The 56992-nt window shown below is 57.5% G+C and carries 51 protein-coding genes (1 of these 51 only partly in view); 26 read left to right on the forward strand and 25 right to left on the reverse strand.

Annotation, left to right across the window (positions count from 1 at the left end; all coding sequences use genetic code 11):
- The first annotated feature begins 91 nt into the window (after window positions 1-91).
- Both GQF00_RS00605 and GQF00_RS00610 read left to right on the forward strand, forming a co-directional pair.
- Window positions 92-1078 (forward strand): transposase, encoded by a 987-nt coding sequence (locus GQF00_RS00605; protein ID WP_161317026.1) that lies wholly within the window; start codon window positions 92-94, stop codon window positions 1076-1078.
- A gap of 272 nt (window positions 1079-1350) precedes the next feature.
- Entirely contained in the window at window positions 1351-2346 is a 996-nt protein-coding gene (locus GQF00_RS00610) for an ATP-grasp fold amidoligase family protein (protein WP_161317028.1), read from the forward strand.
- A 74-nt stretch (window positions 2347-2420) separates the two neighbouring features.
- Here GQF00_RS00610 and GQF00_RS00615 read toward each other — a convergent pair whose 3' ends face one another.
- The 3 genes from GQF00_RS00615 to fadB form a co-directional block, all read right to left on the reverse strand.
- Window positions 2421-3017 carry a hypothetical protein gene (locus GQF00_RS00615; protein WP_161317030.1) on the reverse strand — a complete coding sequence of 199 codons (597 nt, stop codon included), beginning with the start codon at window positions 3015-3017 and terminating at the stop codon, window positions 2421-2423.
- A 185-nt stretch (window positions 3018-3202) separates the two neighbouring features.
- The gene (fadA, locus tag GQF00_RS00620; RefSeq protein WP_161317032.1) at window positions 3203-4378 is read right to left on the reverse strand and encodes an acetyl-CoA C-acyltransferase FadA; all 1176 of its coding nucleotides are present in this window, start codon (window positions 4376-4378) and stop codon (window positions 3203-3205) included.
- Between the two features lie 26 nt (window positions 4379-4404).
- Complete coding sequence (gene fadB / locus GQF00_RS00625; RefSeq protein ID WP_161317034.1) at window positions 4405-6552, reverse strand: fatty acid oxidation complex subunit alpha FadB; 2148 nt, start codon at window positions 6550-6552, stop codon at window positions 4405-4407.
- Window positions 6553-7193: 641 nt separating this feature from the next.
- Here fadB and recJ point away from each other — a divergent pair.
- A complete protein-coding gene (gene recJ, locus GQF00_RS00630) occupies window positions 7194-8918 on the forward strand; it encodes a single-stranded-DNA-specific exonuclease RecJ (protein ID WP_161317037.1) in 1725 nt (574 codons plus the stop codon).
- Between the two features lie 449 nt (window positions 8919-9367).
- Here the strand turns inward: recJ and GQF00_RS00635 are convergent, their stop codons facing one another.
- Entirely contained in the window at window positions 9368-9700 is a 333-nt protein-coding gene (locus tag GQF00_RS00635; protein WP_161317039.1) for a hypothetical protein, read from the reverse strand.
- Between the two features lie 561 nt (window positions 9701-10261).
- Between GQF00_RS00635 and GQF00_RS00640 the strand changes: the two genes are divergently transcribed.
- The 6 genes from GQF00_RS00640 (at window position 10262) to GQF00_RS00665 (ending at window position 15988) form a co-directional block, all read left to right on the forward strand.
- A complete protein-coding gene (locus tag GQF00_RS00640) occupies window positions 10262-10546 on the forward strand; it encodes a hypothetical protein (RefSeq protein ID WP_161317041.1) in 285 nt (94 codons plus the stop codon).
- A gap of 111 nt (window positions 10547-10657) precedes the next feature.
- A protein-coding gene (prfB, locus tag GQF00_RS00645; RefSeq protein ID WP_161317043.1) for a peptide chain release factor 2 occupies window positions 10658-11774 on the forward strand; the annotation gives its coding sequence in 2 pieces (ribosomal slippage) (window positions 10658-10729 and window positions 10731-11774; 1116 coding nt in all).
- Between the two features lie 138 nt (window positions 11775-11912).
- Window positions 11913-13406 (forward strand): lysine--tRNA ligase, encoded by a 1494-nt coding sequence (lysS, locus tag GQF00_RS00650; RefSeq protein ID WP_161317045.1) that lies wholly within the window; start codon window positions 11913-11915, stop codon window positions 13404-13406.
- Between the two features lie 88 nt (window positions 13407-13494).
- A complete protein-coding gene (locus tag GQF00_RS00655; protein WP_161317047.1) occupies window positions 13495-14163 on the forward strand; it encodes a TetR/AcrR family transcriptional regulator in 669 nt (222 codons plus the stop codon).
- Window positions 14156-14839 (forward strand): uracil-DNA glycosylase, encoded by a 684-nt coding sequence (gene ung / locus GQF00_RS00660; RefSeq protein ID WP_161317049.1) that lies wholly within the window; start codon window positions 14156-14158, stop codon window positions 14837-14839. The genes GQF00_RS00655 and ung overlap by 8 nt, the downstream gene beginning before the upstream one ends.
- 438 nt (window positions 14840-15277) lie before the next feature.
- Window positions 15278-15988 (forward strand): phosphoadenylyl-sulfate reductase, encoded by a 711-nt coding sequence (locus GQF00_RS00665; protein WP_161317051.1) that lies wholly within the window; start codon window positions 15278-15280, stop codon window positions 15986-15988.
- A gap of 132 nt (window positions 15989-16120) precedes the next feature.
- Here GQF00_RS00665 and GQF00_RS00670 read toward each other — a convergent pair whose 3' ends face one another.
- From GQF00_RS00670 to GQF00_RS00715, 10 genes are all read right to left on the reverse strand, one after another.
- Entirely contained in the window at window positions 16121-16561 is a 441-nt protein-coding gene (locus GQF00_RS00670; RefSeq protein WP_161317053.1) for a chemotaxis protein CheX, read from the reverse strand.
- A 29-nt stretch (window positions 16562-16590) separates the two neighbouring features.
- Window positions 16591-17415, reverse strand: a complete 825-nt coding sequence (locus GQF00_RS00675; RefSeq protein ID WP_161317055.1) for a protein-glutamate O-methyltransferase CheR — start codon at window positions 17413-17415, stop codon at window positions 16591-16593.
- Window positions 17412-18530 (reverse strand): chemotaxis-specific protein-glutamate methyltransferase CheB, encoded by a 1119-nt coding sequence (gene cheB / locus GQF00_RS00680; protein ID WP_161317058.1) that lies wholly within the window; start codon window positions 18528-18530, stop codon window positions 17412-17414. Before cheB ends, GQF00_RS00675 begins: the two co-directional genes overlap by 4 nt.
- On the reverse strand, window positions 18527-18910 hold the full coding sequence (locus tag GQF00_RS00685; protein ID WP_161317060.1) for a response regulator: 384 nt from the start codon (window positions 18908-18910) through the stop codon (window positions 18527-18529). The genes cheB and GQF00_RS00685 overlap by 4 nt, the downstream gene beginning before the upstream one ends.
- A gap of 12 nt (window positions 18911-18922) precedes the next feature.
- Window positions 18923-20935, reverse strand: coding sequence for a methyl-accepting chemotaxis protein (locus tag GQF00_RS00690; RefSeq protein WP_161317062.1), 2013 nt, complete (start codon window positions 20933-20935; stop codon window positions 18923-18925).
- Between the two features lie 23 nt (window positions 20936-20958).
- Complete coding sequence (locus tag GQF00_RS00695) at window positions 20959-21450, reverse strand: chemotaxis protein CheW (protein ID WP_161317064.1); 492 nt, start codon at window positions 21448-21450, stop codon at window positions 20959-20961.
- The gene (locus tag GQF00_RS00700; protein ID WP_161317066.1) at window positions 21440-23650 is read right to left on the reverse strand and encodes a chemotaxis protein CheA; all 2211 of its coding nucleotides are present in this window, start codon (window positions 23648-23650) and stop codon (window positions 21440-21442) included. Before GQF00_RS00700 ends, GQF00_RS00695 begins: the two co-directional genes overlap by 11 nt.
- Window positions 23651-23686: 36 nt before the next feature.
- The gene (locus tag GQF00_RS00705; RefSeq protein ID WP_161317068.1) at window positions 23687-24112 is read right to left on the reverse strand and encodes a PleD family two-component system response regulator; all 426 of its coding nucleotides are present in this window, start codon (window positions 24110-24112) and stop codon (window positions 23687-23689) included.
- A 424-nt stretch (window positions 24113-24536) separates the two neighbouring features.
- Window positions 24537-27653, reverse strand: coding sequence for an efflux RND transporter permease subunit (locus GQF00_RS00710; protein ID WP_161317070.1), 3117 nt, complete (start codon window positions 27651-27653; stop codon window positions 24537-24539).
- A gap of 27 nt (window positions 27654-27680) precedes the next feature.
- Window positions 27681-28868: an efflux RND transporter periplasmic adaptor subunit gene (locus GQF00_RS00715; protein WP_161317072.1), complete on the reverse strand. Its 1188-nt coding sequence runs from the start codon at window positions 28866-28868 to the stop codon at window positions 27681-27683.
- Window positions 28869-29036: 168 nt separating this feature from the next.
- On the opposite strand from GQF00_RS00715, the gene GQF00_RS00720 reads away from it, so the two are divergent.
- The 9 genes from GQF00_RS00720 (at window position 29037) to GQF00_RS00760 (ending at window position 39834) form a co-directional block, all read left to right on the forward strand.
- Window positions 29037-29684 (forward strand): TetR family transcriptional regulator, encoded by a 648-nt coding sequence (locus GQF00_RS00720; protein ID WP_161317074.1) that lies wholly within the window; start codon window positions 29037-29039, stop codon window positions 29682-29684.
- 147 nt (window positions 29685-29831) lie between these two features.
- Complete coding sequence (locus tag GQF00_RS00725) at window positions 29832-30758, forward strand: ketopantoate reductase family protein (RefSeq protein ID WP_161317076.1); 927 nt, start codon at window positions 29832-29834, stop codon at window positions 30756-30758.
- Between the two features lie 354 nt (window positions 30759-31112).
- Window positions 31113-34337: an Ig-like domain-containing protein gene (locus tag GQF00_RS00730; protein WP_161317078.1), complete on the forward strand. Its 3225-nt coding sequence runs from the start codon at window positions 31113-31115 to the stop codon at window positions 34335-34337.
- Window positions 34337-35197, forward strand: a complete 861-nt coding sequence (locus GQF00_RS00735) for an OmpW family protein (protein WP_161317080.1) — start codon at window positions 34337-34339, stop codon at window positions 35195-35197. Before GQF00_RS00730 ends, GQF00_RS00735 begins: the two co-directional genes overlap by 1 nt.
- A 125-nt stretch (window positions 35198-35322) precedes the next feature.
- A complete protein-coding gene (locus tag GQF00_RS00740; protein WP_161317082.1) occupies window positions 35323-36348 on the forward strand; it encodes an MBL fold metallo-hydrolase in 1026 nt (341 codons plus the stop codon).
- A gap of 191 nt (window positions 36349-36539) precedes the next feature.
- The gene (locus GQF00_RS00745) at window positions 36540-37706 is read left to right on the forward strand and encodes an acyl-CoA dehydrogenase (RefSeq protein WP_161317084.1); all 1167 of its coding nucleotides are present in this window, start codon (window positions 36540-36542) and stop codon (window positions 37704-37706) included.
- Between the two features lie 100 nt (window positions 37707-37806).
- Window positions 37807-38301, forward strand: a complete 495-nt coding sequence (locus GQF00_RS16640; RefSeq protein ID WP_161317086.1) for a YbaY family lipoprotein — start codon at window positions 37807-37809, stop codon at window positions 38299-38301.
- Between the two features lie 49 nt (window positions 38302-38350).
- The gene (locus tag GQF00_RS16795) at window positions 38351-38698 is read left to right on the forward strand and encodes a DUF3302 domain-containing protein (protein ID WP_161317088.1); all 348 of its coding nucleotides are present in this window, start codon (window positions 38351-38353) and stop codon (window positions 38696-38698) included.
- A complete protein-coding gene (locus tag GQF00_RS00760; RefSeq protein WP_161317090.1) occupies window positions 38698-39834 on the forward strand; it encodes an HlyD family secretion protein in 1137 nt (378 codons plus the stop codon). Before GQF00_RS16795 ends, GQF00_RS00760 begins: the two co-directional genes overlap by 1 nt.
- Here GQF00_RS00760 and GQF00_RS00765 read toward each other — a convergent pair.
- The gene (locus GQF00_RS00765) at window positions 39828-40076 is read right to left on the reverse strand and encodes a hypothetical protein (RefSeq protein ID WP_161317092.1); all 249 of its coding nucleotides are present in this window, start codon (window positions 40074-40076) and stop codon (window positions 39828-39830) included. The two genes, GQF00_RS00760 and GQF00_RS00765, sit on opposite strands and share 7 nt — an antisense overlap.
- A 65-nt stretch (window positions 40077-40141) precedes the next feature.
- On the opposite strand from GQF00_RS00765, the gene GQF00_RS00770 reads away from it, so the two are divergent.
- The 3 genes from GQF00_RS00770 to GQF00_RS00780 all read left to right on the forward strand — a co-directional run bounded on the left by GQF00_RS00770 (window position 40142) and on the right by GQF00_RS00780 (window position 42123).
- Window positions 40142-40750: a YigZ family protein gene (locus GQF00_RS00770; RefSeq protein WP_161317095.1), complete on the forward strand. Its 609-nt coding sequence runs from the start codon at window positions 40142-40144 to the stop codon at window positions 40748-40750.
- 96 nt (window positions 40751-40846) lie between these two features.
- Window positions 40847-41254, forward strand: a complete 408-nt coding sequence (locus GQF00_RS00775; protein ID WP_161317097.1) for a DUF1330 domain-containing protein — start codon at window positions 40847-40849, stop codon at window positions 41252-41254.
- Window positions 41255-41382: 128 nt separating this feature from the next.
- Window positions 41383-42123 (forward strand): dienelactone hydrolase family protein, encoded by a 741-nt coding sequence (locus tag GQF00_RS00780; protein ID WP_161317099.1) that lies wholly within the window; start codon window positions 41383-41385, stop codon window positions 42121-42123.
- Between the two features lie 257 nt (window positions 42124-42380).
- On the opposite strand, the gene GQF00_RS00785 is transcribed toward GQF00_RS00780, so the two are convergent.
- The 4 genes from GQF00_RS00785 to GQF00_RS00800 all read right to left on the reverse strand — a co-directional run bounded on the left by GQF00_RS00785 (window position 42381) and on the right by GQF00_RS00800 (window position 44912).
- A complete protein-coding gene (locus GQF00_RS00785) occupies window positions 42381-42809 on the reverse strand; it encodes a DUF3617 family protein (protein ID WP_161317101.1) in 429 nt (142 codons plus the stop codon).
- A 38-nt stretch (window positions 42810-42847) separates the two neighbouring features.
- Complete coding sequence (gene nth, locus GQF00_RS00790) at window positions 42848-43486, reverse strand: endonuclease III (RefSeq protein WP_161317102.1); 639 nt, start codon at window positions 43484-43486, stop codon at window positions 42848-42850.
- 201 nt (window positions 43487-43687) lie between these two features.
- Entirely contained in the window at window positions 43688-44224 is a 537-nt protein-coding gene (locus GQF00_RS00795; protein ID WP_161317104.1) for a glycine zipper 2TM domain-containing protein, read from the reverse strand.
- 127 nt (window positions 44225-44351) lie between these two features.
- On the reverse strand, window positions 44352-44912 hold the full coding sequence (locus GQF00_RS00800; protein WP_161317106.1) for a hemerythrin domain-containing protein: 561 nt from the start codon (window positions 44910-44912) through the stop codon (window positions 44352-44354).
- A gap of 129 nt (window positions 44913-45041) precedes the next feature.
- Between GQF00_RS00800 and GQF00_RS00805 the strand changes: the two genes are divergently transcribed.
- Window positions 45042-45473, forward strand: a complete 432-nt coding sequence (locus GQF00_RS00805; protein WP_161317108.1) for a hypothetical protein — start codon at window positions 45042-45044, stop codon at window positions 45471-45473.
- 282 nt (window positions 45474-45755) lie between these two features.
- On the opposite strand, the gene GQF00_RS00810 is transcribed toward GQF00_RS00805, so the two are convergent.
- The 6 genes from GQF00_RS00810 to rsxA form a co-directional block, all read right to left on the reverse strand.
- Window positions 45756-46469 (reverse strand): electron transport complex subunit E, encoded by a 714-nt coding sequence (locus GQF00_RS00810; RefSeq protein WP_161317110.1) that lies wholly within the window; start codon window positions 46467-46469, stop codon window positions 45756-45758.
- Window positions 46462-47109: an electron transport complex subunit RsxG gene (gene rsxG, locus GQF00_RS00815; protein WP_161317112.1), complete on the reverse strand. Its 648-nt coding sequence runs from the start codon at window positions 47107-47109 to the stop codon at window positions 46462-46464. The genes GQF00_RS00810 and rsxG overlap by 8 nt, the downstream gene beginning before the upstream one ends.
- A 2-nt stretch (window positions 47110-47111) precedes the next feature.
- Entirely contained in the window at window positions 47112-48134 is a 1023-nt protein-coding gene (rsxD, locus tag GQF00_RS00820) for an electron transport complex subunit RsxD (protein WP_161317115.1), read from the reverse strand.
- 121 nt (window positions 48135-48255) lie between these two features.
- The gene (rsxC, locus tag GQF00_RS00825) at window positions 48256-51177 is read right to left on the reverse strand and encodes an electron transport complex subunit RsxC (protein ID WP_161317117.1); all 2922 of its coding nucleotides are present in this window, start codon (window positions 51175-51177) and stop codon (window positions 48256-48258) included.
- A gap of 79 nt (window positions 51178-51256) precedes the next feature.
- The gene (gene rsxB / locus GQF00_RS00830) at window positions 51257-51841 is read right to left on the reverse strand and encodes an electron transport complex subunit RsxB (RefSeq protein WP_161317119.1); all 585 of its coding nucleotides are present in this window, start codon (window positions 51839-51841) and stop codon (window positions 51257-51259) included.
- A gap of 58 nt (window positions 51842-51899) precedes the next feature.
- Entirely contained in the window at window positions 51900-52484 is a 585-nt protein-coding gene (gene rsxA / locus GQF00_RS00835; RefSeq protein WP_035229429.1) for an electron transport complex subunit RsxA, read from the reverse strand.
- A gap of 331 nt (window positions 52485-52815) precedes the next feature.
- Between rsxA and GQF00_RS00840 the strand changes: the two genes are divergently transcribed.
- From GQF00_RS00840 to GQF00_RS00855, 4 genes are all read left to right on the forward strand, one after another.
- A complete protein-coding gene (locus GQF00_RS00840; RefSeq protein ID WP_161317121.1) occupies window positions 52816-53940 on the forward strand; it encodes an aminotransferase class V-fold PLP-dependent enzyme in 1125 nt (374 codons plus the stop codon).
- Between the two features lie 418 nt (window positions 53941-54358).
- Entirely contained in the window at window positions 54359-55978 is a 1620-nt protein-coding gene (locus tag GQF00_RS00845) for a hypothetical protein (protein ID WP_161317123.1), read from the forward strand.
- 159 nt (window positions 55979-56137) lie between these two features.
- Entirely contained in the window at window positions 56138-56809 is a 672-nt protein-coding gene (locus GQF00_RS00850; protein WP_161317126.1) for a triacylglycerol lipase, read from the forward strand.
- 32 nt (window positions 56810-56841) lie between these two features.
- Window positions 56842-56992, forward strand: the 5' portion of a protein-coding gene (locus GQF00_RS00855; RefSeq protein ID WP_161317128.1) for a hypothetical protein. 452 nt of this gene lie beyond the right edge of the window; 151 of the gene's 603 nt are visible here — the first part of the coding sequence; it begins with the start codon at window positions 56842-56844; the stop codon falls past the right edge of the window.

Genomic DNA, 56992 nt, shown 5'->3' on the forward strand with positions numbered 1-56992 from the left:
AGATTTCCTACAGATCTAATCGGTGTTCGCTGATGGAAATCTGCCCATAAGGACAGTATTTTTTGAGTCATGGATCAGCATGGAGGCGACCATGACACGAGCGCGTTATCAGCAGGTTTCCCTTGAGGAAACGCCGTATTACCACTGTATTTGCCGTTGTGTGCGCAGGGCTTTCTTGTGCGGTCGGGATCATTATTCTGGTCAGGATTATGAGCATCGCAGGCAATGGGTGGTGGAGCGCCTGGCGACGCTGGTTGAGGTGTTTGCGATTGATCTGTGCGCCTATGCAGTGATGTCCAATCACTACCATGTGGTGTTGAGGGTAGATCAGGGCAGGGCGCAGGGCTGGTCTTGTCGGGAGGTGGCGGTACAGTGGATGCGGCTATTTTCTGGGCCGCCGCTGGTGAAGCGATGGCTAAGGGACGAGACCTGTGAAGCCGAAACCTTGAAAGCCCTGGAAATCGTGGAGCAATGGCGCTGTCGGTTATATGACCTTGGCTGGTTCATGCGCTGTCTGAACGAACATCTGGCCCGGCGAGCCAACGAAGAAGACGGCTGCAAGGGCCGCTTCTGGGAAGGTCGCTACAAAAGCCAGGCGCTGCTGGACGAGAAAGCCGTGCTGGGCTGTATGGCATATGTGGATCTTAACCCTGTTCGTGCCGGCATGGCTGCGACACCCGAAGCTTCCGATTTCACCTCTCTCCAGCAGCGAAGCCGCGCTGTCCTGAATCTGCCATCCACTGACAAGCTCCCGGTGCTGTTACCCATGGTGGATGCAGAACATATCGAAACGGATGACGACGCCACTGTATGCCCTATGCGTTTGATGGATTATCTGGTGTTGGTCGATGCCACTGGCAGGGTCATGCGTGAAGACAAACGTGGGGCCATCGATAGCGCTGCGGCGAATATTCTTGAGCGCATGGGTATTGATGCGCGTGCCTGGGTGAAGCACATGGGGCCCCGGAAGCGGAGAACGCCGCTGGCGGTGGGACCGATAGTGAAGGTGAAGGCCTTTGCGGAGGCGACGGGGCGGCGTTGGATTGCCGGGCAGTATTCGTCCTGGGCTCTTGGATAAAGCTGGGGAAATAAATTTATGGGTGTCCCTACTTGGAAAGCAGTTTGTCTATGGTTGGTTGATTTTTGATCATTTATTTGCGTTTGTGATCTATGTACACTTGGAACTGATAACCAGTACAAAGCAGCCTGGGCGAGATGGCTGTGGTGAATTCAGGACAAGAGGAAAGAACTCTGGGCGATTTTTCTCACTCTGCTGTTGCCGACAGATGGTGAAAACCAGTGGTGTGCATGCCCCTATGCCTCTCTTTCATGCGTTGGAGAAAATAACCTGTGGCATTGAGATTGCGCCTGATCAAGGCAGTGCTGGAGTGTTTTTTGTGGAGTAGACATCCCAAAATGGTGCTGTACTTTATTCGCCGGACTGGCTTCTTGCCTAACATGTTTTGTCCTCAAACGGTGAATGACAAGTTTCTCTGGAGGAAACTTTTCGATCATGACCCACGTTTTGTCATCCTTTCCGATAAGTTGGCTTGTAAGGAGTGGGTAGAGGCAAGAGTGCCAGAGCGTCTGAAAATGGCATCGGTGCGGTGGGTTGGAGATTCCGCTGAATCCATTCCCCGGGGCTTGCTGAAAGGGGCTGCACTTATGAAGGCCAATCATGGCAGCGAGACGAATCTTTTCCTCAGGGATAACCGTTTTTCCGACGAAAAAATCGAGTCTACGATACAGAGCTGGTTGGCCTACGATCACGGAAAGGCGCATCGCGAGTGGGCGTATTCACGTGTAGAACGAAAAATTTTTATTGAGGATGAGATTACTCCGCAGTCTGGTGAGCTGGAGGAGATAAAGGTTTTTACCCATGGTTCAGATGTTGTCCGCTTGCATCACATCGGCGATCGTTTTAGCAGGAAGTGGGCAAATTGTTGGAATGTTGCAGCCGATGGCACCATGAAGCTCAGCACAGAACAGGGGCGTGTCGGCCCCCCTAATCCAGGACAGGCATTGCCGAACAAAGTGGAAGAAGCTGTTGCTTTGGCCAAACAGCTTGGCGCTGAGTTCGATCAGCTCCGAGTGGATTTTATTTTTGATGGTGAAGCATTGTGGCTGGGAGAGTTAACGGTTTATAACGAGGCTGGCTATGTGTACCTGCCTGCTGCGAACGATCCTGAATCACGTTTTTCGCAGGCGTGGGATATCCGGAACACTTTTTTTCTGAGTCACCAGCACCGGCCTGGCTTTAAGCGACTATATGCGTCGGCCCTGAAACAGTACCTGGCGGCGTCTTCATTCCGGGAGATTGCCCCGAACAGTATGACCGAGAACTGAGATCTTCAAGGCAAGGCTTTCCCTTACAGGTTTAGCCCGTGGGGAAGCCTGCTTGTATTAAGCACGAGCAGGGTTTACGGCTTGTTCGGGAAAAAATTTAACTTGTATTCGATTGTTTGTGGCGCTTCGTGCGGTTTGATTCTGACCGTTCTGAGTAAGGGCAATATCCTGATTGCCAATCTTTCCAGACCTTCATCGGCTGATTTGATTTCAATATCTTCAAGATAGCCCGTTGGCTGGAATTTCAGCTTCACGACAATCCTGCCGCCCAGCATCGGGTTTGACCGGAGCTCATTCTGGTAGAAATAGTTTAACGCCATCGCCTTTTTGTCTATCTGAGCACGGATCACGGCCTGCTGATCATCATCTGAAGGGACTTTTTTAACCTCGGTGTTTGCGTTGTTTAATATCGTTGCAAGCTTATCCCAAAGGGCTTGGGCCTCTTCTTTTGTGCTGTGATCGGGCCCGCCCTGTGAGAGTACCCAGCCCAAATCTTCCACTGTTTTACGCATCAGTATGTCAACGCTACTCAGAGTGCGGTTGCTTGCACTCGGCTGCAGGTTTGTCCGTATTAACTGGATATCCTTTTCCGTTTGGGAAAGGTCAATCTCTCCGGCGAATGCCGGTAGCGCGAGAAGGGCGGTAAAGAGGGCTGTGATTACGTATTTCATGCGGTGGCGATGGTGGTTTTTTTACCTATTCTACACACCCCCAAAAAGAAAAACCCCGGCGGGTAAGCCGGGGTTTTTTGTTCCCGGTACCGCCCTTGTGAGGCAGGGCCGGAAATTGGCAGCCGGCCTGAGCGCCGGATCAAGTCCGGCGTCAGGCTGCGGTGTCAGGCGTTATACACGTTCGCTTACACGCGCTCAATGACGGTAGCGATGCCCTGACCCAGACCGATACACATGGTGGCCAGGCCGTACTTGCCGCCTTTCCATTCCAGTACGTTCAGCAGGGTGCCGGTGATACGCGAACCGGAGCAGCCCAGCGGGTGACCCAGGGCGATGGCGCCGCCGTTCAGGTTCACTTTCTGGTCGGCCACGTCCAGCAGCTTCAGGTCCTTCATGACGGGCAGGGACTGGGCGGCGAACGCTTCGTTCAGCTCCACGTAGTCGATGTCGTCGATGGTAAGGCCTGCACGTGCCAGTGCCTTCTGGGTGGCCGGTACGGGACCGTAACCCATGATTGCAGCGTCGCAGCCGGCTACGGCCATGGAAACGATCCGCGCGCGGGGCTTGAGGCCCATTTCTTCGGCCTTGGCGGCGCTCATGACCAGCATGGCGGACGCACCATCAGACAGGGCAGAGGCGGTACCGGCAGTGACAGTGCCGTTGGCCGGATCGAACACCGGACGCAGTTTCTGCATGTCGGCCAGGGTGGCACCGGGACGGATCACTTCGTCGATTTCACACAGGACCTTGTTGCCTTCCTGATCGTGACCTTCGATGGGAACGATCTCGTTCTTCCAGCGACCTTCCTGGGTGGCTTCCCAGGCCAGGCGGTGGGAACGCACACCGAACTCGTCCTGCTGCTCACGGGTGATGCCGTGCATCTTGCCGAGCATTTCCGCGGTCAGGCCCATCATGTTGGAGGCCTTGGCGGTAACCTTGGAGATCTCCGGGTTGATGTCTACACCGTGATCCATGGCCACGTGCCCCATGTGCTCCACACCACCGATGACGAACACGTCGCCGTTGCCGGTCTGGATGGCCTGGGCAGCGGAGTGCAGGGCCTGCATGGAAGAACCACACAGACGGTTCACGGTTTGCGCGGCGCTGGTGCGCGGCAGGCCGGCCAGCATGGCGATGTTACGGGCGATGTTCATGCCCTGTTCTTTGGTCTGGTTTACACAGCCCCAGATCACGTCTTCGGTCTGCTGGATGTCCCAGCTGGGGTTACGCTCCATGAGCGCTTCGATCAGCAGGGCAGACAGTTTTTCGGCACGCACGTGACGGAACTGGCCATTACGGCTCTTGCCCATGGGAGTACGGACCGCGTCGACGATTACTACGTCATTAGGATTCAAACTCATTTCTCTAACTCCTTTCAGTCCGTGGCTTAGGCGAAGAAAGACTCGCCCTTGGCGGCCATGTCTTTGAGCATCTGCGGTGCTTCGTAGATGCCACCCAGGTGCGCGTACTTGTCGCACAGCTCAACAAAGGCTTGTACGCCGATGCTGTCGATGTAGCGCAGCGGGCCACCACGGAAGGGAGGGAAGCCGATGCCGTAGATCATGGCCATGTCGGCCTCGGCAGCGGAACCAACGATGTTGTCTTCCAGACAGCGAACGGTTTCGGTGCACATCGGAATCATCATGCGAGCGATGATTTCGTCGGCATCGAACTCTTTGGTTTCGGCGACGTGCGGCTTGATCAGCTCGTAGGTGGTCTCGTCGACAACCTTCTTGGTCTTGCCTTTCTTGTCCAGCTCGTACTTGTAGAAACCCACGCCGTTCTTCTGGCCATAACGCTCGTTTTCGAACATCACGGTGGAGACGTCCTTGAAGTCGTACTGCATACGCTCGGGGAAGCCTTCGGCCATGACGGCAGCAGCGTGAACACCGGTGTCGATGCCAACCACGTCCATCAGGTAAGCCGGGCCCATGGGCCAGCCGAACTTCTGCATGACCTTGTCCACGGCCTGGAAGTCAGCGCCGTCACGCATCAGCATGCCGAAGCCGCCGAAGTACGGGAACAGAACGCGGTTAACCAGGAATCCGGGGCAGTCGTTAACGACGATGGGGTTCTTGCCCATTTTCTGGGCGTAGGCCACCAGGGTCGCTACGGTTTCGTCGGAGGTCTTCTCACCACGGATCACTTCCACCAGCGGCATCATGTGTACCGGGTTGAAGAAGTGCATGCCAGCGAAGTCCTGCGGACGGTCCAGGGCTTCGGCCAGCTTGGTGATGGAGATGGTGGAGGTGTTGGACGCCAGAACGGTGCCTTCCTTCACTTTGCCTTCGGTCTCGGCCAGTACGGACTGCTTGATCTTCTGGTTTTCTACAACGGCTTCAACGATCACGTTGACGTTGTCGAAATCACCGTAGTTCAGGGTCGGACGGATGGCGGACAGGACTTTACCCATCTTGGCGGCATCCATCTTGCCTTTGCTGACGCGCTTGGCGAGCAGCTTGGAGGCTTCGTTCATGCCCAGGTCCAGCGCCTTGTCGGCGATGTCCTTCATGATGATCGGGGTGCCTTTGAGGGCAGACTGGAAGGCGATACCGCCACCCATGATGCCGGCGCCCAGTACCGCAGCCTGATTGATTTCCTTGGAGGCCTTGGCAGTTTTGCCGTTGACCTTCTTCACCTGCTGGTCTGCCAGGAACAGGCCGACCATGGCGGTGGCTTGCGGGGTCTTGGCGATCTTGGCGAAGCCTTTGGCTTCCACTTCCAGCGCTTTGTCGCGGGTCATGCCAGCGTGAGCCTGCATGGCTTTAACCGCGGCCACCGGGGCGGGGTAGTTCTTGCCAGCCTGACCCATGACCATGGCCATGCAGGTCTGGAAGGCCATCATGTTTTCCATGGGCGGCAGCTTCAGGGGCTCGAGCTTTTCCTGACGCTTGGCGCGGAAGTCGAGCTTGCCGTCCAGGCACTGCTTGACCAGGTTGATGGCGGATTCGTTCAGCTTGTCGTGGGCAACCACGGCATCGGCAACACCCACTTTCAGGGCCTTGTCGGCGCGGTGCTGGCCACCAGCGGCGATCCACTCAACGGCGTTGTCCACACCGATGACACGGGGCAGACGCACGGTGCCGCCGAAGCCCGGGTACAGACCCAGCTTCACTTCCGGCAGACCTACCTGAGCCTTCTCGCTGAGGACGCGGAAGTCGCCAGCCAGACACATTTCCAGACCACCACCCAGGGCGATGCCGTTGACGGCGATCACTTTGGGAATGTCCAGATCTTCAAAGGCGTTGAAGACCTGATTGGATTTCAGACACCAGGCTGCGATTTCGTCTTCCGGCAGCTTGAACATGTCGGTGAATTCGGTGATGTCGGCGCCAACGATGAAAACCCCTTTGCCGGAGGTCACGATCAGGCCCTTGATGTCGTTGTTGCCCTGAATGGCTTCGACGGCCTTACCGAGATCTTCCACGGTTTCCTGGTTGAACTTGTTGACGGACTCGCCCTGAAGATCGAACTTCAGTTCGGCGATGCCGTCGTCAAGCAGTTGTACGCTTACGGCGTTGCCTTGATAGATCATAGCGTTTGCTCTCCAGTCCCAAAGTACGCGGCTAACGTGGCCGCTTTGGTAGTGCCTGTTTACCCCCTCTTTACCGAAAGGGGCCCCCAAATTGGGGGAGGCGGCGCGATTCATGTGAGTGTTTGCTTACATAAATCAACGAACTTGTAGGCCCGCAAGTATAGGGAAGGTGGATGACTTTTTTAGCCCTAATTTGTGACTAATTGGTCGTAGCGGTTTGCCTGGTGAAAAAATCATCACCGACTCCCTGTGATTCCGGGTCGCATCCTGCGATGGATCGGGGTGGGCCGTGTGGCGCCACCGCAACCGCACCAAGGATGCGCCTTTATGGCGCTGTCTTCAAAAGGAAGTGGAGGGATACACCGTGTCCGCAATGTTGCCGGCTGGTGAGTGGATCTGTTGCGGGTTGCGTGCAGCGTGAGGCGTCGTATTTAAGGTACACTGCCCGGCATCTCATTCCTGCTGCCGTAGGAGCTTGCCTGCAAGCGAATGCCTGAGCGACGAGTGGAAAGACAGTAGTTTCGAACAGCAAAACCTGAACCCGCTTGAGCCAGGTTTTCGTCACTCTTGCCTAGTGACTCGCTTCTTGTCTTCTTCGCCTGCAGCCAGGTTCCTACAGTGGCGTTGCTTCAGGTTGTTTGATGTCCATCGAAAAGCTCAGTTTGCCCACCATCACCCGTCGCCCGCAGTTCACACCGGACTGGCCGGATGTGCCGCCTTTGCTGGCACGGATTCTGGCTGGCCGGGGGGTGGACGATCCGGCGCAGCTGGAGCTGGCGTTGAAACGGCTGCCTCACCCGCAGGGGTTTACCGGGCTGGCCGGGGCGGTGGCGCTGCTGATGGAGGCCCGTCAGCAGGGCTGGCGCATTTGCATCGTTGGCGATTACGACGCCGATGGTGCCACCGCCACCACCTTGATGGTGCGTGGGCTGGAGCTGCTGGGCTTTGCGCGCCCGGACTTTCTGGTGCCAGACCGTTTTGAATACGGCTATGGCCTGTCGCCGCCCATCGTGGAACTGGCCGAGCAGCAATTCCAGCCGGACCTGATCATTACCGTGGATAACGGTATCGCCAGCGTGGACGGGGTGGCTGCCGCTCGCGCCCGGGGTATTCGCGTGTTGATTACCGATCACCACTTGCCCGGCGATACGCTTCCGGAGGCAGACGCGCTGGTCAATCCACGCCTGCCTGGCTGCGAAGATTTTCCGGCGGCGAATCTGGCCGGGGTGGGGGTCGCTTTCTATTTATTGATGGATTTGCAGCGCGTGTTGCGCGCCGAAGGGTTTCAGCCCACCCAGCCGATCACCGATCTGCTGGATCTTGTGGCGCTGGGCACCGTGGCGGATGTGGTGGTGCTGGATGACGCCAACCGGGTGCTGGTGGAGCAGGGCCTGCGGCGCATTCGTGCCGGCAAGGGCTGCCCGGGAATCCGCGCGTTGCTGCGGGTGGCCGGGCGCGATCCCGGTCGGGTGCTGGCGGCAGACATGGGCTTTGCGGCCGGGCCACGCCTGAATGCAGCAGGCCGTCTTTCCGACATGACCCATGGCATTGCCTGTTTGCTTGCCGAGACCGATGCCGAGGCGATGGAGATGGCACAGGAGCTGGACACCATCAACCGCGAGCGCCGCTCCATTGAGCAGGGCATGCGCGATGCAGCCATGGAAGAAGTAAACCGGCTGAATGCGGACAATCTGCCGGCAGGGCTGTGTCTGTATGGCGATAAATGGCATGAAGGGGTGGTGGGGATTCTGGCCTCGCGGGTCAAGGAAGCCATTCACCGCCCGGTGATTGCCTTTGCCCCGGCCCAGCAGCCGGGCACGCTGAAAGGCTCAGGCCGCTCCATCCCCGGCCTGCATCTGCGTGATGCGCTGGATGCGGTGGCTACCCGCAATCCCGGCCTGCTGAGCAAATTTGGCGGCCATGCCATGGCAGCTGGATTGTCGCTGGATCTGGACCAGCTGGATCGCTTCAAGGTGGCGTTCGAGGCCGTGGTGGCGGAGATGCTGTCACCCAAGGCGCTGGAGCGGCGGGTGGAAACCGACGGCGAGCTATCTGATCAGGATTTGACCCTGGGCAATGCGGAGCTGCTCAGCCACCGCTTCCCCTGGGGGCAGGGCTTCCCGGCACCGTGTTTCGATGGTGAATTTGAGGTGCTGCAGCACAAGATTGTCGGTGAGCGGCACCTCAAGCTGACATTGGGTCTGCCTGGCATCAGTGGTGTGATCGATGCCATTCATTTCAATGTGCCGGTGGAGGCATTGCCGGGCAAGATCCGCCGGGTGCGCGGGGTGTATCGGCTGGAGGTGAACGAGTTCCGCGGGCAGCGCAATCCGCAGTTGCTGTTTGAGCATTTGATACCGGTGTAAGCCCCTATACTTGCGCGGTGGGCAGGGCATTGGAAGCGAGGGACGAGTTTCGAAAACCCACCATCAAGCTCTCCGGTTTTGCTTTTCGAAACCCGCTTCTCGTCACTCGTTACTGCTTTCAACGCCTCACTTCGGTTGTCTGGCTTCGCTTGGTTCGCGCCTCGAGAGGCGCTCCTACAGTGGGCTTGTACCGTAGGCGCGCTCTGTGCCCTTCATGGTATGCCTGCAAGAGAATGGGGTCGATTTCGAGGAGCGCAGCGCGAGGTTCTGCCTTTCGTAACTGGTTTCCTTGTTATTCGAAACTCTGCGATTGATTTACGCGAGGCGATCAGGGCGACGACGGGGGCGTGTTGCGGAAAGCGTCAAGCATGTTACGTCATCACGATGCCTGCCGCGCCCCGGCGCGGACGCCGGGAGCGGGTGGAGAGAACCTGGGGGATGTGAAGGGATCAGGCGCAGTAGCGGCCGTACTGACTCAGGGCCTTGCTGCTGTGCGGATCGACCAGATCAACCCACACCTGCATGGAGTCCTGGTTGCGGGTGTTTTGCAGGTTGCTGAAATCGCCGGGGGTGAAGTTCCCTTTCAGGGTGTCGCCGGCTTGCGGGCTGATGCCATCCAGTTGCTTGACCAGCACCATGCCATTACTCGAATTGAGCAGCATGTATTCACAGCTCTGGCTGAGGATCACGGTGGCTTGCTGGTCTGCTGCGTTAGCCTGGCCGGTGAGGAGCAGGGCGCCAGCCAGTGCGGCACCGCAGAGATGCATTTTAAGTGCTGACATGATTAGTCCTTCCCTTGTTATTGTCACTAAACAGTCGTTCTTGATTCACCTTACTGCGCTAGCCGAAACGATCCTGTTGTGGATTGGCAGTGAAGCTGTAACGTCTGTGTAGTGTTTTATTACGTTCCATCGACTTTCGAGCATCTCACAAATAGTGGCACTGCAATATCAACGTTTCGTGCTGTTGTTGGGTAGGGATTTCGGCTGATCCTGCAGGCTTTTCGTAGGTGGAAAATCACTGAATAGCGGGGGTGTCTGAGCGTCATCCGCCTCCCGGGATCAGCACGGAAATGCCGGGGAGGGGGGATGAGCGAGGCTGGGCGGGCGGAATCCCGGTTAAAGGAAAGCCTGTCTGTGGGGGGCTTCCAGCAAAATTGTCGACAATGGCTGTTCAGCGGCGGGGTTTTTGCTAGGATTGCGCTCTGCCTCCGCACTCCAACTTACACAAAGGGGGAGCGCAGGTCGCCGTTTCTTTGATGTGTAGCCCACAAGGCTTCACCCGCATTGACTCTGTGGCGGGCTATCGTCTGCCGCAGTTGTGTCCTTAACGGAGGGGATCCGATGAAAACCATACACAAGCACCGCCTCAATGTGTCTACCGATGTGCAGGAGATTCGCCTGCCAGAAGAGGGCAAGGTGCTGAAAGTAGATTATATCCTGCAGGATGCGGCCATCTGCATGTGGGTGGAAGTGGACGCGGATACCGTGATCGACACCCCCAAGGAAGTGCGTACCTTCAAGGTATTCACCACGGGCTCTGGCATCCCGGACAACGCCAGCTATCTGGGCACCACCATTGACCACATGAAAGCCCATGCCTACCACGTCTACGAACTCAAGAACTGACTGTCCACCTCTCGTCAGCGGCGTCGCAAACCGCTAAACTGCGCCGTTTCCCCGGGCCTGCTCCGGCAGGCCTGCAAGGCCCGATCATTTGACGATCTGAAGTGAGACGTAATGGAAGTCAATCCGCTGCGCACCCATCTTTCTGAACTCTCTGAGCGTGTGGAAGCGCTTAGGGGGTATCTTTGACTATGCTACCAAGCATGAGCGACTGACCGAGGTTTCCCGCGAGCTGGAAAGCCCGGATGTCTGGAACGACCCTGATTATGCCCAGGGTCTGGGCAAGGAGCGCGCCCAGCTGGAAGGGGTGGTGAAGACCATCGACGATTCCACCCAGGGCATTGCCGACGCCAAGGATCTGCTGGAGCTGGTTGTCGAGGAAGGCGACGAGGACAGCCTGCCAGAAGTGGAAAGCGAGCTGGAACGGCTGGAAAAGCTGGTTGCCGATCTGGAGTTCCGTCGCATGTTCTCCGGTCAGATGGACCCCTGTAACGCCTATCTGGACATCCAGGCCGGTTCCGGTGGCACTGAGGCCCAGGACTGGGGCGAGATGCTGCTGCGCATGTACCTGCGCTGGGGGGAGGCCCACGGTTTCAAGACCGAGCTGGTGGAGGCCTCTGCCGGTGATGTGGCGGGTATCAAATCCGCTACCATTCGTTTTGAAGGGGATTATGCCTACGGCTGGCTGCGCACCGAGACCGGTGTGCACCGTCTGGTGCGCAAGAGCCCGTTCGATTCCGGCGGTCGCCGCCATACGTCCTTCAGCTCCGTATTTGTATCCCCGGAAGTGAATGACGATATCGACATCGAGATCGATATGGGCAACATGCGGGTGGATACCTACCGCGCATCCGGCGCCGGTGGTCAGCACGTTAACCGGACCGATTCGGCGGTACGTCTGACCTATACCTTCAAGGACGAGGGCGGCACCGAGCACACGGTGGTAACCCAGTGCCAGAGCGAGCGGAGCCAGCACCAGAACAAGGACAAGGCCATGAAGATGATGCAGGCCAAGGTCTATGAGCTGGAAATGCAGCGCCGCAATGCCGAGAAGCAGGCTCTGGAAAACAGCAAGGCGGACATTGGCTGGGGCAGCCAGATCCGTTCTTATGTGCTGGATGATGCCCGCATCAAGGATCTGCGCACAGGCGTCGAGAACCGCAACACCCAGGCGGTGCTTGATGGCGCGCTGGATCCCTTTATTGAAGCGTCCCTGAAAGCGGGATTGTAATGACGGGTCTGACGTCGGAGGTCTGACGTCGGACGCCACCCCAAAATGTCAGGCCTCTGACATCAGACGGCTGACCAGGCATTGTTTTATTGCGTCCGACGTCTGACGTCCGGCGTTCGACCCTTGTAAGGTAAGTACATGGCTGACGAACAGAACACCGCAAACGAACAGCAGGAATCCGAGAACCGCCTCATTGCCGAGCGGCGCGCCAAGCTGAATGAGCTGCGTGAGTCCGGCAATGCCTTTCCCAATCACTTCCGTCGTGATTCCCTGGCGGCCGACCTGCAGGCGCAGTACGGCGAGCTGAGCAAGGAAGAGCTGGAAGAGAAAGGCATTCAGGTGGCTGTGGCAGGGCGTCTGATGCTGGACCGTAAGGCGTTCAAGGTGCTTCAGGACATGTCTGGTCGCATCCAGATTTATGCCAGCAAGGATGTGCAGAAGGACACCAAGCTGTGGGATCTGGGCGACATCGTTGGTGTGAAAGGGACCCTGTGCAAATCCGGCAAGGGTGACCTGTACGTGATGATGGATGAGTATTTGCTGCTCACCAAGTCACTGCGTCCGTTGCCTGAAAAACACAAGGGCCTCACCGACACAGAGGCGCGTTACCGTCAGCGCTATGTGGACCTGATCGTGAATGAGGAAAGCCGCCGGGCGTTCCAGATTCGCGCCCAGGTGGTGGCCGGCATCCGCAATTACCTGGTGAAGAAAGGGTTTGTGGAAGCGGAGACCCCGATGTTGCAGGTGATTCCCGGTGGTGCCACCGCTCGCCCCTTTGTCACCCACCACAATAGTCTGGATATGGACATGTACCTGCGCATCGCGCCGGAATTGTACCTGAAGCGACTAGTGGTCGGTGGTTTCGAGAAGGTGTTCGAGATCAACCGCAATTTCCGTAACGAAGGGCTGTCTACGCGGCATAATCCTGAGTTCACCATGCTGGAATTTTACCAGGCCTACGGTAACTATCTGGATCTGATGAACCTGACCGAAGACATGCTGCGCACCCTGGCGCAAGATGTTCTTGGTACCACTGACGTGAATTATCAGGGCGAAGTGTATGATTTTGGCAAACCTTTCGCGCGTATGACGGTGGTTGAGTCTATTCTGCACTTCAATCCTGATATGGATGCAGCGGCGCTGGCGGATGATGCCGGTGCGCGCAAGATCGCAGAAGGGCTGGGTATTCCGCTCAAGGACAGTTATGGTCTGGGCAAGGTACAGATCGAGATTTTCGAGAAAACGGTGGAGCACCGTCTCAAGGATCCGACCTTTATTACCGAGTATCCCACTGAGGTGTCTCCGCTGGCGCGTCGCATGGACGACAATCCGTTTGTCACTGAGCGATTCGAGTTCTTTATTGGCGGCCGCGAAATCGGCAATGGCTTCTCGGAGCTGAACGATGCCGAAGATCAGGCGGAACGATTCCGTGATCAGGTTGCCGAAAAGGATGCCGGTGACGATGAAGCCATGTTCTTTGACGAAGATTACGTGGCAGCTCTGGAACATGGGCTGCCGCCGACGGCGGGTGAGGGCATTGGCATAGACCGTCTGGTCATGCTGTTCACTGATTCCCCGTCGATTCGGGATGTGATTCTTTTTCCGCACATGCGCCCTCAGGGGCGTGGCTAAACCTTTTGGGGCACGGTTTGTGCCCCTGCCTGTGCGGGCTGAGGGAGAGTGACACGAACCCTGTGAATAACAAAGGCTTGTTGTGTCCATGACAAATGTAATTCAGTACCAAGGTCGAAAGACTCGCCGCGCGGGCAGCGAGCAACGCCGTCAGGCCATTCTGGAAGCGGCACTGGCGATTATCGTCAAAGACGGTATTCGCGCAGTGCGCCACCGGGCTGTGGCTCGCGAAGCGGATGTTCCGCTGTCGGCCACCACCTATTACTTCAAGGATATCTCCGACCTGATCGCAGATACCTTCACCCTTTTTGCCGAACGGGCCCTCACCGAAGTCATTGAGCCGTTCAAGCAGAAAGCTTTCGCGCTGCTGTCGCAGTTTTCCCGCGAATCCCTGGTGGATCCGAAAGAGCGTGAGCGGATGGTGACCTTGATCGGGCAGATGCTGGCGGGCTTCATTCTGGATGAATTCCATCAACGTCGTGGTCATCTGGTTGCAGAGCAGGCCTTCCTGCAGGAGGCGGTGCTGGACGAACGGCTGCGTGATCTGGCGGATCTGTATCTGCGTCAGCAGCTGGAGAGCCTGAATATCGCCACTGAGCTGTTCGGCAGTTCCAGCCCCCGCATGGACGCTGAATTGATCCTGTCCACGATCATGACCATGGAGCAGCGTCTGCTGGTGCATCCTGAGCGTGCGACGGCAGAATTCGTGAACGCGCGCATGTGTAACCTGATCGAGAAACTGCTGCCCCATGGCTGAGCCCCAGCCTCTGGAAGCCGGCTGGCAGCAGCATCTTGGCGATGAGTTTCACAAGGACTACATGGCCCGTCTGCGCGCCTTTCTGGGTGCGGAAAAGCAGGCGGGCAAGACCGTGTATCCCGCCGGGCCGGATATCTTCAATGCCTTCAATCTGACCCCTTTTGAGAATGTGAAGGTGGTCATTCTTGGCCAGGATCCTTACCACGGGCCTGATCAGGCCCATGGCTTGTGCTTTTCCGTCCAGCGTGGCGTCAAAACCCCGCCGTCGCTGGTGAATATCTACAAGGAAATTCACCGGGACCTGGGGTTAGAGATTCCTGGTCATGGCAATCTGACCCACTGGGCCGCGCAAGGGGTTCTGCTTCTCAACGCAGTGCTGACTGTGGAGGCCGGGCAGGCGGCTTCGCATCAGAAGCAGGGCTGGGAAACCTTTACCGACCAGGCCATTGAGCACCTTGATCGCGAGCGCCAGGGCCTGGTGTTTTTGCTGTGGGGGAGCCATGCCCAGAAGAAGGGGCGCCTGATAGACCGTGAGCGTCATTGCGTCCTGACTGCACCCCATCCCTCACCGTTGTCTGCCCATCGCGGTTTTCTCGGTTGTGGCCACTTCTCCCGGGCGAATCAGTACCTGTTGCAACAGGGCAAAGAGCCAATCGACTGGTCGGTGCCGGAGTGAGCAGTTAGCGACAAGCCTGGATTGGCAAAACCAATAAATTCCCGAGTTTGTGCATTTCTACGAAGCCGCTGTAGGAGCACCTCTTGAGGTGCGAACCGTGCGAAGCACGGAATCGACCGCAGGGCGATCAGGCATTTTCAGGCTCGACGGGTCTTTAAAGAATGATCTCCCTTCGGTCGCCTCACTGCGCTCGGTTCGTCCCCTGGAAGGGAACTCCTACAGGGCTTGCATGGCGAATCGAGCGACTGCGGAACGCGGCAAGGGTGCGGAGCCGTGATCCGTACTGAAATTGCACCGATATGGTGGGTATTTACCCGGAGATCACGAATTTCTATATATTCCGAAGTGGCATAAAAGTATCACTATATATTCCTTTATATTCTTCCCGCAGGCCCTATCATGACTCTTCGCCAATCCTGATAGTGAGGGCTGTAAATCATGGGTAGTGCTCAAATGATTACACGTTTCGGAGATAACACGGCTGGCCTGTCCAAAGAGGCTTTGGCCGAGTTGAACCGTGTGTATCGTTCGCTGAGCTTTGAAGAGCGTATTCGCCGCGTATACCAGGATTTTCCGGCTGAGAAGATTATGGTGACTTCGTCTTTCGCAGCGACGTCAGCCTATTTCCTGCACATCATTTCCTCCATTCGTCCTGAGCAACCGGTTCATTTCATCGATACCGGTTACCACTTCGACAAGACGCTGGAGTACAAGGATTACCTGATCGAGCGTTTCGGCCTGACGGTTGTAGACGTGAAGCCAGACCCGGATCATCACCAGGTGTCTCTGGAAAACCGTATGTGGGAAACCGATCCTGACCTGTGCTGTCAGGTGAACAAGGTCAACCCGCTGGAAGAGGCCAAGGAAAACTATGATCTGTGGATCTCCAGCCTGATGGGGTGGCAGACCGAGCATCGTGCAGGCCTGGAAGTGTTTGAAGAGCGCCGGGGCATGATCAAGTTCAATCCGATGATCGATGTGACCAAGGAAGAACGTGATCGCTACATTGCCGAGCACGATCTGCCGTTCCATCCGCTGGTGGCCGAGGGTTACGACTCTATCGGTTGCAGCCACTGTACCTTCAAAGGTGAAGGTCGTGATGGTCGCTGGAAAGGTAACAGCAAGACCGAGTGCGGCATTCATTTGTAAGAGCCGCTACACGTCGCTTCATGCAACACGCGAAAGGCCGCCCCGGGAGGGCGGCCTTTTTCATTTGGGGTGATTGATGGGCTTCTGGAATGTCGGTTTTGCGTGAAGCGTGTGGCGAGCCCGGTCTCTCATTCAATGCAATCCCGGTTGCAAGCAAATCGACAGGTGTCCGGCTTTGTCGTCCTCGAGTTGAACTTGCACCGAGCCCTGGTTGGCTTCCGGGACCGTTTCCAGGGCGACAGGCAGGGACAGCTGGCTGGGGCCGGGGAGAATGGCCTTGATGTTGCCGGCGATGATATTGGTCAGTTCAGTGAGAGCATCGGTAATATCCCGGGTGTCAACACTGTCGTCGTCCTTGCGGAACATGGCCGCGGCAATGCGACGGCTGAGCTCGTCACTGCTGCTGATGGTAATGGAGCCCTTCCAGCCGCCAGAGATGGTAATGGCGGCGCCACGGGGAAGGCTGCCGGCGGGGGAGGAACCATTCTGCACCGGGATTTTCAGAAAATCATTCATCACTGTGCTGCCAATGCGGGCAATTTTTATGGATAGCTGTGCAGTTTGTGAATCCATTAGGTGCACCTTTTTTCGTCTAATCGAACTTAACCAGGTTGGTAGAACCGACCGCACTTGCCTGCTTGTACCGGCGTGAAGCCGCTGGCGATTTCCAGGTTTTCTGCTGCACCAAGGAGTAGATAACCGTCATCACGGCACTGGCTCCGTACCTTGTGGAGTACCTTCATGCGGTCTGCCATGGAGAAGTACAACAGCACGTTACGCAGCAAAACGATGTCAAATTGCGGCAGTGCCTCCGGCCAGTCATGAATCAGGTTAATGCGCTGAAATTCCACTTTTTCTCGGATCACGGGCTTTACCTGCCACTCCAGATCGATTTGTTCGAAGTGCTTGGCCATCAGCAGGGCAGGAAGACCGCGGTTCATTTCCGTGAGCCCGTAACGGCCGCTCTGGGCCTTGGAGAGGGACTGGCGGGAGAAGTCGCTGGCAATGATTTGCACGTCCCAGTCCTTGAGTTCGGGAAAGTGCTCCTCAAGAAGCAGGGCAATGCTGTAGGGTTCCTGCCCGGTACTGCAGGCCGCACTCCAGATCCTTAATGTTTTGTCTGATCGGCGCCGTTTCATCAGGTTCGGGAGCATGTGATCGATGAAACTTTCATTAAAGATCGGGTCGCGAAAGAAGTAGGTTTCGTTGATGGCCATGGCTTCCACCAGTTGGCAGCGTAGTTCGTCGCCGGTGTCGCTGCAGGCCTTCTCGATCAGCGCGTTGATATCTCCCTGGGTGTATTCTCGGGCAAGGCTATGCAGTCGGGCTTCAGCGAGATAGGCCTTGTCATCAGGCAGATGTACGGCGATGCACTCGCACATCAAATTGCGCAGATGGCTGTAATTCTCCGGATGGATCTCGCTCATCCTGGAACCTCGTGATTACGCTTGCCATCCTGGCGCTCCAGTCGTGTGCGGAATACGGGGCGGCCGCGATTGACCTTGCGGGTAATTTCATCGGCCATCTTCATTAGCGGGTACTCGGCGGTCGCCAGCCCTGCTCGAGAGACGGCCCCTGGCATTCCCCAGACCGCGCTGCTGGCACGATCCTGAACCAGTATCTGTGCGCCCACGTCTGCCAGTGCGCGGCAACCGTCCAGCCCATCCTGGCCCATGCCGGTGAGAACCACGGCCAGGGTGTTGGCACCAAAATATTCTGCTGCACTATTGAACAGAATATCCACGGCCGGCCGGCAGAAATTGACCGGTTCGGAACGCAGTGGAGCGGCAGAGATCTGATTCGCCTTCCGGGATACCGTCATGTGATAGTCGCCCGCGGCGAGCAGTACCTGACCGGGTCCGATGACTGTGGTTTGATCACATTCACTAATGGAGAGCTTGCTGTTCTGGTTCAGGCGGGCTGCCAGGGCTTTGGTAAAGACCGCGGGCATGTGCTGCACAATCAGAATGGGGACCGGGAAATCGTCCGGTAGCGCGGACATGATTTCACCCAGCGCCTTGGGGCCGCCCATGGAAGAGCCAATAACGACCAGATCGACCCGGGAGGGAATACGTCGATATCCGTGCCCCGGAGTAATGGTGGGCGTTGAGAGTTTCGTGGGGGCAATAGGCTCAAGCTTGAACAGCGATTTGATCTTGCTCAGCAAGCTGTTGCGAATGTAGTCACGGGCTTCCGCTGCTGTCCCGACCATGGCAGGCTTCGGTACATAATCACTGGCGCCCAGTGAAAGCGCCTCAATGGTGACCATGGCGCCGCGTTCGGTGATGGAGCTGAACACCAGAACAGGGAGCGTGGATTGTCTGGCTTTCAGGGCTTTTAGCATGTCCAGCCCACCCATGCCTGGCATTTCCACATCGAGAATCAGCAGATCAGCTTCCACGCGAGAAAGTCTTTCCAGGCCTTGCTGGCCATCTGACGCGGTGCCGACCACAACAATGTCAGGGTCTTCCTCCAGAATCTGGGTAAGGATGTGCCGCACGGCGGCGGTATCATCCACGAGGAACACACGGATCCGGTTCATGCGTGGCGTAATCCCAGCATTTCCAGTTTGCTGGCCAGGGCTTCGGATGAGAAGGGCTTCATCAGGTACTCATCGGCACCGGCAGTGAGGGCTTCTACCATGTGTCCCACCTCTGCCTCACTGGTGACAACCAGCAATTTCATGCCGGTGTAGCAGTTCTGCTCGCGTACTGCCTTGATGAAGTCCAGTCCATTCATGACCGGCATATTCCAGTCGACCAGAGCCAGCGAGGGAATGTTGGTGTCTCCCTCCAGCAGGGAGATGGCTTGCTGGCCATCTCCTGCTTCGTGGGTCTCGTAGCCAAGCTGATTCAGCAAGTCACCAAGGATGAGCCGCATGGCTCGTGAGTCGTCAATGACAAGTGCTTGCGGAGTGGCCATGGCTGTTCCTCCTTACTTGCTCTGGTTATCTGCACGGGAGTTACGTTCGGCATCTACCACCAGGGTTTGCAGATCCGCAGACAGTTTGGCCAGTTCAGCTGCAGCCTGGCGCATGCTTTCCACGCCGGCGTTGGTGCTCTTGGCCGCTTCTGCCACACCGCTGATGTTGGTTGCCACTTCATTGGTGCCCTTGGCGGCATCGCCAACGCGGCGACCCATTTCATTGGTGGTGATGGTCTGCTCTTCTACCGCCGAGGCGATGGAGCCCTGCACCTGGCTGATGTGATGAATCACTTCGCTGATGCGGGCAATGCCTTCGATGGCGCCTTTTACGTCTACCTGAATGGCTTCGATCTTCTGGCCGATGTCCTCGGTGGCCCGGCCAGTTTCCTTGGCCAGTTCTTTCACCTCGTTGGCGACCACGGCAAAACCTCGTCCGGCGTCACCGGCTCGTGCCGCTTCGATAGTCGCGTTGAGTGCCAGAAGGTTGGTTTGCTGGGCAATGCCGGTAATGACCTTGATCACCTTGCCAATCTCGGCACTGCTGGTGCCCAGGCTGCTGATGGTGGTGTTGGTGCCTTCTGCAATGCTTACCGCTTCGTCTGCGACGCGGGCCGCGTCGGTGGCGTTTTTGGCAATTTCCTTGATGCTGGCGCCCATCTCTTCAATGCTGGTGGACACCGCCTGTACGTTCTCGTTGATGTCGTCAGCGGTGTTCACCGCAGAGTTTGCCTCACGGCTGGTAATGGCGGCGTTGGAGCCCATCTGGTCGCTGGTGGCGATCATTTCCTCGGAAGAGGTGGCCAGCACTTCTACGGTGCCGCGGATTCGTTCTTCCAGCAGAACCTTTTCGGTGACGATTTCCCAGGTCAGCATCGGGCCGACGTAACTGCCTTCGGCGTCGTAGATGGCATTCACCAGCAGATCGGCCTTCTCATCGCCGATGTTGATGCGGGCGCGATAGGGCAGGTTGCTCGGATCAGACAGGATGCGACGCTGATGTTCGGGCCGTTTGTGGAAGATGTCGATGTTGGCGCCAAGCAGCTCATGTGCCTTGATCGGCAGATGGGCTTCCAGCTTCTTCATGGTCACGGTGGCGGAAGGGTTGAGATAAATGATCTTCAGGTCACGGTCACAGAGGAACACGTTGGTGGGCATCTGATCCACCATGTTCATCACGCGACGGAATTCGTTCTCCTGGCGCAGTTCGGTGGTTACGTCTTCCCAGCACACTGTATAACCAGCGATCTTGTCTTCTTCGGTCATGACCGCATTGATGCGGGTACGCAGGGTGACACCGCCAAAGTTGAAGTCCGCGGAGTGGGGCATGGACTTCGGTGAACGCAGAATGGCTTCAACGCGCTTCGGATCGCGGTGGAAACGGTGGATGTGGCCGTTGAGAATTTCCTCAACCCGCACGCCAAAGGTGTTGTAGATAGGCTGGGAAATAGTCGCCAGGGTTTCGTTGGCGCGGGGGTTGATATAAACGATGTTGAGGTTGGTGTCTGCCACAAAGACGTTGGCCTGAAGGCTTTTCAGGGTGGCTTTTACCCCTTCCAGGCTGTCGGTGACAGAGGTTTCCAGGTCTACGTCACGCAGGGCGGCATCAACCGATTGGTAATCATTCGTCTGGGTAGTGTTGGGTTCGTTCACGATCTGCTCCTTGAGAGGTGCTACTGCCTGCATGATTTGATCGGCAAGGTCTTCATCTACACCAACCGCCAACAAGGTTTCGTTCAGGTGCTCGGCAACCTTGTCAAAGGATTTGGCTGTGATGTTCAGGGATTTGTGGGCCTCGACCATGTCGCGGCCGTTATAGTTTTGTGGGCCACCCAGTGCCTGACTGAAAAACTTGACCTGCAATTCCTCCAGACCTTTTCGCTGCTTGAGATGAAAGTAGGGCGCCAGCGCCGGGTCAGCCAGCACACGGTCATAAAACTCCGATACGACCGCCTTGATGGCCGGCTCTCCGCCAACCCGGCTATAGATGGAATCGTCGCTTATGTTGTTCTGTTCATTATTCATCGGTCACTGTCCTTGTTACTGGCTTATTGCAAAACGCTGCGTGTGGTTTGGCTCAGGGAACGGGTACACATTTCGTCTTCAAGCAGAGTGTCGAGATCAAGCAACAGGTGCAGGGTGTCCTGCACGGAAAAAACGCCATACATGAAACGTCTGGCCGCGCCTTTGAGTGTTTCTGGCGGGGCTTCAATGTCTTCCGGGTTAATGGTGATGATGTCGCCGATCTGATCCACCATCAGGCCGACCTGCTCGCCATCATGGTTGATGATGATGTTGAAGATGTTGTCTTCGTCATCGTCATCATCGGAACGTACCTTTTCGCCCAGACGCAGGACTTTGCGGAGTGCGATCGCGGGCACAATACGGCCACGTATGTTCATCAGTCCCATGACGCCGGGAGGTGCCAGGGGGATGTCAGTGATCTGGTGGTTGGCAAGGACTTCCTGCACGTTGTCCACGATCACACCGTAGTGCTTGTCTGCCACGGTAAAAGTGCAAAGCAGCTGATCAGTGTTCATCGTGACCCCCGTTATTGCTTGTGTCGCGGTATTGGCGAATCAGAGAGTCACTGTCGATGAAATCGGTAACATGACCCTGAAGTATTCCGGCTCCAAGTACCCCATCGACTTGTGCGACTTTTTCGATGTTCCCCTTGTCATCGGACACAATGTCGATGATGTTCTCGACTACGAGACCAACTTCACCAAACTCGGTGGGCTGTACCACGATACGAATCATCTCGCTCTGTTCTTCTTCCGAACGACTGCTCTCGCCGAGACGAATCAGGGGCAGAATCTTGCCGCGGTACTGGATGACTTCACGGCCCGCTGAGTGCTCGATAAGATCACGCCGGATTTCTTCCAGTCGTGAAACTTTTGACAGGGCAATGGCGGAGCGGCCAGCCTGTTCGCTGGGGCGAACAACCAGATAGTTCTCCGCCACGTTGATGGGCTGGTGGCTATCGCCATTCGAGCCGATCTGCTGGTTGAGTTTGCGATCCTGACGGGTAACACCCGCAAAATCGGCGGTGGATTTGACGTCCAGAATTAGCGCTACCCGGCCGTCACCCATGATGGTGGCGCCGGCAAAACACGGGTTGTCCTTGAGCAGACGGCCCAGGGGTTTGACCACAATCTCTTCCGTGTCACGGACATCATCCACCAGCAGGCCAAATTCCTGCTGGTCGGCAGTCAGTACCAGAATGAACTGGTCATGCTGCTTTTCGGGGCTGCCCATGTGCATCAGCGAGCGCATGTCTACCAGCGGCAGCAGGCGGCCGCGCAAGCGATATACCAGAGCGTCATGCACAGTCTGGATGTCTTCTTCCAGCTTGTCGGCTTCCACATACACCACTTCCAGCAGATTGACCTGGGGAATGGCAAAACGCTGATGCAGGCAACGCACGATCAGTGCGGGGACGATGGCGAGTGTGAGAGGGATCTTCAGCTTGAATGTGGTGCCCTGGCCAGGCGTGCTCTTGATGTCGATGGAGCCTCCGATACGCTCCACATTGTTACGAACCACATCGAGCCCCACACCTCGGCCGGAAAGGTCATTAACCGTTTCAGCGGTAGAAAATCCGGGCTGGAAGATATAACGGATCTTTTCCCTTTCGGTGAGCGAATCCACCTGGTCTGGTTGCAGAAGGCCGGCTTCCAGAGCCCGGGCAATGATCTTCGCGCTGTCCAGCCCTTTGCCGTCATCGCTGATCTCCACGGTGACGTTACCGCTTTCATGATAGGCGCTGAGTGTCAGGGTGCCGGCTTCCGGTTTGCCGGCTGCCAGGCGTGCATCTGGTGTTTCAATGCCGTGGTCTACGGCATTGCGGACCAGATGAATCAAAGGATCCCGAATAGCTTCCAGCAAGCTGCGATCCAGTTCGGTATCGCCGCCCCTCAGAATCGGGGTGACGCGCTTGCCGGTTTTCTTTTCCAGATCCCGAAGCAGACGCGGGTAGGTGGCCCAGGCATTGCGGATGGGCTGCATGCGGGTTTGCATCAGGCCTTCCTGCAATTCGCTGGTCACCATATTGAGTCGCTGGGACAGGTTAACCAGCTGCGAGTCATTCTGGCTGGCAGCATGTTGCAGTAGCTGGTTACGGGTCAGCACCAGTTCGCCTACCACGTTCATTAGCTTGTCCAGCAGAACCACATCAACCCGTACTGTGCTTTCAGATGGAGCAGGGCTGGAGGCCATGGCTTCCTTGTCTTCGTGATCGTGCTCGAGGGCCTGGATGCCGGATTCATCGTCGGCAGGTTGTTCGCTTACCGTCACGGCTGCGGTGGTGTCCACCTCTGGCTCGGGGATGACAACGGTGGGTTCGTTGGCGCTTTTCTCCGGTACCAGGTCATGCAGGCGAGCCATCAACGCTTCCGGTGCGGCTTTGCCGTCGTCACCTTCGCTGTTGATGTGCCTGAGGAATACGCGGATTTCATCAACGCCGTCGAGCAGGGCTGCGGCGGTGTCCAGATCCATCTTCAGGTGCCCGTCACGCATGGCACCGAGTATGTCTTCCAGCAGATGGGTCAGAGCCTCCAGGTGGCTAAAGCCAAAAAAACCACAGGTGCCCTTGATGGTGTGAATGGCACGAAATGCGCTGGAGACACAGTCACTGTCATCCGGGGTGCGTTCCAGTGCGACGATATCCTGTTCGAGCTGTGCAAGATTTTCATCACTCTCGATCAGAAAACTTTGTAGCGCTTTATCATTCTGTGGCATGACCAGTCCCGGTTATGTGGTTGTACTTCTGTCCGGTCAGGCAGAGGTCTGTTTCATCAGGGAGGTCAGCCGCATCACTGATCGAAGGTCGCTGTCGTGGGGCGGTTTGACCAGGTAGTTATTGCAGCCAGCCTTGTGTCCGGCCATGTGTGATTCTGCTGAGGTAATGCTGGATAGCATGGCGATACGCGCGGTAATGCCTGTCTCGCGTAGTTTCTGGCAGGCCTCAAGGCCGCCCATGCCTGGCATTTCCACATCCAGAAAAATCAGATCAAAGTGATTCTTTTCGGCGCAGGCCAAGGCTTCATTACCATCCGCGGCCTGGCTGACGTCGATGTCAAAAGTGTCTTCGGCGAGTTCGTAAAGTTTGGCGATAATCAGGCTGCGAACGGCGGTGCTGTCGTCCACGACCAGGATATTCAGTCGATCCGTGACTTTGTTCGGTATAGCTGCTAGTCCCATTTTTACCTCGGTGTTGCCTGGAGGTGGTGAAGTGGATAACCACTCCTTTTTATGCGCCCATTTGCGTATTGCTGTCGGTCAGGTGTAGATGATCAGTGGGAGTGGTGAAACACTTTCGGGATAAGTGGTATACCGCGGGCGATATTCGACATATCTGTTTTTTGCATTTTCAGCAGTGACAATTGTCACGATTACGCCCACTCGCGATCATCGGCCTTGTTTCGTCTTGACGACTTCTTCACGTTAGTCCTGAACAACCGTGCCAGGCTCTACTCTCAAGACGAATGCCCCCAGTGAAGGGATGAATGGAATTTCTCTTAGCCGCAAGGATTAGGTGGCGCGTTAGGATTTGAAGGGGCTGGGCGACAACGAGACAGCCCGCCGGATGGCGGGCTGGAAGGGGTTTTTGGTGGGTAAAGGAGGGCTAGTCGTGACGGCCGTGCAGGGGAACACCTGAAAGCTTTCTGACCACCACATAGAACAGCGGGATGAAGAAGATGGCCAGCACCGTGGCGGTGAGCATGCCACCAAATACCCCGGTACCGATGGCGTTACGGGCGCCGGCGCCGGCGCCGGTGCTGATCATCAGCGGGGTTACCCCGAGCATGAAGGCCAGTGAGGTCATCAGGATCGGGCGAAGCCGCATGCGGACCGCTTCCAGGGTTGCCTTCAGCAGATGCTCCCCCTTGTTTTCCAGTTCCAGGGCAAACTCCGCAATCAGAATGGCGTTCTTCGCTGACAGGCCAATGGTCGTCAGCAGGCCTACCTGGAAGAACACGTCGTTGTTCAGGCCGCGGAAGGTGGCTGCCAGCACAGCACCGAGAATCCCCAGGGGTACCACCAGCATCACGGCAATCGGGATAGACCAGCTTTCATAGAGTGCTGCCAGGCAGAGGAATACCACCATCAGCGAGATCACATAGAGAGCAGGGGCCTGATCGCCGGACTGGCGTTCCTGATAGGACATGCCGGTCCATTCAAAGCCAAAGCCCGGCGGCAATTTGGCGGCCAGTTCTTCCATGGCGTCCATGGCATCACCGGTACTGTAACCGGGCGCGGCATTCCCCTGGATGTTCACGGATGACACGCCGTTATAGCGTTCCAGCTTGGGCGAACCGTAGGTCCAGTGACCGGTAGCGAAGGCAGAGAAAGGCACCATCTCTCCCTGACTGTTGCGGACAAACCAGTCGTCTATGTTTTCCGGCAGCATGCGGTAGGGCGCATCGGCCTGCACGTAAACGCGCTTCACCCGGCCACGATCCACAAAGTTGTTCACGTAGCTGGAGCCCCAGGCAATCTGCAGGGTGTTGTTGATGTCGGTGATGGTGAGCCCCAGGGCCTTGGCTTTCTGTTGGTCCACATCAATCTGGTACTGCGGGCTGTCCTCCAGGCCATTGGGGCGAACGCCCACCAGGCGCGGGTCCTGACTGGCCATACCGAGCATCATGTTGCGGGCATTGATGAGGGCTTCATGGCCCTGTCCAGCCTGGTCCAGCAGCTGGAAGTCAAAGCCACTGGCATTGCCCAGGGCCGGAATGGACGGCGGACTGAGGGCAAACATCATGGCTTCGCGGATGGTGGAGAAATACCCCATGGCGCGGCCAACCACTTGATCGGCGCCGTCCACGGCGAGATCCCGTTCCGACCAGTCCTTGAGGTCTACGAACGCCATACCGGCATTCTGGCCGCGGCCGGTGAAACTGAAGCCGGCTACGGTGAACAGGCCATCCACGGCGGAGGTCTCTTCGTTGAGGTAGTAATCCTCCATTTTCTCCAGCACGTTCACGGTCTGTTCCTGGGTGGAACCGGCCGGCAGGGTAACCAGGGTAAACAGGATGCCCTGGTCCTCGTTGGGCAGGAAGCTGGAGGGCAGGCGCAGGAAGCTGAAGCCAAGTACGCCGACGATAACCACATAGATGAACAGGTAGCGTCCGCGACGGCCGAGGATTCTTTCCACTGCGCCCTGGTACTTGCGGCTGCTGCGGTCGAAGTTGCGGTTGAACCAGCCAAAGAAGCCATGGTCGGTCTGGTGCTCGCTGTCCTTGGCCTTGAGCATGGTGGCGCACAGGGCCGGGGTCAGAATCAGGGCCACCAGCACGGACAGCACCATGGCGGACACGATGGTGATGGAGAACTGGCGATAGATGGCACCGGTGGAACCCGGGAAAAACGCCATGGGGACAAAGACGGCAGACAGCACCAGGGCGATACCCACCAGGGCGCCAGTGATCTGGCCCATGGATTTGCGGGTGGCTTCCTTGGGAGGCAGCCCCTCGTCATGCATGACCCGCTCCACGTTCTCCACCACCACGATGGCGTCATCCACCAGCAGGCCGATGGCCAGCACCAGCCCGAACATGGTCAGGGTATTGATGGAATAACCAAACGCAGCAAGCACGGCAAAGGTGCCCAGCAGTACCACCGGCACGGCCAGGGTGGGGATCAGGGTGGCGCGGAAGTTCTGCAGGAACAGGAACATCACCAGGAAGACCAGGATGATGGCCTCGAACAGGGTATGCACCACTTCTTCAATGGAGATGCTCACGAAGGGGGTGGTGTCATAGGGAAACACCATCTTCATTTTTTCGGGGAAGAAGGGTTCCAGCTCGGCCAGGCGCTTGCGCAGCAGGTCAGCGGTGTCCAGGGCATTGGCACCGGTGGCCAGGTTTATCGCGATACCGGCAGCGGGCTGACCGTTATAGCGACCTGCCACATCATAGTTCTGGGCGGCCAGCTCTACCCGAGCCACGTCGTTGAGGAACACCTGGGAGCCGTCCGGATTTACCTTCAGCAGAATGTTGCTGAATTCCTCGGTGTTTTCCAGGCGGGTCTGGGCAATGATGGTGGCGTTGAGCTGCTGGCCGGGCACGGCAGGCGCACCGCCCAACTGGCCGCTGGCCACCTGGTTGTTTTGCACCTGGATGGTTTGCACCACGTCCTGGGGAGTGAGATCAAACTTGTTCAGTTTGTTCGGATCCAGCCAGATGCGCATGGCGTAGGGCGCACCGAACAACTGGATCTGACCGACACCGGGAACCCGGCTGACAGGATCCTGGATGTTGGACGCCACATAGTCAGCCAGGTCGGCACGGGTCAGGCTGCCATCTTCCGTGGTGAAGCCCACTACCATCAGGAAGGAGTCCGACGATTTGGTGACCTGCATCCCCTGCTGTTGAACTTCCTGGGGGAGCAGGGGGGTGGCCAGCTGCAGCTTGTTCTGCACCTGGACTTGGGCGATGTCGGGATTGGTGCCCGGCGCAAAGGTCAGGCTGATCTGTGCGTTACCGAATGAGTCGCTGCTGGAGCTCATGTACATGAGGTTATCGATGCCGCTCATTTGCTGCTCGATTACCTGGGTAACGGAATCTTCCACGGTTTTTGCCGAGGCGCCCGGGTAGTTACCGGCAATAGTTACCTGCGGTGGGGCTACCGTGGGGTACTGCTCAATGGGCAGGGTGTAAATTGCCAGGGCGCCGGCCATCATCATGATGATGGCGATCACCCAGGCAAAAATGGGACGGTCAATAAAAAATCTGGCCATGGGGTTCCCGCTTCTCTGAGTGCTGCGTTATTGGGCTTCGTTGGCGCTGTTGTTGCCGTCAGTGGCAGGCGGCGCGGCATTTTCAGTATCAACCGGTGTCACTGGCATGCCGGGCTGAATGCGCTGCAGACCGTCGACAATCAGGCGGTCACCACTGTTCAGGCCGCTGCTGATCAGCCACTGGTTTTTCACGGCACGCTCGGTATTCACCTTGACCTTCTGAACCATGTTGCTGCTGTCGATCAGCATGGCAAAGGCCTGCCCGGTGGGGTCACGGGTAATGCTCTTCTGCGGAACAAGAATGGTGTTGCTGCGCTGGCCTTCCGGCAGACGGCCGCGGACAAACATGCCGGGCAGCAGATCACCATCCGGATTCGGAAACAGGGCGCGCAGTGTCACGGAGCCGGTGCTCTCATCCACAGCATATTCAGAGAACTGAAGGACACCTGACTGCGGATAATGACTGCCATCTTCCAGCAGCAGGGTAATGCGAGCCTGGTCATCGCTGACCTGTTCCAGTTCGCCGGCGGCCATGGCCTTGCGCAGCAGGCGCAGGTCATTGCTGGATTGGGTCAGGTCCACAAAGATCGGATCCAGCTGGCGAATGGTGGCCAGGGTTTGTGCCTGATTGGCGGTCACCAGGGCACCAGCCGTAACGCTGGAACGACCGATGCGTCCATCGATGGGAGCAGTGATGGTGGCATAGTCCAGGTTTATCTGGGCGCTTTGCAGGTTGGCTCGGGCGGCGGCAACGGCAGCCTTGTTTTCGTCCAGCTGGGCTCGCGCTTCGTCGTATTCCTGTTGGCTGACAGAGCGCTTTTCGAGCAGCTGACGGAAACGTTTTTCGCGCAGTTCGTTGGAATGCAGGGTGGCCTGGGCGCGGGCAAGCTCGGCACGGGCCGTGGCAACGGCTGCGCGATAGGTTCGGTCATCAATCTGATAGAGCGGTTGGCCGGCGTTCACTTCCTGACCTTCCTGAAACAGACGCTCCTTGATGACGCCGCTGACCTGGGGGCGGACTTCGGCGATGCGATGGGCGGTGGTGCGCCCGGGCAGTTCCCGGTCGAGCGTGACCGTCTCGGATTTGACGGTAAGAAAGCCCACTTCCGGAGCTTGCTGTTGCATCTGGCCGCCCTGGCCACCGTTGTCACTACAGCCTGCCAGTTGCAGGCCCAGGAGCACCGCCATGGTGGAAAGAATGAAACCGCTGCGCATAGTTACCTCTGTTCCCTGAATCCACGCCGAAACCACTGCGCGAGGCAGCAGGGGGCGGAGTTGTAATAAAAATGAATCAGGTTCATTATAGATACATGCATCCCTGAATGTATACAGCTGGCCGTGAAGTTAATTCGACTTTTCTGATCTTTTCCCACAGGTGCCCCTATGGTCCGGCGCACAAAATCAGAAGCCCTGGAAACCCGAGCCCGAATACTCGACGCCGCGGAGCGGGTTTTTCAGCGCAAGGGCGTACTCTCTGCCTCTCTCAATGATATTGCCACCGAGGCGGGGGTAACTCGAGGCGCCATTTACTGGCATTTCAAAAATAAACATGACGTCTTCATGGCCATGGTCGAACGGGGCAGGCTGCTTTTCGACATGATGTCGGAAAAAGCCGAAGATCCCAAAGAGCCGGACCCGCTTGGCAAGCTTGAAGAATTCATGGTCTACCTGTTGCAGAGGGTGGTGAATGATCCTGGCCAGCAGCGCATCTTCGATATCATGTTTCACAAGTGCGAATTCAGCGGAGACAATCTGGAATTACTGGGCATGCAGCGTGAAAAGTGTCGCGAGTCTTCCAGCCGTATGGCGCGTGTGTTGCACAATGCCATCCGCTGTCAGCAATTACCCGAAACACTGGATGTGCCGCGGGCGGTGATCTGGCTGCATAGTCAACTGACGGGCATGATCATGTACTGGTTGCTGGATCCAGACAGTGTCGACCTGGCCGTCGAAGCCGGGAACTTTGTTGGCGCCAGCCTGCAATGTCTGCAAACCTCCCATTATCTTCAGGGTCCCTCTCCCGCAGCCTGATTCGGTATTCTGGTGCGGTCATCTGGTCTGTTGCTTCATGGTGAAAGCCATGGAGGCGGCACAGGGGTTTGCGGCCGCTATGGCCCACCAAGGGGACGAGAAGGCGACCTGTTACTTTTTTTTATGTCAGTGATGTAAGGACACCCGATGCAGAACAAACCTCGTTGTCTGGTGGTAGGCGCCGGCGCTATCGGCAGCTTTTATGGCGCCTTGCTCAAGCGTGCAGGTTGCGAAGTGAGCGTGGTGCTGCGCTCGGATTATCAGGCCGTGGTCAGCGAAGGGATCCAGCTTGAAAGTCCCCTCGGCGATTTGTCCTGGCAACCGGATCATGTGTACCAGCCCGGTGACACACCGCATAACACACCGGATTATCTGCTGCTGTGCGTCAAGGTCATTCCCGGCGTAGACAGGGCCGAGCTGGTGCGCCCCTGGATGGGGGATGAGACCGCTCTGGTGTTGATCGAAAACGGGCTGGATATCGAACGGGAGCTGGCGGATGCCTACCCGAACAACCCCTTGGTGAGCTGTCTGGCGTTTATCGCAGTGAGCCGCACGGCGCCGGGCAGGGTGAGTCACCAGGCCTATGGTCAGTTGGTGATGGGGAATTTCCCGACAGGTTTCGATTCGCACTGCGAGCGCATGGCCGGATTGTTCCGGGACGCAGGTATCAAGGTGGACGACAGTCAGGCCATTGTGGGGGAGCGCTGGCGAAAATGCGTCTGGAATGCCGCGTTCAATCCTCTCAGCGTGCTGGCCAACGGGGCCGATACCCTGACCATGTTAGACGCTGAAGGCGGCGAGGCCTTGATAAGAAACCTGATGGCAGAAGTCATGGCGGTGGCCAGGGCGGATGGTTACCCGCTGCCGGAAGAGCTGATCGACAAGAACATTCCCGGTACACGAGCCATGGGGCCCTACAAGAACTCCATGGCGCTGGATTATCTCAACAACCGCCCGATCGAACTGGATGCCATTCTCGGCAACGTGGTGACCATAGCCAGACAGCATCAGGTCCCCGTTCCGTGTCTTGAAACCATTCTGGTGGCCTTAAGGATGCGTAAGTCGGTGGTTTGAGAGGGGATGTGGTAACGGATTCCCGTGACAAGCGTTACGAATTTTCTTCAACGAGACCGCGGCATGATAACAACCGTCATGCCGTGGTTTTTTTTGTCACTCTTTTGTTAAGCAATAATTTGTTAAACGCAAAAACGTCTCTCGAATGGCCGTTTTCCTGGAGCCTGTAAAAGCAGGCTTAATCCAACGAGACAAAACACCATATCCGTCTCTGTATACTGAGGATGTAGATAAAATACTGATTTTTGTGGATTTTTGAATTACAAACGATAACGCGCAGATACCAGCACACCATCGAACCCATTCGCCCCTGTCCGTGACTATGGAGTCTGAAAACAAGAACTGGGTGAAACAATGCGCACAAAAAAACTCCTCGCCACCTCCCGCATGCTCTTGCTACTACCGCTGCTGTATGCCTGCGAAGAAGATCCCGATGTGTTTATCCCGCCGGATCCCGGCAATGCCCTGATCTATGCGTATCCTGCCGATGGCATGGTGGATCTACCCACCGGCAGCAAGATGGTGCTGACGTTCTCCTCAGCCATCAATGCGTCCCAACTGGGCAAGCCTTGTACCCGGGAGGGGGAGAACTACCAGGGGGCGATCTGTCTGGTAGACAGCCAGGGGCAACAGATTGATCTTTCCAGCGCTACGCTGACTAATGGGGGTAAGACGTTACTGTTCTCTATGCAAAGTCTGCGTGAAGGGGAGCAGTATCGCTTGTGGCTGTCATCCGACATTGCCAAGGGGGTGGTTAACCTGAACCAGCAGGGGCCACTACTGAGCTTCCGTACCCGTCAGTACAACCCACTGCCCAATGCCGTGCCGGAAGTGTTGGCCATCAATATGGAGCCGGCTGGCGTCTATCTTCCTGTCCCCACGGAACAGGCCACTTTCCCGTTCATGGATTTTGCGCCGGTACGCCTGACCTTCAGCGAGCCATTGGTGCAGACGACAGTGCGTTACGGCGACACCATCATCATGGAGCATCTGCTGCGTGATGAGCAGGGGGAGTTGACTGGCCAGACCGAACTGGTGGATGTGAACGTGCTGGCTGAGCGTCAGTACATCACGCTGGATCCGGTGGAGGATCTGATCGGTGGTGAGACGTACCGAGTGTCTATCAGCGGCATCCAGGATTTTGATGATGAGGCGGTGGTGGATGTCAGCTACCAATTCGATCCTATTCAGTCCAAGGACAAGCTTACCGACGCCAATCCGCCCATTCGCCAGCTGATGAAGGCCGACCCGACCCTGGGTGACAGTGGTTATCCGGCTATTTCGCGCTTGCATGGCGCCCCCTTGAACCAGTTCAACCTGGAAACCGTGGCGCTGGGCATTACCCGGGTGGATACCAAACCGGTCACCCTGGAAGGCTTCCTGGGGCGGCCTGCAAAGTTCCCCTATGCCACACCCGTGGTGGCACGGGCAGGCCAGCAGTTGAGAATCACCGGGATTGATCCCATCAAGCTCGGCGGCGAAGTGAATACCGGTATTTCCACCGGTGACATCATCGGCACCTTCGTGACCGACATCACCGGCTTCATGACACCGAATCCTTATCGTCCAAAAGGCTTCCAGCCTGATGATGATTTTGCTCCGCTGCATGTCTACATGGATTTTGATCTGGCCATGCACACGGTGAGCCCGGAAGGTAACGGTTCCATCAACCAGAACCTGATGCACATTCGAGCCGTGGGCGTGGTGGATGTGAAGGATGGTGCTCTGACCTTCGAAGTGTTCCGCACCATGGAACTGGATGTGTTCAGTGGTGCTGCCCAGGTCAGTGCAGACTTTGCCCTCGGGGTAAGAGCGGATGTGGACTTTCCACTGGACAAAACCAATCAGGAGCCGCTGATACTCACCGGCACCTTTCCCTCTGATGGCGAGCCGGCAGCAGAATCGGCGGGCAACATTATCCTCACCTTCAACGAGCCGGTGGCCGCCGCAGGTCTTGAAGGCATTACCCTCAATAACCTCAGCGCCGGTACGGATGTTCCTATCCAGGTGAATCGTTCTGGCTCGGTGGTGGTGGTGACCCCGCTGAGCCCGCTAGCCAAGGGGCAGGATTTTCTTCTTGATCTGGGCGCGGGTCTCACCGACATGGACATGTTTGCACCTTCACCTCTTGATCTCAGCTTTGCCGAGGATGCCACCGGGGGTGACGGCAAGTTGCAGTTCCATACTTCCAGCTTTGCTGTTGCTGGTGGTAATCCGGACGCGGCAGCGCCGATCCTGCTGGGGATCTATCCGGGGGTCGGTTGTGCCCTGGTGGATACCGATGTTCAGGATGGCAAGTCCGGTCGCTGCGCTGGCGGGCTGCAATCCGACCTGCTGTACAGCGACTTTGAGTACGACATGAGTCGTCCCATCGAGCTGAGTTTCAATCAGCCCATGGATCTGACTTCCATGGAGGCAGGGGCCATTGCGGCCGATGGCAAAAGCTGTAAAACCGGTGCCGTCTGCCTGGGACAGCAAGTGTTTGGCGTATGGGAAGCGATCCCCATGTCCATGCAGCTGAACCCGCTGCGCCTGCGAGCCTACCCTCAGCCCAACGTGATGCAGGATGGAGGAAATTACCGGATCGTGGTGAACGGTTCCGGCTCAACCTTCCTCAGTGATGCAAGCCAGGGCGGTCGGCAGCTGAATACCGATCCGCTCAATGGTGTTGCCGGCGGCGACGGTGGCCCGAATATCATCATCGATTTCATGGCCCGTGCCGATTACGGCGCCATCTATGCCACCGTACTGACCCGCGACTATACCGATGTTAACGCCAACGGTTACCTGGATGAGGGTGAGGAAGTCCCCGCCGTGTTCAATTACGCCCGTGCCAATCTGCGCAGTGTGGAAGGGCCTGTGACGGGGGCGCAGCTGACTCAGGATACGGCATTCACCAATGCCGCCCTGCCGATGGCGTTCCTGGAAAAGATTCCGCTGGATCTGACCTATATCGGCATGACCAGGTCCGGTGATAACACGTGGTGTGGTGACGAGGATGCCGATGGTGAAGTGTTCTGCTTCGACGCCGAAGGCGACACCATGATCCCGGTTGAGATCAACCCCGAGATTGTCATGGGCACCAATCTTACGCTGACAGCCAACGTACTTGGCCTGGTGCCCCTGACACTGGAAACAGGTCCTCTGGTGCTGCGTTTCAGTCCCTACAAGGATAACCCGGACCGTCCGCTGCTGGGTTTTGTGGTTAACGAAGTCGGTGAAGAGCAGGTGCAGTTCATCGCCAGGCTGGATGCGCTTATGGATGCGCCGGATCTGGAAATCCTTGGTGGCCTTGCCGTAGGGGATGTGCAGAGCAAGGACATTTCCGCCTTTATCAAGGGGCCAGTGAAATTCCTGCGCAACGGCCAGATTACTCTGGAGTGTTCTAACACATCAGCGATTGCCGCTGGCGTGAATCTTTCACTGAACACGGGAGACTTTGGGGCACTCGTCCCGCTGCCAGCACTGGTAACCGCGGAACTGGGTATCGACAAGGACGACTTTCGTATCCGCGTGGTGAATAGCCCGGCCAAGGCACTGCTGACCACCGCCACCGAATTGGAAGCAGGAGCACAATAATGAGAAAAATGACTCGAATCCTGGTTTCTTTGGTCTTGCTTGGTGTATCGGCAGGCGTCACAGCGCAAGACATGTACGGACCGGATTATCCGCTGGTGGATTTCACCCAGAAGATCTTCGGCGAAGACCGCCTCTACTTCCGCTTCGGTGCCATTCACATGTCTCCGGATGTGAAGACCCGTTCCATTACCCTGAGTAACTTGTCCGAGATCGCCGAGGTCGCAGTGGAGCCGGGTGAACAGGAAGGGGAGGCGTTCAGTGATCCGCTGACCATTCCGGCAGCCATCATCGGCTACAAGCTGCGCTGGAAATTGTGGGGCGGTGGCTGGTCCGTGGAAACCATGGCGGCCCTGCCGCCCACCCTGGATCTGAAAGCCAGGGGCAAGCTGGCCGATGTGCCGCTGGTAACGGAAGCCAACGGCATCCCCACCGGGGTGCCGGCACTGGGCGAAAAGGTGGCGGAAACCAAGGTGGCGCCGCCCATGCTGACCCTGGTGAAACGCTTCCGCAACGAGCACAACTTCCGGCCCTACCTTGGCCTCGGCGCAGTGTACCTGTTCACCTACGACAGCCATGTGACCAATCCGATTCTCACTGAAGTCGGTGAGCCGGAGCTGGAGATCGAGGACAAGTTCGGCTGGGTCGGCCAGGCCGGTGTCGATTGGCGTTTGAGTGACTATTGGTGGCTGGCGGCCGATGTGAAATACATCAGCGTCAAGGAAGTCTCTGCCAAACTGGAAAGCACTTTCATCCGCGCGCCGGGTCTGCCGCAGTATCAGTATGCGGCAGTTGGCGATGCTGAATTCGTGGCGGATATGAATGTCTATGCGTTTACCCTGGGGGTCGGGTTCACCTTCTGAATCTGGGGCTCGTTGCCACTCAGGAGCTGCTCTCTGCTGCTCCTGAGTTTTCCTGTAAGTTTTCGTCATTGAGGCTGTAGGAGCCATCGTGAAATAGTGTCCTCCCTGTTTTCTGGCTGCTTTCCATGAGCAACACCCTCGCATACCCATTCTCCGAAATTCCTCCTTCAGCGATCCGCATGGAGGTGGCCAGTGGTGTTTTCTGGCTGCGCTTTCCTTTGCCCTTTGCGCTGGACCACATCAACCTTTGGCTATTGCGTGATGGCGACGGCTGGACGGTAGTGGACACCGGACTCGGGGTTCGGCCCAGCCAGAAAATCTGGAAGAGCCTCATTGGAGAGCAACTGGATGACTTGCCGTTAACCCGCGTGATTGTTACCCACTACCATCCGGATCATCTGGGGTTGGCCGGTTGGCTTGAGCAGGAAACCGGTGCAGAGGTTTTGATCAGCCGTGGCGAGTGGGCGCTGACCAATAGCATTTGTGACTCCACGGATACTCAGACCGTCGATCGCCTGCGCCACTTTCTTGGCAGCCATGGACTGCTTGGCGATGATCTCAACAAGGTTGCCGGGAAGGGCAATGGTTTTCGCCGGGTTGTTCAGCCTTTACCGACCGAACCGGGATTTCTGGCGGCAGGGGATACGCTGTGCATTGATGGAAAAAACTGGATAGTGCATGTGGGTTGTGGTCATTCACCGGAGCACCTTTGCTTGTATCGCCATGAGGATCACCTCCTCATCAGCGGTGATCAGGTGCTGCCTACCATTTCCAGCAACCTCAATGTCCGCGCTTCGGAACCGGATGCGGATCCGGTCACCGACTTCGTAGACAGCCTTAAGGCCCTGCGTGACAACCTGCCGGAGGATACGCTGGTGCTGCCTGCTCACGGGTTACCCTTTCGCGGTCTGCGTGCCCGGGTGGATGCCCTGGTTGATCATCATGATGAGCAGCTGGATCGCGTCCAGGCCGCCTGTCAGCAACGTCCCCAGTCTGCCTTTGATCTGTTGTCGGTGCTTTTCAACCGCAAACTGGATGTCCAGCAATTGATGTTTGCCATGGGTGAAAGTATTGCCCATCTGAACTGTTTGATGTTGCAGGGCAGGGTGCAGCGCGAGCAGGTCGATGGAATCTGGCGGTTCAGTGCATGAGTCAGTTGCGAGGGACGAGTTTCGGGTAGCGAACTTGATAACCCGGTGCTTGCATGCGTCTTCGATGATGTTTGTCTTGAGTCAGCAGGGCAACACCACACCCCTGCTCGCAACTCGCAACTGATTCTGGCATTTTATTCCCCTGATCTTCCCCCTTTGCCGCGCCGCGGCCTTTTGACCAGGAGACTTCCATGCAGGCCTTTGACTGGCGCGATCCGCTGTTGCTCGATACCCAGCTGAGCGATGACGAGCGCATGATTCGTGATGCGGCGCGTGAGTACTGTCAGAAAAGCCTGATGCCGCGGATTCTGGAGGCCAACCGCCACGAGGTATTCCATCGCGAGATTATGAACGAGATGGGCGGGCTGGGTTTTCTCGGGCCGACCATTCCGGAGCAGTATGGCGGGGCGGGGGTAAACCATGTGAGCTATGGGCTGGTGGCCCGGGAAGTGGAGCGGGTGGATTCCGGCTATCGTTCTGCCATGAGCGTGCAGTCATCCCTGGTGATGCATCCAATCCATGCCTTTGGCAGTGAATTGGTACGGATGAAATACCTGCCCAGATTGGCCAGTGGTGAGTGGGTGGGCTGTTTCGGGCTTACCGAGCCGGACCATGGTTCCGACCCCGGCGCCATGGTCACCCGTGCGCGCAAGGTGGACGGCGGCTATCGGCTTAGCGGCGCAAAGACATGGATCACCAATTCGCCCATCGCTGATGTGGCGGTGGTGTGGGCCAAGCTGGAGGGCAAGATCCATGGTTTTGTGGTGGAGCGTGGCTTTGACGGCTTCTCCACGCCGAAGATTGAAGGCAAGTTTTCCCTGCGTGCGTCGATCACCGGTCAGATTCTGCTGGATGACTGCTTCGTGCCGGAAGAAAATCATCTGGATGTGGAAGGCCTGAAAGGCCCTTTCAGCTGCCTGAACAAGGCCCGTTATGGCATCAGTTGGGGCAGCATGGGATCAGCGGAATTTTGCTGGCATGCCGCACGCCAGTACACCCTGGATCGCAACCAGTTTGGACGTCCCCTGGCCCAGACACAGCTGATCCAGAAGAAACTGGCGGACATGCAGACCGAGATTACTCTGGGCCTGCAGGGGGCGCTACAACTGGGTCGACTGATGGATAGTGGCCAGTGGGCGCCGGAAATGGTCTCACTGATGAAACGCAACAATTGTGGCAAGGCCATCGAGATAGCCCGAGAAGCCAGGGATATGCACGGTGGGAACGGGATCAGTGATGAGTATCATGTGATCCGGCATATGATGAACCTGGAAGCGGTGAATACCTATGAAGGGACCCATGATGTGCATGCATTGATTCTGGGTCGGGCACAGACGGGGCTGCAGGCATTTAGTTAACTGTTTTTGTCATCGTCTTGCTTTAGCCTTGAGCAAAGCCCGTTAGCCCGCTAGCCCGCAGCGCTGGGTGGGCTAACCACTGTTTAGCCAGGAGTCTGCTGTGACGAGTTATCCCGCAAGAACCGCTGGTTTTCTGTTCAGCGCCATGGTGGCATTTTCCAGTCCGTTTATTTTGACCGGCTGTGACCAGGACGCCACTTCACAGGAGCAAGTGACGGTGGAGGCTGAGCAGCAAGTGTTGTCCGGCAAGGTTATGTACCGCGAGCGCATGGCCATGCCTCCGGGAGCCACGGTCACCGTGACGCTGGCGGATGTGTCGCGCATGGATGCCCCGGCGCAGGTGCTGGCTCAGCAACACATCGAAAATCCAGGCTCTGTGCCAGTACCTTTCGCGCTGCGTTACCAGGCAGCGGCGGTGACCATGGATAACCCACTGGCGTATGCGGTGCGGGCGGAGATTCGTGGCGAGGATGGTACCTTGTTATGGACGACGACCCAGCGCCACACCGTGGAACTGGGCGGTGAGCTTGCTCCCACAGATGTTACTATCCTGCTGGAAAAGGTCGGGCAGGATTCACAGCCTGACGGGGAATAGTCCAGTACCCATTCATTCAATTTCGGTTTACTGCATTAAGGATACTGCAATGTTGAGTTACGTGGCTTTAGGGCTGCTGTTTTTTGTTGGCCTTGTGCTGTTCTACGGCGTCATCGTCATCCATGACATTCCCTATGAAATTGCCAAGGAGCGGAATCACCCTCACCAGGATGCCATCCATGTGGCGGGCTGGGTCAGCCTCTTCACACTGCATGTGCTGTGGCCGTTCCTGTGGATCTGGGCAACGCTGTACCGCCCTGAGCGTGGCTGGGGCTTTCAGGCAGTTCAGGAACAGCAAAAGGCCGATGAAGCACTGCTTGTCCAGTTGCAGGAAACATTGAATGCACAGGCGGAACGGATTGCTCTGCTGGAACAGAAACTGGAGGATCGCGCCTGATGGAAACGTTACTCCTCCTTACTTACGCCGCTGTCTGTATCTTCATTTTCAAGGTCTTCAAGGTGCCGCTGAACAAGTGGACCGTTCCCACCGCAGTGCTGGGTGGCATTGTACTGATCGGGTCATTGGTCTTGTTGATGAACTATAACCACCCGTTTACCCGCAAGGTCCGGCAGGTCTATATCGTTACGCCTGTGGTGTCTGAAGTGCGTGCCCGGGTGGTTTCCGTGGAGGTGGAACCCAATACCCCGGTCAAGCAGGGTGACCCTATGGTGATTCTGGATGACACCCGTTTCCGGGCGCGGGTGGCCACACTTGAGGCGCAATTGGCGGATACCGGGCAGCTGGCCCGGGGGAACGTGGCGGCGGTATCCGAGGCGCGTGCCAAGGTCGCTCAGGCCAGGGCCAAGCGTGATCAAGCGGTACGGACCCTGGCGCGCTACGAGGGAGCGCCCTCAGCATTCAGTGCCCAGCAAATTGATACCCAGCGTGAGCGTGTGGTGGGTACCAATGCGGATCTGGATGCCGCGAAGGCAGCACTGGAACAGGCCCAGACTCAGCTGAGCGGTGACATCAATGGGGATGACCCTGCGGTAGCCGCCATCAAGGCGCAGCTGGATGAGGCCCGGTTCAATCTGGAAAATACCGTGATTCGCGCGCCAACGGATGGCTTTGTTACCCAGCTGGCGGTAAAGCCGGGAATGATGGCGGTGCCGCTTCCCCTGAAACCGGTGGCCAACTTCATCAGCCAGCAGGATCGTCGCTATGTGGGCGCGTTTCGTCAGCAGTCCCTGCTGCGACTCAAGGCGGGCTATGAGGCGGAACTGACGTTTACCTCTCTTCCGGGCCAGGTGTTCGAAGCCGAGGTGGTTGAAGTACTGCCGACCATCGCAGAAGCGCAATTGGCGGCGGGCCAGCAGCTGGTGGGTGCGGAAGCATTTCAGAACATGAGCAATGAAGCCCTGGTCGTGCTGAAAATGAAAGACGGCGGCGGCAATGTCGACGTGGATAGCCTGCCGCTAGGCATGAATGCCCAGGCTGCGGTCTATTCCGAGTATGTCCATCATGTCGCGGTGATGCGCAAGATCCTGCTGCGGATGATGAGCTGGCAGCATTACCTGTATCTGGATCACTGAGCCTTGTCGTCGCGGGTGGCCTCAGGCCGCTCGCGGCTGGCAGGGGCCAGAAGCTGGTAGAAGAAGCGCCCCACCGCCAGCCACATCAACGCCACAAATATGATGAAAATGCGGCTGCCTTGCTGATACAGCGACATCATCCACGGGCCGAACATCACGCCACTGACCAGCAGTGCCATGATAAACGCCAGCCGGCGACGAGGTTTAAGGCGCGCTGGGTCCTGGAGCGGTTGGTCTTGCATGAGGCTTCCGTTATCGCGTTGACGGGGGCAACCTTACCATAGGCCTTAATGCCCACTCATCCATCATGGAGGCTTTCATCGACGGCTATCCTGTTCCTGCGGCACCGGTTGATCGCGAGATCATCATCAACAAGAGTCGTTTTATTACCTGGCTCAGACCCGTGACGAACCGTGATGATGCCATGGCCGTGGTTGAACAGGCCCGGGCGCAATACCCGGATGCCTCGCATCACTGTTATGCCTATTTGCTGGGTAGCCCGGCCTCCGCTCAGGCGGCCATGAACGATGACGGCGAGCCTTCCGGCACAGCAGGCAAACCCATTTTCAATGTAATTCAGCACAAAGGGCTGAGCGATGTGCTGGTGGTGGTAACTCGCTACTTCGGTGGGGTGAAGCTGGGCGCGGGTGGATTGGTTCGTGCCTATGCTGCAGCGGCAGAATCCGTGCTGGCTGAGGTGGAAAGGGTTGAGCATATTCCTCATTTCAACGCCCGTCTGGAGCTGGATTTTTCCCTGGAGCAACGCCTGCGTCACTGGGCCGATCAGCATCAGGGGCAGGTTCTGGACGTGCAATATGGCCAGCAGGTAGGACTTACGCTGTCAGCCCCCCGTGAGCATTTACCAGACCTGGAGGCGCTGTGTGCAGCGGAGCAGATAACTCTGCACACACAGTGACCGCTTTGGCTGGCTTTGTGTCGTCCCCACCCCTGTCTTGCGGCCGGCAAGCCTGAGAGAGTAGGTTTAAAAGCCAACAAGACACAAGGAATGACCATGAGTGACAAGCCTGTCATCGATCCCAATCCCACAACCCTGCCGGCGATTCTGACCTCCCTGCCGGATGATACTCCCATCGTCATGCTCAACCTGCTTCGTTACCGGGAGACCGCACGCTACAAGGATGGTGAAGCGGATTACAGCGGCCGTGAGGCCTACCAGAAGTATTCTGAAGTGGCCTTTGGCAAAGTGCAGGGCGTTGGTGGCGAGATGGTCTGGAAGGGCCGTGCTCTGGCCGGCGTGATTGCCCCGGAAGGGGAAAAATGGGACAGCGTCCTGCTGGTCCGCTACCCCAGCAAACAGGCGTTTGCCAGCATGCTGGCGGATCCGGAATACCGTCAGGCCACCAAACACCGCACTGCAGCGCTGGAAGAGGCCCGCTTGATTGCGATGCAGGAAAACTGACATTCCCTGAATAGTGAATAGCTGGGATGGTGGAGTGGCCCGGTTGAACCGGGGCAGGATTTGTCGCGGGTAGTAGCCTTTGGGTTTCGTTATTCTTTATTCACTATTAATTATCAATTGGCTTTTCCATGTCCAACCAACCTGTAGGTATTCCCATCCCCGGCGGCCATACCATGCGTGCCCGCTGGTTGCGCCCTGACACAGCCAACCCTCACAAGGCCGCTGTCATCGCCATTCATGACATCTTTGGCTATACCGACGACATAGAACGGATTGCCCAACGTTTAGCGGATAACGGCTATCCGGTGCTGGTGCCAGACCTGTACGACCTGCCTAACAGCAAGCCGTTGTGCGTGGTGAAGACACTGAAGGCCCACGAAACTGGCAAGGGCGCAGCGTTTGAACAACTGGAGGCCTGTCGTCACTGGCTGCTGGATCAGGATGAGGAGCCGGTGGAGCAGGTGGGGGTAATGGGCTTTTGCATGGGGGGACGTTTTGCCGTGCTGTATGCCAGCCAGGCACCGGTGCAGGTGGTGGCCCCTTTCTATGGTGGAATTCCTAAAGACCCGGAGACGTTGCGGGGCATCTGTCCTGCTGTGGGCGGCTGGGGCCGTGATGATGTGCTTTATGGCAACCACGGTGAACGTCTGGCCAGCCATATGGACAAGCTCGGCGTGCCCCATGATGTGAAGACCTACGATAACGTGGGGCATTCCTACATGAACAACCACCAGGGCTTTGTTTTCAGGAAACTGGGCCCCTTGCCGCCCCTGCGCTCGAAGTTTGATGCCCGCGCGTCTGAGGACAGCTGGCAGCGGGTGCTGGTGTTCTTCGAGAAGGTATTTGCCGGGGAGATAAAAGCGGGTTAGTGAGAAGCAGGCCAGGCTTGTTTAACAAATCTGAGTTGTTACCGGTTTTTCAACTTTTGTACGAAGCTGCTGTAGGAGCGTTCACTGTCTTGGGCTACGGGCTACCCGTCGCCGCTGAATTGTCCTGCCTTATTCGGCCAACAAGCAGACTTTCCTGAAGAAAGCGGGGTGCCTGCTTGCCTGGCCGAAACGTGTGGTGCACGGCTCAGGTTTCTGCTTTAAGCGGAAACCTGCTAATGCATGCCGGATGCCGGTCGTTATTCCTGACACTCACTTGCCGCCCACTTGCCTTCAATGTGGGTCTTCATTGTGTGGTCGTTGCCTTTCATGGTGAGATCAGAGGTGTAGTGCCTGGTGTTGTGAATAACCATTTTTCCGGAAATTTGGGTTTCGGCGTCGGTGTCAGGCATCACACAATCAGCACTCCAACTCAACGTGTTACCGCTGCGTTTGGCTTCTCCGTTACTGCAATTATCTTTCTTCCAGCTTTTGCGCAGCGCGGCTTCCGGGTCTTTTGCCTCTTCGACGGAGATACAACCCTCCTGTACCTGCGTGCGCATTTCTTCAGGAATACCGGGAGCATTCAGTTCCACCGTCAAGTTCCACTTGCCCGCTGCCATTTCGGCGGACTGGGCCAGCGGGGAGAGCAATAGCAGTGAGGAAACTACAACCAGAGCAGATTTCATGATAAATCCTTTCTTTGTCGTGAAGGGCGAGCCTGAACTCAGGCCGTGCGTTTACTGGGCGGGAACTCGCACAGATCGGCAATAAGGCATTCGCCACATTTGGGTTTGCGGGCAGTGCACACATAGCGACCGTGCAGAATCAGCCAGTGATGAGCATCGCGCAGAAACTCCTCCGGTACCAGTTTCACCAGCCGTTTTTCGACGTCGAGCACATTTTTGCCTGGGGCAATACGGGTGCGGTTGGAAACCCGGAAGATATGGGTGTCCACGGCCATGGTGGGATAGCCGTAGGCGGTGTTGAGCACCACGTTGGCTGTCTTGCGCCCTACGCCGGGGAGGGCTTCCAGCTCTTCCCGGGTACGCGGTACCTGGCTGTCATGCAGGTCAATCAGCATTTTGCAGAGTTGGATGATGTTCTCGGCCTTGGAATTGAACAGGCCGATGGTCTTGATGTACTGCTTTAGTCCATCGACACCCAGGGCATAAATGGCTTCTGGCGTGTTGGCCTCCGGGTAGAGCCTGGCGGTGGCCTTGTTGACGCCCACATCCGTGGCTTGGGCGGACAACACCACAGCCACCAGCAACTCGAAGTCCGAGTTGTACTCCAGTTCCGTGGTGGGGTGCGGATTCTGGTCCCGCAGGCGGGTAAAAATTTCAGTACGTTTCTCGCGATTCATGGCCATATCCTGAGTTCGCGAGGAGTATACCGGATCATTCAGCGCGGGGCAGGGGGCCAGGTCCGGCCGGATATATTAGTGTCGATTGCCGAGCAGCGAGTTTCGAACGGCAAAACCTGAAGCGGCCCAAACCAATGGTTTTCGAAACTCGTTACTCGCTTTCGCCTTCTTTCCTCGGGCAAGCGGGGGAGACGGCGGTGGTTACTGCCGGGCAGTCACCACCTGGCCTTCCTTGATCCGCAGCCGTTCACCGGGCTTCTTGTCCAAGCGAATGGTTTCTTCCGCTTCGTTGAACACATAAGTCACGTCATAGCCTTCGGTACGGCTTCGGCTTTCCATGACAGTGTTACAGCGCTGTTCGGTAGTGGTGTAGGTGTTCTTTTCCTGCATACCCTTTTGGATCTGGTTACCCGCAACGCCGCCTGCAATGGCCCCGCCAGCAGTGGCGGCATCTTTGCCACTGCCACCACCAAACTGGTGGCCGATAACGCCACCAATCACTGCGCCGACAACACTGCCGGCAACCCGGTGTTCATCTTTTACCGGTTTTTGGCGGGTGACAGTGACGTTTTGGCAGCTTTCACGGGGCTCCTGCCAGCGTTTCACAATGGGTTCCACTTTGGTGACGGTGGCGTAGCCGGACGTGGCCGGGGTCATGATCTGGTAGGCACCATAACCCGCGCCGGCGACAGCAATTGCACCGGCCAGGCTGAGAGAGATAACAGCTATGCTTTTCATGGTGAAACTCCAGTTATCAATTCTTTAGCGGTTCGAGTGACGTCGGGCAGGAATGGTTCGGAGCGAGATGCAAAAGAATGTTAACTGTGGTGTTCAAAAGAGGGCGCCATGCTGCCTTGTGGGGCTTTCAGCGGTAAATCAGGTAGGCCGGCACCAGAATTTCCTCCTCGTTTTGCATATGCCCGTGCAGCAAACGCTCGAGGTTATCGGCCTCTGCAAGGGCCCGCTCCAGGTTTTGCGGCAATCTCAGCGCAGCCGGCAAGTCCTGGCTTCGGGTCTGAAGCATGGCAAGCAACTGATCCAGCGCCGCATGATCCTGCTCCATTAGCTCGATTGCGGGATTCAGTCGCGGATGCTGGAGGCGGACGGCAGGAAAGACGCTGCTGTCTTCAAAGCCATGATGGCTGTGCAGGTTGCGCAGCAGGCTTTGTAAATGCTGCTGCAGCGTCGTGAGCAGTGACAGATTGTCCTCATGGCTACGATCCTGGTCACTAAGGTTGGTCAGATACCGTATGGCGCCATGATACTGGCGGGCCTGTTGTTTCAAACCGTCATGATTACGCAGCAGCGCCCGGGCGTCACTGGTGAGAAAGTTGTCATGATCGCGCCATTGTGCCCGTGGCAGCGGAAACAGGGCTTGCCGTACGTACTCTGGCAGCGGGCAGGAAGGTGGCTGGATGTATGACATGAGGGACTCCATCAGATTGCCAGCCAGTGTGCAATTTTGTTTCGAGAAAAAGGATAAGGTTAAATGGCGGCGTTTGATCAGACTTTCTGATCCTGTGGGGATTGGGCTTAAGCGGGGAGACGAGCAGGGATGTCACAACAGGACCAACAACTGGAAGCGGAGTATTTCCATCTTACCAATCTGATTGATTCCTTCGATCAGAAGTCACTGACGATCAAGGCATGGAGTGTGACGCTGGCAGGGATACTCGCTGGCTCCGGTGCTTTTTTTGATCGTCCGGGCATGCTCTGGGTAGGGGTGTTCGGCAGCCTGATGTTCTGGCTGGTGGAAGGGCACTGGAAAGCCTTTCAGTCGGCGCACTATGCCCGTATCGAAAAGATCGAGGCCCACTTTCGTGGCGAGGTGGACGAGATTGCGCCGTTCCAGACTGCCTTCAGCTGGGAAAAAAGCCGCCGTGCGGGGGGGACCCGCGAACTGATTCGCATCCTGGGGATGCGCCATGTGTTTCTGCCGCATGGGGTAATGGCGGTGGCGCTGCTGATGGCAGCAATCGTGCTGTAGGAAGCAGATACAAGCTGCAAGCTACAAGGTGCGAGTGAGACTGATTGATAGATCGCAGGCGCTGATCCGAGGCAACGGCTCGCCTTTAAGGGAAAGCGTTCTGAGGGCGTTGCTGGACGAAGACGCTGGCACTGCATTTGTTCAGCAAACTGAATCTCCCACAAAAAACATCTCAATCTTTGGGGGATGTCTTCATGTGCGGAATGCGTCTTTCCGCGGGCAGGGCGGGAGAGTTCACACCAGACGTTCCCGCGCCCTGTGGCTTGTAGCTTTTCGCTGCTTCTAACTCACCTTGCCCGTCGTCCGTACCCGGCGGCTTACCTTGGGCTCATCGCTGGCTTTGGCTTTCTGGATTTCTTTCAGGCGCTTGTCGATCACGTTCTTGCCGGCAATGATTAAACCAAGCCCGAGGAAGGCGCCGGGGGGCAGGATGGCGAGCAGGAAACCGCCGTAGTTGTCGATCACGTTGAGCTGCCAGTTGGCGGCCATGGGGCCGAACAACAACTGCATGTTGGTGAACAGGGTGCCCTGGCCGACCAGTTCGCGCATGCCGCCGAGAATCAGCAGAATGACCAGGAAGCCCAGGCCCATCATGAAGCCGTCCAGGGCGGCAGGCAGGACCGGGTTCTTGCTGGCAAAGGCATCGGCCCGGCCCAGCACGGTGCAGTTGGTGACGATCAACGGGATGAAGATGCCGAGGATCTCATACAGCTCGAAGGTAAAGGCCTGCATCAGCATTTCGATCACCGTGGTCATGGCCGCAATGATCATCACGAAGGCGGGCAGACGCACGGCGTCGGTGACATAGTTGCGAATCAGGGACACGCACACATTGGAGCCCACCAATACCACCAGCGTCGCCAGCCCCAGCCCCAACGCATTCACCACGGAGCCGGTGACGGCCAGTAGCGGACACAGGCCGAGAATCTGCACCGTGGCAGGATTGTTGTTCCACAACCCGTCCATACTGATTTTCTTGTAGTTCACATCACTCATCGCAGACCTCCGCCGCGACCGCTTCGGCATTTGCCGCAAACAGGCTGTCGCGGTTGGCGTCAAAATATTGCAGCGCACGGTGCACCGCGCCGACCACTGCCCGCGGGGTAATAGTGGCCCCGGTGAAGCTGTCGAACTCGCCCCCATCTTTCTTCACAGCCCAGCCTGCTTGGTCCGGATTTTCCAGAGAACGGCCATTGAAACTGTAAATCCAGTCGGACTTTTTCGTTTCGATATTGTCGCCGAGACCGGGAGTCTCATTGTGCGGTGGTACCACGCGCACGCCCTGGACAGATCCCTCGGTGTCCACACCGACGATCAGGGCAATGTTGCCACCGTAGCCGTCCGGGGCAGTGGTCTCCAGCACCGCACCGCTGGGCTCGCCGTTGAGACGTGCCCGATAAATATGCTGTTCACTGCGGCCCAGCAGGGGATCAGTGACCGTAATGCGGTCAGCAATCAGGTCATTGTCATGCTGGTCGTGGGGCATCACCTCGTTCAGGGACGTCATTAGCGCCTGTTGGCGATTGCACTCCACCTTGCCGATGGTCAGCGAGTTGGTGATGGCCAGCGTGGCTGCGGTGCCGATGGCAAACAGGCTGAGGATCACCGCGTTTTTGGTAATGGCATAACGCATCATGATCAGGCGCCTCCCGTGCCACGGTTGGGCTTGTCATGGCCGTAGGTGCGGGGCTGGGTGTAATAATCAATGAAGGGTGCGCTCAGGTTGAGCAGCAGCACCGAGAACGCTACCGCATCCGGGTAGCCGCCAAAGCTGCGGATGACCCAGATCAGCACGCCAATCAGCAGGGCATAGACCAGACGGCCCATACGGCTGGTGGCGGCGCTTACCGGATCGGTGGCGATAAAGAACGCCCCCAGCATGGCGCCGCCGGACAACAGATGGAATAGCGGATCGGCAAAGCGTGCCGGATCGATTTGCCAGGCAATAAAGGCTGGTGCAGCGATCCCCGCCAGGAAGCCGGCGGGAATATGCCAGGTAATGATCTTGCGGCTGATCAGGTACAGGCCGCCAAGCAGGAAGGCCAGGTTGACCCATTCCCAGCCTTGCCCGGCAATGTCGCCGTGCAGAATGCCATGGCTGGCGAGTTCACTTTCATTGCCAGCCCAGGTCCGGAAGGTGTCCAGCGGTGTTGCGCCGCTCAGGCCGTCCACCGGCAACTGACCGGTAAACAGTTGCAGGCTTTGCATGAAACTGGGTGCTTCACCGGGGGCGACCCATTGGGTCATGGCCACCGGGAAGGAAATCAGCAGCAGCACATAGCCGACCATGGCGGGGTTGAAGGGGTTCATGCCCAGGCCACCATAAAGCTGCTTGGCGACGATGATGGCAAAGCCGACGCCCACCAGGGTGAGCCACCAGGGCGCAGTCGGCGGCAGGGCCAGACCCAGCAGCACGGCGGTGAGTACTGCGCTGAAATCTTTCAGGTAAAAGCCAACGTGACGGCCACGGGCTTTCAGGAACAGGGCTTCACACCCCACGGCGACGGCGACAGCCCACAGCACATTGATCACCGACCCCCAGCCAAATTGCCAGGTCAGTACCGCAAGGCCGGGGAGGGTGGCGTAGATCACCTGGCGCATAAAGGCGCCGGTGTTGTTCTTCACCGATGCATGGGGGGACGTGGAGGTAATCAGGCTCATTGGCTCACTCCGTTGCAAGCGAAAAGACCCTGTCGCAATTCAGGGGGCTTCGCTTGCAGGCAAGCTCCTGCGGCGGGAAAGGCGGGCGTCCGGGGTCCGGCGTCCAGCATCAGGTGTTCATTCATTCCACCAACCCCTGTTCTTCCAGCGCTTGTTTGAGCGCCTTGCGGGCAATCTGTGCTTCGGACTCCAGCGCCTTGAGCTCGGAGTTCAAGGCTTCAAGGGCGTCCTCGCTACTGCTGCTGACCAGTTTGTCCAGTTCGATTTTCTTGTCGGCCAGTGCACTTTCCGCACGGGCGGCTTCCAGCTTGAGGGTCTTGAGATCCTTGCCGGTGTGGGCACGGATGTCTGCCTTGGCGTCTTCCACTAATGCATCCAGCGCGTCACGGGCGTTGTCGGCCTTGGCCTTGAGCTTGTCCACCTTCTGCTGCATGGCGTTGAGCTCGTCGGCACTGACTTCCTCTTTGCGTTCGGCACGCTCGAAAGCCGCGTGAGCTTCCTTGTACTGCTTGTGTGCCATGTTATAGGCGGTTTTCAGGCCCTTGAGCCGCTTCTGGCGCTTGGCGGCGGCGTCCGGGTCTACGGCTTTCAATGATTGCGGTGCGGTGGTCTCTGCGACCTTCGGTGCGTCCGTTGGTGCCGGCGGTGCCTTGGGGGTAGCCGGTGCCGAGGCCTTGGCGTCACGCAGTTCGGCTTTCCAGTGGTCCGCATCGGCCTTGAGCGTGTCCGCCTGGGCACGAAGCTCGGCGGCGTTGTCCGCGCCGGCTTCCTCGGCTTCCCTGGCGGCTTTCACGGCGGCCTTGTAGGCAGAGGACACTTCACCGACCTTCTTCTTCAGCTCGGTGAGAGGGTCCGCGGGAGCCGCTGCCGGAGCAGGAGCAGCAGGCGCATTGGCCTTGGCATCGCGCAGCTCGGCCTTGAGCTGATCGGCGCTGGCTTTCAGTTCGTCTGCCTTGGCGCGAAGTTCGGCGGCATTGTCGTCGCCATTGGCCTCGGCTTCCTTGGCGGCTTTTACTGCAGCCTTGTAGGCGGAGGAGGCATCGCCAACCTGCTTTTTCAGCTCCGCTACGGGATCCGCCTGGGGCGCCGCCGGCGCGGTAGCGGGTGCGTTTGCCTTCGCATCACGCAGTTCTGCTTTGAATTTGTCGGCGGTGGCTTTCAGTTCGTCTGCTCTGGCGCGCAGTTCGCTGGCATTGTCATCGCCGTTGGCTTCCGCTTCCTTGGCCGCTTTCACGGCTGTTTTGTAGGCACTGGATGCATCGCCGACCTGCTTTTTCAGCTTGCTGACAATGTCTTCGGCGGGGGCTGGGGCAGGGGCCGCGTTGCCGGCATCACGAACGGCGGCCTTGGCCTTGTCGGCAATCTCCTTGAGGCGATCCGCCTCTGCTTTCAGTTCCGCGGCGTTTTCGGCGCCCTCGGCATCCGCCGCTTTTGCTGCCTTGACGGCGGCTTTGTACGCCTTGGACGCTTCCAGGGAGGCTTGCTTTAGCGCAGCGGTATCAACGGAGGGCGTTGCCGCGGCTTCTTTCTTCTTGCGGTTGGCTTCCAGGCGCGCCTGACGACGGGCTTCCTTCTCGGCCTTTTCAGCATCGATACGGGCCTGGCGGGCTTCAAAGCGCTGACGAGCCTTGTCAGCCTTGAGCTGGTCGGCCGCCTGCTGGCGCACCGCGCCCTTGGCATAACGGTAATACTGCACCAACGGAATATGGCTCGGGCAGACATAGGCACAGGCACCGCACTCGATGCAGTCCATCAGGTTATGGTGCTGGGCCTTTTCCAGATCGTCGTTTTTAGCGTGCCAGTACAGCTGCTGGGGCAGCAGGTTTGCCGGGCACACTTCAGCGCAGGAGCCACAACGGATACAGGGTTGCTCCGGGGGCGGCTCAGGCAGCTCTTCCGGGCTGGCGGCAATGATACAGTTGCTGGTTTTGACCAGCGGCACGCCGGGATTATGCAGGGTAAAGCCCATCATGGGGCCGCCCATGACCAGCCGGCCCAGTTTGTCCGGATCTACCCCGCCGTGGCGGAGCAGGTCGCTAACAGGGGTGCCGATCAACACGTCATAGTTGCCGGGCCGGGCAACGCCGTCCCCGGTGAGGGTGGTGATCCGCTGGATCAGTGGCTCGCCATTAATGACCGCGCGTTTGATGGCGAAGGCGGTGCCCACATTCTGGCACACCACCCCCACATGGGCAGGTAGCTGGCCACTTTTCACTTCCTTGCCGGTGACCAGCTGGATCAGCTGTTTCTCACCGCCGGAGGGATACTTGGTGGGCACCACGCGAATTTCGATATCGCAGCCCTTGCAGGCCTGCTTGAGCGCCTTGATGGCTTCCGGCTTGTTGTCTTCGATGCCGAGGAGAGTCCGGCGCGGGTTCAGCAGGTACTGCAGAATATGAATGCCGGTGATGATTTCGTCGGCGCGTTCGCGCATAAGACGGTCATCGGCGGTGATATACGGCTCACACTCCACCGCATTAATCACCAGTTCTTCCACTCGCTGGTGGTCGCCCAGGTTCACTTTGATGCTGGTGGGGAAACCGGCGCCGCCCATGCCGGCGATGCCTGCATGGCGAATGGTATCCACCACTTCCCCGGGGCTCATTTCGGTGTAGTCGCTGATCCCGCCATGGGGGATCCACTCATCCTTGCCATCCGTGTCGATCACGATACAGATGGCATCCATCCCGGAGGGGTGCTGGATGGGGCGCGGACCGATGGCGCTCACCGTGCCTGAAGTAGGCGCATGGATGGCAGCGCTGACGGCACCAGCGGGCTCGGCAATCATCTGCCCCTTGAGCACCTTGTCACCGGGCTCTACCAGCGGCTTGGCCGGAGCTCCGATGTGCATGTTCAGTGGCAAGATCAACTGAGCGGGCAGGGGGCCGGGCGCAATATCGGTACCGTTGGAAAGATGCTTCATCTCCGGCGGATGAATACCGCCGTGGAAGTCATGGACCGCCGCCGGGCGACGGATACCCAGCGCCAGACGCGCAAAAATTGACGTCGGTTTCCTGGTCTTTGCAGCTTCCATCTGGCTCATTTCCTGCCCTCGCTACTGCCCGGAGCGGTCCGGATGCGAAGTGGAAGCGTGTTACGTGTTACGTGAGGCGTGCAACGTTTCATAAATTCACCACCTCAATGCGGCTGTCCGGGCGCTGACCGATGCCGGCGGGGCGATTCCAGCCCCAGGTCTGCAGGGTCGGTTTTACCGGCACGATATCGATGCAGTCCACCGGGCAGGGTTCCACACACAGGTCGCAACCGGTGCATTCGTCAACAATGACGGTATGCATCAGCTTGGCGGCACCGACAATGGCGTCCACGGGACAGGCCTGAATGCACTTGGTGCAACCGATGCACTCGTCCTCGCGGATATAGGCCACCTTGGCCACGTCGGCGTCTTCGGCGCCGTCATCGTCCAGCGTCAGCTCGTCACGCCCGAGCAGATCGGTCAGCGCGTCGACGGTGTCCTGGCCACCTGGCGGACAACGGTTATGGTCTTCGCCTTCGGCAATGGCTTCGGCATAGGGGCGGCAGCCGGGGTGGCCGCACTGGCCACACTGAGTCTGCGGCAGCAACCCGTCGATCTGCTCGACGATAGGATCGCCTTCCACCTTGAACTTCTCCGAGGCGAAACCCAGGATGGCACCAAAGACGGCGGCCAGCCCCAGCAGGGCAGCAACAGCAATCAGTACGGCGGTCATAGGCTGGCTCCGCGTGCAGCCAGCGTCAGGCGTTGAGCGTCAGGCCTCTGGCGTACATTCATAGTTTGATCAGCCCCGAGAATCCCATGAACGCCAGCGACATCAAGCCAGCGGTGATCAGGCCGATGCTGGGGCCGCGGAAGGCCTCGGGCACGTCGGCGACGGCAATGCGCTCACGCATGGCGGCAAACAGCACCAAAACCAGGGAAAAACCCAGCGCTGCGCCAAATCCATAGGTCAGCGACGACATGAAGGTGGCGTCTTCCTGGCGAACGTTCAGCAGGGCCACCCCCAGCACGGCACAGTTGGAGGTGATCAAGGGCAGGAACACACCCAGCACCCGGTACAGCAGCGGGCTGGCCTTCTTTACGAACATTTCGGTGAACTGCACGGCTACCGCGATCACCAGAATGAAACTGATGGTACGCAGGTATTCCAGCTCGAAGGGCACCAGAATGTAGGCCCAGGTCAGGTAGGCGAGCACGGAAGACAGGGTCAGCACAAAGGTCGTTGCCAGGGACATGCCCATGGCTGTCTCGATCTTGTTCGAGACCCCCATGAACGGACACAATCCGAGGAATTGCACCAGAACAAAGTTGTTAACCAGCACTGCGCTGATCAGTATCAGGACGTATTCGGTCATTTCACCTTGCTCGCGGGATAAACGCGGTGATGAGGACGCTCCGACTAGCCCTTGTTGAGCGCTAGCGCAAACAAGGGTTTACCCCGAGATCCCCGGATTTTCAGGGCCGCATAGTATGCGTGAGCCCCTGCAAAGGCTCAAGAATGATAATGCATAAGCTTAACGTTTTGCCCGGGTTGCCACATTGACCCCCTGACACGGGCCTGCTGTGCATTTTACCACCACAGGAAGCCTTGAAACTTGCGCTCAACCTTGCAATCCAGTATCCAGAGAGGCCACGACGATAACGCACCAACACCCGACCCGGTGCACAAGCCAGGAGAGCACGCCCGTGACAGATTTGCCCCGCGATTTTGACCGAGACGGATTGCTGGAATATTCCGTGGTCTTTACGGACCGTTCCCTGAACCACATGTCCCAGCAGTTCCAGCAGGTAATGCGGGATATCTCGGACAATCTCAAGAAGGTGTATAACGGCCATTGCGTGGCAGTAGTGCCCGGCGGGGGCAGCTTCGGGATGGAGGCCGTGGCCCGGCAGTTTGCCACCGGCCAGCACTGCCTGGTGATACGCAATGGCTTCTTCAGCTTCCGCTGGAGTCAGATCTTCGAGATGGGGAGCATTCCCGCATCGGAAACGGTGCTCAAGGCCCGTCCCACAGGTGATGCCCCTCGTGCGCCATTTGCTCCGGCCCCCATTGAGGACGTGGTCGCCACCATCAAGGCCGAAAAACCGGGGGTGGTTTTTGCCCCTCATGTGGAAACGGCTTCCGGCATCATCCTCCCGGACGATTACCTCAAGCAGGTGGCCGATGCGGTGCACAGTGTGGGCGGGTTGTTCGTGCTGGACTGCATTGCTTCCGGCACCATCTGGGTGGATATGAAGAAGGTGGGTGTTGATGTGCTGATCAGCGCCCCGCAGAAGGGCTGGAGCTCCTCCCCTTGCAGCGCTCTGGTGATGATGAGTGAGGCTGCCGAGGCACGTCTTCAGGAAACCACCTCTACCAGCTTCGCTGCCGACCTGAAAAAGTGGCGCGACATCATGGTTGCCTACGAAAACGGTGGCCATGCTTACCACGCCACCATGCCCACCGATGCCCTGCGTGGCTTCCGTGACACCATGCTGGAAACGATTCATGAGGGCCTCACTGCCGTCAAGGAACGCCAGTGGAAACTGGGTATGGCGGTAAGGGAACTGTTGGCCAGTCATGGTTTCGAGAGTGTTGCCGCCGAGGGCTTTGAGGCCCCCGGCGTGGTGGTGTCCTACACCACGGATGATGCCATCAAGAGCGGTGCCGCCTTTGTGAAGCTCGGTTTGCAAACCGCGGGTGGCGTGCCGCTGATGTGCGACGAACCGGCAGACTTCAAGACCTTCCGCGTGGGGCTGTTCGGGCTGGACAAGCTGGGTGATGTGGATGCCGCGGTGGCGCGCCTGAAAAGCGCGCTGGACAAGCTTTGATCCGGCCGTCGGCAGTGGCCAAGCTGGCCACTGCCTCTTAAACCATTCCTCCCCAATGATGAGGCAACTGACAATTCGGCTTTACTTATCTTGTAGGCAGTGCAAATATTTGAATCAGTTCACAGGTTACTTGTGACAGGGTTGGGCCTCCATTGGGGTGGCGGCGCTGACTGGAAGATAAAAAACCGACTGAATCCTTTTGGGGGATACCATGCAATTTTCAGGTCGTCTATTGGTAGGCGGGAGCCTGCTGTTGTTGATCGCCGGCTGTAAATGGGAGCTGGCAGATACTAATCAGGCTGTACAATCCGACTCCGCATTCACTCTGAATCGAAGTATGACAACCGATTCATTCTCAGGGGATTCAGGCTCCCAGTCTTTTAACCCGACAAGCTGCTTGTCGCTTCCGGATAATTGGATGCATCAGGTAGACGCCGAGATTACAACAAACCTGTCTGAGCCTCCGGTCTTGGCAATTACCGAGCAGTCGGCCGCGGCTCTTTCACTGCAAAGTGCCTTCCCTCGTGAAGGGGCGTCTTGGACGTGTTACTCCGCATTCTCTACCACCACAGCATTGGGTGATGATACCCAGGGCACCGTGACCTGGACGATTACGCCGGCCAATCTGGTCGATCCTGTGCAGATTGCCTCCACCCTCGGGTTAGATGTTGATGAGACTATGAGTGCCTTGACCGTGCAAGACATCTTCCCCGGAAGTATTCCTGCTGGCGAGCCGACAAGACTGGTTGATGAAAGTCCGTTGACTTTTACATTTAGTTTTATGGAAGGGCCATCGCAACGCCGTGAGTATGCTTCTACTTCTTTTAACGGCAAGTTGTTGGTATCCGGTTTGTCCGGGCGGCCGATCACCACTTTTTCTTTTGATGGAAACGAGGTCACTAGCGATACAGATTTTCCTTTATTTGTTGATTCAGAAGGGACGCCTGTTGTTGAGGGTAATGAGCTGCTATTCCCGGTAGTGTCTGATGATGATGTCGTCATTGCTGCGACCACGGATGGCCTTGCATGGACCCCTTTTGCTACGGGTGTTGCCGGCTCGGAGATTGTGTCTTTGTCGCTTGATGAAGGTAGTAACCGTTGGGTGCTGATCGTGCTCGAAGAGCGTATGCCGGAAGCCTATTACCTCTCCAACAGCGATGATGAAAGCCGCTTTACCCCTCTTGGGGAAGAGCCGGGCATGGCCAGCTCACTGGAGATGTATTTCCTGGGCACGGTAACGGCTGAGAATGGCGAGGTGATGTTGCTGGGCGTTGATGGTTCAGCGCTGCGTCTGGTACAGGTGGGCGAGACTGACTGGATCGATTCAACCCTGCTGGAAACCTCGGATGAGCTTGAGGACGTTGCGGCCCTCGTCAAAGATGATGTTCTCTATGTCGCGATTGGTGGCGATATGGAAAGCAGTGGTTTCTACAAGAAAATGCTAAACGCTGAGTCGGGGCTTCAGGTTGTATCCGCCTTGCCGGAGAATGATGGTATTGCTGACTTCGAGACAATAGGTAATGCGATGTTGCTGGTGACCGACAGCGATGTGCTGCTCAGCGAAAACAATGGTGAGACCTGGGAGTCATTGTTGGCTGAATCGTTTGCAGACCTGATCGCAGAAGGCTGGGTTCTGAATGCGGCAAAGTTGGATGCGCTCACGACATCGGAAGTCCTTGTGTCTGTGACGGCCTATAGTCAGAACGAAGAGGGGCCCCCTATCACCGCAATGATCAAGGTTGACCTGGCCTCAGGTGAAACGAAACTGATGGGTGGCAGTGGTACCTACCCTTCGCCCACCAGTCCGAATACCCCTGATAATACCTGGCGCTATCTGGGTAGCGTTGATAGCGATCACTACCGGTTTGCGTTCAACATGGATAGCAGTATGGTAATAGAGCGATTTGCGTTGAAGACGTCGGTTTCTGAATCTTCTGGCGTCAATGATCGCTCTAACAGCAGCAGTAGTGGTGGTAGCAGTGGCCCAGTGATGCTGTTGATCATGCTGGTTGCCTTTGCAAGAGTTCGGGCAAGGTAAAGCAATAGCCTGCTCCACTGCCGTACAATTAGTGCGGCAGTGCTCACCGCTGGTTGATCTGTAGCATGGGCGACATAAGCCTTCAGGACTGGTTGAAATTTACCGGTTACGCGGGAGCCCGTTTGGCTCCTTTTTTGTGCTCAATTGGCGGGGGAAGGGATGCCTACTCAGGACAGTGTAATCCTGCTGCACGGTTTGGCTCGTACCGCTCGTGCCATGACAAAAATGGAGAAAGCTCTCACCGAACACGGCTATACCGTGATCAATCAAGGCTACCCCTCCACCCGCCATGACATTCCCGAGCTTGCAGCCCAGACCCTGCCAAAAGCGCTGGCGCAATGTCCGAACACCGGCAGCATCCATTTCGTCACCCATTCCATGGGTGGCATTCTGTTGCGGCAGTACCTCAGCCAGAACACCATCCCGCGCCTGGGTCGTGCCGTCATGCTCGGACCGCCCAACCAGGGGAGTGAAGTGGTGGACCATCTCGGTGGTTGGGCGCCATTTCGCTGGGTCAATGGTCCTGCAGGAAGCCAGATGAGCACTGCTCCGGACAGCCTGCCCGGGAACCTGGGACCGGTGGATTTCTCTCTGGGGGTCATCGCCGGCAACCGGACCGTCAACCTGCTTCTTTCCACCATGCTGCCGGGTCCCAACGACGGCAAGGTCACTGTGGAGAGGACGAAGGTAAAAGGCATGCACGACCATCTTGTGCTGCCGGTGACGCATCCGTTCATGATGCGCAACGAGACTGTCATCGAGCAAGTGAGAATATTTCTGGCAACCGGCGCCTTTGACTATCCGCAAAAGCCTGAGAGGGAAGAGGGTTAGCTGCATCTTTTTATTGAGTGGGACAGGAATTGATGCTGAATATTATCGATAAGGAAGAGGACAGCGCTTTTCTACGGCAGAAAAAGAGATCGCTCAGGAACACGTTCAAACCGACACAAGCTGCCACCATTGAAGAAGCGAATCTGCTTTGTGCCTGGCTGACGGTCAGCGGGCGAGCCGATG

The organism is Alcanivorax sp. DP30 (genome assembly GCF_009882945.1).
Lineage (GTDB): Bacteria > Pseudomonadota > Gammaproteobacteria > Pseudomonadales > Alcanivoracaceae > Alcanivorax.

What these genes read in the sequence shown, in the direction of transcription:
- GQF00_RS00605 (WP_161317026.1), top strand. Translation starts at nt 92, where the DNA reads ATGACACGAGCGCGTTATCAGCAGGTTTCCCTTGAGGAAACGCCGTAT.
- GQF00_RS00615 (WP_161317030.1), bottom strand. Translation starts at nt 3,017, where the DNA reads ATGAAATACGTAATCACAGCCCTCTTTACCGCCCTTCTCGCGCTACCG.
- fadA (WP_161317032.1), bottom strand. Translation starts at nt 4,378, where the DNA reads ATGAGTTTGAATCCTAATGACGTAGTAATCGTCGACGCGGTCCGTACT.
- fadB (WP_161317034.1), bottom strand. Translation starts at nt 6,552, where the DNA reads ATGATCTATCAAGGCAACGCCGTAAGCGTACAACTGCTTGACGACGGC.
- recJ (WP_161317037.1), top strand. Translation starts at nt 7,194, where the DNA reads ATGTCCATCGAAAAGCTCAGTTTGCCCACCATCACCCGTCGCCCGCAG.
- GQF00_RS00635 (WP_161317039.1), bottom strand. Translation starts at nt 9,700, where the DNA reads ATGTCAGCACTTAAAATGCATCTCTGCGGTGCCGCACTGGCTGGCGCC.
- GQF00_RS00640 (WP_161317041.1), top strand. Translation starts at nt 10,262, where the DNA reads ATGAAAACCATACACAAGCACCGCCTCAATGTGTCTACCGATGTGCAG.
- lysS (WP_161317045.1), top strand. Translation starts at nt 11,913, where the DNA reads ATGGCTGACGAACAGAACACCGCAAACGAACAGCAGGAATCCGAGAAC.
- GQF00_RS00655 (WP_161317047.1), top strand. Translation starts at nt 13,495, where the DNA reads ATGACAAATGTAATTCAGTACCAAGGTCGAAAGACTCGCCGCGCGGGC.
- ung (WP_161317049.1), top strand. Translation starts at nt 14,156, where the DNA reads ATGGCTGAGCCCCAGCCTCTGGAAGCCGGCTGGCAGCAGCATCTTGGC.
- GQF00_RS00665 (WP_161317051.1), top strand. Translation starts at nt 15,278, where the DNA reads ATGGGTAGTGCTCAAATGATTACACGTTTCGGAGATAACACGGCTGGC.
- GQF00_RS00670 (WP_161317053.1), bottom strand. Translation starts at nt 16,561, where the DNA reads ATGGATTCACAAACTGCACAGCTATCCATAAAAATTGCCCGCATTGGC.
- GQF00_RS00675 (WP_161317055.1), bottom strand. Translation starts at nt 17,415, where the DNA reads ATGAGCGAGATCCATCCGGAGAATTACAGCCATCTGCGCAATTTGATG.
- cheB (WP_161317058.1), bottom strand. Translation starts at nt 18,530, where the DNA reads ATGAACCGGATCCGTGTGTTCCTCGTGGATGATACCGCCGCCGTGCGG.
- GQF00_RS00685 (WP_161317060.1), bottom strand. Translation starts at nt 18,910, where the DNA reads ATGGCCACTCCGCAAGCACTTGTCATTGACGACTCACGAGCCATGCGG.
- GQF00_RS00690 (WP_161317062.1), bottom strand. Translation starts at nt 20,935, where the DNA reads ATGAATAATGAACAGAACAACATAAGCGACGATTCCATCTATAGCCGG.
- GQF00_RS00695 (WP_161317064.1), bottom strand. Translation starts at nt 21,450, where the DNA reads ATGAACACTGATCAGCTGCTTTGCACTTTTACCGTGGCAGACAAGCAC.
- GQF00_RS00700 (WP_161317066.1), bottom strand. Translation starts at nt 23,650, where the DNA reads ATGCCACAGAATGATAAAGCGCTACAAAGTTTTCTGATCGAGAGTGAT.
- GQF00_RS00705 (WP_161317068.1), bottom strand. Translation starts at nt 24,112, where the DNA reads ATGGGACTAGCAGCTATACCGAACAAAGTCACGGATCGACTGAATATC.
- GQF00_RS00710 (WP_161317070.1), bottom strand. Translation starts at nt 27,653, where the DNA reads ATGGCCAGATTTTTTATTGACCGTCCCATTTTTGCCTGGGTGATCGCC.
- GQF00_RS00715 (WP_161317072.1), bottom strand. Translation starts at nt 28,868, where the DNA reads ATGCGCAGCGGTTTCATTCTTTCCACCATGGCGGTGCTCCTGGGCCTG.
- GQF00_RS00720 (WP_161317074.1), top strand. Translation starts at nt 29,037, where the DNA reads ATGGTCCGGCGCACAAAATCAGAAGCCCTGGAAACCCGAGCCCGAATA.
- GQF00_RS00725 (WP_161317076.1), top strand. Translation starts at nt 29,832, where the DNA reads ATGCAGAACAAACCTCGTTGTCTGGTGGTAGGCGCCGGCGCTATCGGC.
- GQF00_RS00730 (WP_161317078.1), top strand. Translation starts at nt 31,113, where the DNA reads ATGCGCACAAAAAAACTCCTCGCCACCTCCCGCATGCTCTTGCTACTA.
- GQF00_RS00735 (WP_161317080.1), top strand. Translation starts at nt 34,337, where the DNA reads ATGAGAAAAATGACTCGAATCCTGGTTTCTTTGGTCTTGCTTGGTGTA.
- GQF00_RS00740 (WP_161317082.1), top strand. Translation starts at nt 35,323, where the DNA reads ATGAGCAACACCCTCGCATACCCATTCTCCGAAATTCCTCCTTCAGCG.
- GQF00_RS00745 (WP_161317084.1), top strand. Translation starts at nt 36,540, where the DNA reads ATGCAGGCCTTTGACTGGCGCGATCCGCTGTTGCTCGATACCCAGCTG.
- GQF00_RS16795 (WP_161317088.1), top strand. Translation starts at nt 38,351, where the DNA reads ATGTTGAGTTACGTGGCTTTAGGGCTGCTGTTTTTTGTTGGCCTTGTG.
- GQF00_RS00760 (WP_161317090.1), top strand. Translation starts at nt 38,698, where the DNA reads ATGGAAACGTTACTCCTCCTTACTTACGCCGCTGTCTGTATCTTCATT.
- GQF00_RS00765 (WP_161317092.1), bottom strand. Translation starts at nt 40,076, where the DNA reads ATGCAAGACCAACCGCTCCAGGACCCAGCGCGCCTTAAACCTCGTCGC.
- GQF00_RS00770 (WP_161317095.1), top strand. Translation starts at nt 40,142, where the DNA reads ATGGAGGCTTTCATCGACGGCTATCCTGTTCCTGCGGCACCGGTTGAT.
- GQF00_RS00775 (WP_161317097.1), top strand. Translation starts at nt 40,847, where the DNA reads ATGAGTGACAAGCCTGTCATCGATCCCAATCCCACAACCCTGCCGGCG.
- GQF00_RS00780 (WP_161317099.1), top strand. Translation starts at nt 41,383, where the DNA reads ATGTCCAACCAACCTGTAGGTATTCCCATCCCCGGCGGCCATACCATG.
- GQF00_RS00785 (WP_161317101.1), bottom strand. Translation starts at nt 42,809, where the DNA reads ATGAAATCTGCTCTGGTTGTAGTTTCCTCACTGCTATTGCTCTCCCCG.
- nth (WP_161317102.1), bottom strand. Translation starts at nt 43,486, where the DNA reads ATGAATCGCGAGAAACGTACTGAAATTTTTACCCGCCTGCGGGACCAG.
- GQF00_RS00795 (WP_161317104.1), bottom strand. Translation starts at nt 44,224, where the DNA reads ATGAAAAGCATAGCTGTTATCTCTCTCAGCCTGGCCGGTGCAATTGCT.
- GQF00_RS00800 (WP_161317106.1), bottom strand. Translation starts at nt 44,912, where the DNA reads ATGTCATACATCCAGCCACCTTCCTGCCCGCTGCCAGAGTACGTACGG.
- GQF00_RS00805 (WP_161317108.1), top strand. Translation starts at nt 45,042, where the DNA reads ATGTCACAACAGGACCAACAACTGGAAGCGGAGTATTTCCATCTTACC.
- GQF00_RS00810 (WP_161317110.1), bottom strand. Translation starts at nt 46,469, where the DNA reads ATGAGTGATGTGAACTACAAGAAAATCAGTATGGACGGGTTGTGGAAC.
- rsxG (WP_161317112.1), bottom strand. Translation starts at nt 47,109, where the DNA reads ATGATGCGTTATGCCATTACCAAAAACGCGGTGATCCTCAGCCTGTTT.
- rsxD (WP_161317115.1), bottom strand. Translation starts at nt 48,134, where the DNA reads ATGAGCCTGATTACCTCCACGTCCCCCCATGCATCGGTGAAGAACAAC.
- rsxC (WP_161317117.1), bottom strand. Translation starts at nt 51,177, where the DNA reads ATGAGCCAGATGGAAGCTGCAAAGACCAGGAAACCGACGTCAATTTTT.
- rsxB (WP_161317119.1), bottom strand. Translation starts at nt 51,841, where the DNA reads ATGACCGCCGTACTGATTGCTGTTGCTGCCCTGCTGGGGCTGGCCGCC.
- rsxA (WP_035229429.1), bottom strand. Translation starts at nt 52,484, where the DNA reads ATGACCGAATACGTCCTGATACTGATCAGCGCAGTGCTGGTTAACAAC.
- GQF00_RS00845 (WP_161317123.1), top strand. Translation starts at nt 54,359, where the DNA reads ATGCATCAGGTAGACGCCGAGATTACAACAAACCTGTCTGAGCCTCCG.
- GQF00_RS00850 (WP_161317126.1), top strand. Translation starts at nt 56,138, where the DNA reads ATGCCTACTCAGGACAGTGTAATCCTGCTGCACGGTTTGGCTCGTACC.